This is a genomic window from Rhodococcus sp. RS1C4, from assembly GCF_002258225.1.
In the GTDB taxonomy this organism is placed as follows: Bacteria; Actinomycetota; Actinomycetes; order Mycobacteriales; family Mycobacteriaceae; genus Rhodococcoides; species Rhodococcoides fascians_E.
In genome coordinates this window covers 1-57,671 of the sequence record NZ_NOXZ01000044.1, presented here as the reverse complement: position 1 = coordinate 57,671, position 57,671 = coordinate 1, and the positions used below count along the sequence as shown (strand labels likewise).

General features: G+C 65.3%; 48 protein-coding genes (1 of these 48 running past the window's edge). 31 read left to right on the top strand and 17 right to left on the bottom strand.

Annotated features, from left to right (window positions below):
• The 4 genes from nirB to CH289_RS22535 form a co-directional block, all read right to left on the bottom strand.
• On the bottom strand, window positions 1-744 hold the 5' portion of the coding sequence (nirB, locus tag CH289_RS22550; protein ID WP_094728658.1) for a nitrite reductase large subunit NirB. 1,752 nt of this gene lie to the left of the window's left edge; the window shows 744 of its 2,496 coding nt (coding positions 1-744); the start codon lies at window positions 742-744; its stop codon lies beyond the left edge, outside the window.
• Window positions 744-1,091: a hypothetical protein gene (locus CH289_RS22545; protein WP_019666282.1), complete on the bottom strand. Its 348-nt coding sequence runs from the start codon at window positions 1,089-1,091 to the stop codon at window positions 744-746. The genes nirB and CH289_RS22545 overlap by 1 nt, the downstream gene beginning before the upstream one ends.
• A 90-nt stretch (window positions 1,092-1,181) precedes the next feature.
• A complete protein-coding gene (locus CH289_RS22540) occupies window positions 1,182-2,318 on the bottom strand; it encodes an MFS transporter (RefSeq protein WP_094728656.1) in 1,137 nt (378 codons plus the stop codon).
• Window positions 2,315-3,226, bottom strand: a complete 912-nt coding sequence (locus CH289_RS22535; protein ID WP_051104939.1) for a PAC2 family protein — start codon at window positions 3,224-3,226, stop codon at window positions 2,315-2,317. Before CH289_RS22535 ends, CH289_RS22540 begins: the two co-directional genes overlap by 4 nt.
• Window positions 3,227-3,398: 172 nt before the next feature.
• On the opposite strand from CH289_RS22535, the gene metH reads away from it, so the two are divergent.
• Genes metH through hisG form a run of 4 tightly spaced genes read left to right on the top strand, consistent with a single transcriptional unit; the run spans window position 3,399 to window position 8,833 of the window.
• Window positions 3,399-6,968: a methionine synthase gene (gene metH, locus CH289_RS22530; RefSeq protein ID WP_033189708.1), complete on the top strand. Its 3,570-nt coding sequence runs from the start codon at window positions 3,399-3,401 to the stop codon at window positions 6,966-6,968.
• Window positions 6,961-7,653, top strand: coding sequence for an HAD family hydrolase (locus tag CH289_RS22525; RefSeq protein ID WP_094728654.1), 693 nt, complete (start codon window positions 6,961-6,963; stop codon window positions 7,651-7,653). Before metH ends, CH289_RS22525 begins: the two co-directional genes overlap by 8 nt.
• The gene (locus tag CH289_RS22520; RefSeq protein WP_094620656.1) at window positions 7,650-7,931 is read left to right on the top strand and encodes a phosphoribosyl-ATP diphosphatase; all 282 of its coding nucleotides are present in this window, start codon (window positions 7,650-7,652) and stop codon (window positions 7,929-7,931) included. The genes CH289_RS22525 and CH289_RS22520 overlap by 4 nt, the downstream gene beginning before the upstream one ends.
• Window positions 7,932-7,981: 50 nt before the next feature.
• The gene (gene hisG, locus CH289_RS22515; RefSeq protein ID WP_020110075.1) at window positions 7,982-8,833 is read left to right on the top strand and encodes an ATP phosphoribosyltransferase; all 852 of its coding nucleotides are present in this window, start codon (window positions 7,982-7,984) and stop codon (window positions 8,831-8,833) included.
• 9 nt (window positions 8,834-8,842) lie between these two features.
• Here the strand turns inward: hisG and CH289_RS22510 are convergent, their stop codons facing one another.
• Together CH289_RS22510 and CH289_RS22505 are read right to left on the bottom strand one after the other, a co-directional pair.
• Window positions 8,843-9,730, bottom strand: a complete 888-nt coding sequence (locus CH289_RS22510) for a thioesterase family protein (RefSeq protein WP_094728652.1) — start codon at window positions 9,728-9,730, stop codon at window positions 8,843-8,845.
• On the bottom strand, window positions 9,709-10,569 hold the full coding sequence (locus tag CH289_RS22505) for a RecB family exonuclease (protein WP_027498509.1): 861 nt from the start codon (window positions 10,567-10,569) through the stop codon (window positions 9,709-9,711). Before CH289_RS22505 ends, CH289_RS22510 begins: the two co-directional genes overlap by 22 nt.
• A gap of 155 nt (window positions 10,570-10,724) precedes the next feature.
• On the opposite strand from CH289_RS22505, the gene CH289_RS22500 reads away from it, so the two are divergent.
• Entirely contained in the window at window positions 10,725-11,681 is a 957-nt protein-coding gene (locus CH289_RS22500) for a tRNA (adenine-N1)-methyltransferase (RefSeq protein ID WP_094728650.1), read from the top strand.
• Window positions 11,682-11,685: 4 nt separating this feature from the next.
• Here CH289_RS22500 and CH289_RS22495 read toward each other — a convergent pair whose 3' ends face one another.
• Window positions 11,686-12,186 carry a WKL family lipoprotein gene (locus tag CH289_RS22495; RefSeq protein WP_020110071.1) on the bottom strand — a complete coding sequence of 167 codons (501 nt, stop codon included), beginning with the start codon at window positions 12,184-12,186 and terminating at the stop codon, window positions 11,686-11,688.
• A gap of 180 nt (window positions 12,187-12,366) precedes the next feature.
• Between CH289_RS22495 and arc the strand changes: the two genes are divergently transcribed.
• The 5 genes from arc to prcA all read left to right on the top strand — a co-directional run bounded on the left by arc (window position 12,367) and on the right by prcA (window position 17,711).
• Window positions 12,367-14,139 carry a proteasome ATPase gene (gene arc / locus CH289_RS22490; protein WP_026347981.1) on the top strand — a complete coding sequence of 591 codons (1,773 nt, stop codon included), beginning with the start codon at window positions 12,367-12,369 and terminating at the stop codon, window positions 14,137-14,139.
• Window positions 14,140-14,235: 96 nt separating this feature from the next.
• Window positions 14,236-15,735 carry a depupylase/deamidase Dop gene (dop, locus tag CH289_RS22485; RefSeq protein ID WP_019666270.1) on the top strand — a complete coding sequence of 500 codons (1,500 nt, stop codon included), beginning with the start codon at window positions 14,236-14,238 and terminating at the stop codon, window positions 15,733-15,735.
• Between the two features lie 97 nt (window positions 15,736-15,832).
• Window positions 15,833-16,027 carry a ubiquitin-like protein Pup gene (locus CH289_RS22480; RefSeq protein WP_019666269.1) on the top strand — a complete coding sequence of 65 codons (195 nt, stop codon included), beginning with the start codon at window positions 15,833-15,835 and terminating at the stop codon, window positions 16,025-16,027.
• Entirely contained in the window at window positions 16,024-16,923 is a 900-nt protein-coding gene (prcB, locus tag CH289_RS22475; RefSeq protein WP_019666268.1) for a proteasome subunit beta, read from the top strand. The genes CH289_RS22480 and prcB overlap by 4 nt, the downstream gene beginning before the upstream one ends.
• A complete protein-coding gene (gene prcA, locus CH289_RS22470) occupies window positions 16,920-17,711 on the top strand; it encodes a proteasome subunit alpha (RefSeq protein WP_020110070.1) in 792 nt (263 codons plus the stop codon). Before prcB ends, prcA begins: the two co-directional genes overlap by 4 nt.
• A 118-nt stretch (window positions 17,712-17,829) precedes the next feature.
• Here prcA and CH289_RS22465 read toward each other — a convergent pair whose 3' ends face one another.
• A complete protein-coding gene (locus CH289_RS22465) occupies window positions 17,830-19,299 on the bottom strand; it encodes a bifunctional phosphatase PAP2/diacylglycerol kinase family protein (protein ID WP_249277222.1) in 1,470 nt (489 codons plus the stop codon).
• 229 nt (window positions 19,300-19,528) lie between these two features.
• On the opposite strand from CH289_RS22465, the gene pafA reads away from it, so the two are divergent.
• From pafA to CH289_RS22430, 7 genes are all read left to right on the top strand, one after another.
• On the top strand, window positions 19,529-20,887 hold the full coding sequence (gene pafA / locus CH289_RS22460; protein ID WP_026347980.1) for a Pup--protein ligase: 1,359 nt from the start codon (window positions 19,529-19,531) through the stop codon (window positions 20,885-20,887).
• Between the two features lie 54 nt (window positions 20,888-20,941).
• The gene (locus CH289_RS22455) at window positions 20,942-21,931 is read left to right on the top strand and encodes a helix-turn-helix transcriptional regulator (protein WP_020110068.1); all 990 of its coding nucleotides are present in this window, start codon (window positions 20,942-20,944) and stop codon (window positions 21,929-21,931) included.
• Window positions 21,928-22,923, top strand: a complete 996-nt coding sequence (locus tag CH289_RS22450; protein ID WP_020110067.1) for a helix-turn-helix transcriptional regulator — start codon at window positions 21,928-21,930, stop codon at window positions 22,921-22,923. The genes CH289_RS22455 and CH289_RS22450 overlap by 4 nt, the downstream gene beginning before the upstream one ends.
• A 74-nt stretch (window positions 22,924-22,997) precedes the next feature.
• Window positions 22,998-23,255 (top strand): Sec-independent protein translocase subunit TatA, encoded by a 258-nt coding sequence (gene tatA, locus CH289_RS22445; protein WP_020110066.1) that lies wholly within the window; start codon window positions 22,998-23,000, stop codon window positions 23,253-23,255.
• A 65-nt stretch (window positions 23,256-23,320) separates the two neighbouring features.
• Window positions 23,321-24,277 carry a twin-arginine translocase subunit TatC gene (gene tatC / locus CH289_RS22440; RefSeq protein ID WP_019666260.1) on the top strand — a complete coding sequence of 319 codons (957 nt, stop codon included), beginning with the start codon at window positions 23,321-23,323 and terminating at the stop codon, window positions 24,275-24,277.
• A gap of 9 nt (window positions 24,278-24,286) precedes the next feature.
• Window positions 24,287-27,016, top strand: a complete 2,730-nt coding sequence (locus CH289_RS22435) for a DEAD/DEAH box helicase (RefSeq protein ID WP_020110065.1) — start codon at window positions 24,287-24,289, stop codon at window positions 27,014-27,016.
• A 50-nt stretch (window positions 27,017-27,066) separates the two neighbouring features.
• Complete coding sequence (locus CH289_RS22430; protein ID WP_020110064.1) at window positions 27,067-27,948, top strand: DUF4333 domain-containing protein; 882 nt, start codon at window positions 27,067-27,069, stop codon at window positions 27,946-27,948.
• Between the two features lie 40 nt (window positions 27,949-27,988).
• Here the strand turns inward: CH289_RS22430 and CH289_RS22425 are convergent, their stop codons facing one another.
• A complete protein-coding gene (locus CH289_RS22425) occupies window positions 27,989-28,960 on the bottom strand; it encodes a 5'-3' exonuclease (RefSeq protein ID WP_019666257.1) in 972 nt (323 codons plus the stop codon).
• A 29-nt stretch (window positions 28,961-28,989) separates the two neighbouring features.
• Here CH289_RS22425 and CH289_RS22420 point away from each other — a divergent pair, with 29 nt between their 5' ends.
• The gene (locus CH289_RS22420) at window positions 28,990-30,135 is read left to right on the top strand and encodes a M24 family metallopeptidase (RefSeq protein ID WP_020110063.1); all 1,146 of its coding nucleotides are present in this window, start codon (window positions 28,990-28,992) and stop codon (window positions 30,133-30,135) included.
• Here CH289_RS22420 and CH289_RS22415 read toward each other — a convergent pair.
• Window positions 30,113-30,529, bottom strand: a complete 417-nt coding sequence (locus CH289_RS22415) for a PPOX class F420-dependent oxidoreductase (protein WP_020110062.1) — start codon at window positions 30,527-30,529, stop codon at window positions 30,113-30,115. The genes CH289_RS22420 and CH289_RS22415 overlap by 23 nt on opposite strands.
• Window positions 30,530-30,552: 23 nt before the next feature.
• On the opposite strand from CH289_RS22415, the gene CH289_RS22410 reads away from it, so the two are divergent.
• Genes CH289_RS22410 through CH289_RS22400 form a run of 3 tightly spaced genes read left to right on the top strand, consistent with a single transcriptional unit; the run spans window position 30,553 to window position 33,280 of the window.
• Window positions 30,553-31,314 carry an SDR family NAD(P)-dependent oxidoreductase gene (locus CH289_RS22410; RefSeq protein ID WP_094711015.1) on the top strand — a complete coding sequence of 254 codons (762 nt, stop codon included), beginning with the start codon at window positions 30,553-30,555 and terminating at the stop codon, window positions 31,312-31,314.
• Entirely contained in the window at window positions 31,311-32,534 is a 1,224-nt protein-coding gene (gene cbiE / locus CH289_RS22405) for a precorrin-6y C5,15-methyltransferase (decarboxylating) subunit CbiE (protein ID WP_176458835.1), read from the top strand. Before CH289_RS22410 ends, cbiE begins: the two co-directional genes overlap by 4 nt.
• A complete protein-coding gene (locus CH289_RS22400) occupies window positions 32,513-33,280 on the top strand; it encodes a cobalt-precorrin-6A reductase (protein WP_037163195.1) in 768 nt (255 codons plus the stop codon). The genes cbiE and CH289_RS22400 overlap by 22 nt, the downstream gene beginning before the upstream one ends.
• Here CH289_RS22400 and cobJ read toward each other — a convergent pair.
• From cobJ to CH289_RS22380, 4 genes are read right to left on the bottom strand one after another with little or no spacing between them, the layout of a single operon-like run.
• Entirely contained in the window at window positions 33,271-34,785 is a 1,515-nt protein-coding gene (cobJ, locus tag CH289_RS22395) for a precorrin-3B C(17)-methyltransferase (protein WP_094711013.1), read from the bottom strand. The two genes, CH289_RS22400 and cobJ, sit on opposite strands and share 10 nt — an antisense overlap.
• Entirely contained in the window at window positions 34,782-35,408 is a 627-nt protein-coding gene (locus CH289_RS22390) for a precorrin-8X methylmutase (protein WP_033189753.1), read from the bottom strand. The genes cobJ and CH289_RS22390 overlap by 4 nt, the downstream gene beginning before the upstream one ends.
• A 31-nt stretch (window positions 35,409-35,439) precedes the next feature.
• Window positions 35,440-36,612 (bottom strand): precorrin-3B synthase, encoded by a 1,173-nt coding sequence (cobG, locus tag CH289_RS22385; RefSeq protein ID WP_255183016.1) that lies wholly within the window; start codon window positions 36,610-36,612, stop codon window positions 35,440-35,442.
• A gap of 9 nt (window positions 36,613-36,621) precedes the next feature.
• Window positions 36,622-38,019 carry an alanine--tRNA ligase-related protein gene (locus tag CH289_RS22380; RefSeq protein WP_094728648.1) on the bottom strand — a complete coding sequence of 466 codons (1,398 nt, stop codon included), beginning with the start codon at window positions 38,017-38,019 and terminating at the stop codon, window positions 36,622-36,624.
• 192 nt (window positions 38,020-38,211) lie between these two features.
• Between CH289_RS22380 and cobN the strand changes: the two genes are divergently transcribed.
• The 4 genes from cobN (at window position 38,212) to CH289_RS22360 (ending at window position 44,526) form a co-directional block, all read left to right on the top strand.
• On the top strand, window positions 38,212-41,853 hold the full coding sequence (gene cobN, locus CH289_RS22375) for a cobaltochelatase subunit CobN (RefSeq protein ID WP_094728646.1): 3,642 nt from the start codon (window positions 38,212-38,214) through the stop codon (window positions 41,851-41,853).
• 16 nt (window positions 41,854-41,869) lie between these two features.
• Window positions 41,870-42,247 (top strand): PPOX class F420-dependent oxidoreductase, encoded by a 378-nt coding sequence (locus tag CH289_RS22370; RefSeq protein ID WP_020110055.1) that lies wholly within the window; start codon window positions 41,870-41,872, stop codon window positions 42,245-42,247.
• Window positions 42,248-42,329: 82 nt separating this feature from the next.
• Window positions 42,330-43,955: an amidohydrolase gene (locus CH289_RS22365; protein WP_037163261.1), complete on the top strand. Its 1,626-nt coding sequence runs from the start codon at window positions 42,330-42,332 to the stop codon at window positions 43,953-43,955.
• A 145-nt stretch (window positions 43,956-44,100) separates the two neighbouring features.
• Window positions 44,101-44,526: a VOC family protein gene (locus CH289_RS22360; protein WP_019666244.1), complete on the top strand. Its 426-nt coding sequence runs from the start codon at window positions 44,101-44,103 to the stop codon at window positions 44,524-44,526.
• Between the two features lie 10 nt (window positions 44,527-44,536).
• Here CH289_RS22360 and CH289_RS22355 read toward each other — a convergent pair whose 3' ends face one another.
• The 3 genes from CH289_RS22355 to CH289_RS22345 are packed head-to-tail and all read right to left on the bottom strand — an operon-like array spanning window position 44,537 to window position 48,206.
• Entirely contained in the window at window positions 44,537-45,895 is a 1,359-nt protein-coding gene (locus CH289_RS22355) for a metallopeptidase TldD-related protein (RefSeq protein WP_094728644.1), read from the bottom strand.
• Window positions 45,892-47,457 carry a TldD/PmbA family protein gene (locus CH289_RS22350; RefSeq protein WP_176458834.1) on the bottom strand — a complete coding sequence of 522 codons (1,566 nt, stop codon included), beginning with the start codon at window positions 47,455-47,457 and terminating at the stop codon, window positions 45,892-45,894. Before CH289_RS22350 ends, CH289_RS22355 begins: the two co-directional genes overlap by 4 nt.
• The gene (locus tag CH289_RS22345) at window positions 47,439-48,206 is read right to left on the bottom strand and encodes a TSUP family transporter (protein WP_020110051.1); all 768 of its coding nucleotides are present in this window, start codon (window positions 48,204-48,206) and stop codon (window positions 47,439-47,441) included. The genes CH289_RS22350 and CH289_RS22345 overlap by 19 nt, the downstream gene beginning before the upstream one ends.
• Before the next feature lie 17 nt (window positions 48,207-48,223).
• On the opposite strand from CH289_RS22345, the gene CH289_RS22340 reads away from it, so the two are divergent.
• The 6 genes from CH289_RS22340 to CH289_RS22315 all read left to right on the top strand — a co-directional run.
• On the top strand, window positions 48,224-49,384 hold the full coding sequence (locus CH289_RS22340; RefSeq protein ID WP_094711005.1) for a sensor histidine kinase: 1,161 nt from the start codon (window positions 48,224-48,226) through the stop codon (window positions 49,382-49,384).
• A 15-nt stretch (window positions 49,385-49,399) separates the two neighbouring features.
• Complete coding sequence (locus CH289_RS22335) at window positions 49,400-50,059, top strand: response regulator (RefSeq protein ID WP_027498505.1); 660 nt, start codon at window positions 49,400-49,402, stop codon at window positions 50,057-50,059.
• A 99-nt stretch (window positions 50,060-50,158) separates the two neighbouring features.
• Entirely contained in the window at window positions 50,159-50,644 is a 486-nt protein-coding gene (locus tag CH289_RS22330; RefSeq protein WP_179276856.1) for an FxsA family protein, read from the top strand.
• 17 nt (window positions 50,645-50,661) lie between these two features.
• Window positions 50,662-52,257: an amidohydrolase gene (locus CH289_RS22325; RefSeq protein WP_094728642.1), complete on the top strand. Its 1,596-nt coding sequence runs from the start codon at window positions 50,662-50,664 to the stop codon at window positions 52,255-52,257.
• Window positions 52,247-53,848, top strand: coding sequence for an apolipoprotein N-acyltransferase (gene lnt / locus CH289_RS22320; protein WP_094728640.1), 1,602 nt, complete (start codon window positions 52,247-52,249; stop codon window positions 53,846-53,848). Before CH289_RS22325 ends, lnt begins: the two co-directional genes overlap by 11 nt.
• A gap of 569 nt (window positions 53,849-54,417) precedes the next feature.
• Window positions 54,418-57,671: AMP-binding protein (locus CH289_RS22315; protein WP_143545124.1), on the top strand; the 3,254-nt coding region annotated here is incomplete at its 3' end.

The window sequence follows — 57,671 nt, the reverse complement described above, 5'->3', positions numbered from 1 at the left end:
GGGCAGCGACGTGCCGTCGCCGAAACCGACACCGGCCACTGCGCCGGTCTCGGTGCGCAGAACGGAGGTCGTGCGTTTGGACGTGTGCACTCCCACGCCCAGCGATTCGATCTTGTTCCGCAGCAGCTTGCCGCCGCGTTCGTCGAGCTGCTGGTTCATGAGATGACCGGGGGAGTGCACGACGTCCACATCGAGGCCCTGCGTGCGTAGACCGTACGCTGCTTCGAGTCCCAGCAGGCCACCGCCGATGACCACTGCGCGCAGGTCGTCCTGCGATGCCGCCATCTGCAGCATCCCGTTGGTGTCCTCGATGGTCCGAAACCCGAACACGCCGCGGGCAAGTCGGCCGTCGGGTTCACGGAGTCCGTCCATGTTGGGGAAGAAGTTGTTGCTTCCCGTCGCGATGATCAAGATGTCGTAGGCCACGTCGCGACCGCTCTCGCATCGCACCGATTTCGCGAACCGATCGAGGGACACTGCTCGGTCGCCCGCGTACAGAGTCACGCCGTTCTCCCGGTACCAACTCATCGGGTTCAGGAGGAGATCCTCGTCGTCGACGCCGGTCTCCCCGGCAAGCACGTGCGAGAGCATGATGCGGTTGTAGTTGCCGTACGGTTCGTCGCCGATCATCGTGACGTCGAACCGATCGGCGCTCCGTTTCAGAATTTCCTCGACCGTTCTGGCGCCTGCCATTCCGTTGCCGACCACGAGCAGGCGGGTCCTGTTCGATTCGGACCCCGACATCAGATCAACACCAGACCGAAGTCGACGACGACCTCGCCCGTCGTTCCCTCGGGAGCTGCGACGACCAGCTCCAGGACCGAGTCCGGGTCGACGTCCTCGACCACACGCAACGGGATGTTGACCCCGCTCTTGGCTCCCATGGGGAACAGACGCATCGGCTGCCCGTCCCGGAGCAACGAAACCACGACGAGTTCGTCGCTGGAGTTTCCGCCCCTGAAGTACAGCGGCTGCGCGATCGATCCCGACGGTACGACGAAGGTGGTGGACGGGTCGACGTTCTCCGGCTTGTCGAGTCCGTGTCCGGTGAACGGGAAGACGCCCTGCAGAAACCGCGGTGTGCTTGCCATGCCACGACTGTCGCGCCGAACGGTGACGCGGTGGAGGCGTGCGGGTTACGGCAGGGTCAGAATGTGCTCACACGACGTCGTGCGCGGATGTCAGGGCGCGGAGGTTCGGGGCATGGCGAGGGGCGCGACCACGGCGAGAAGCACTGCGGGTACGAGGAATCCCGCCGACGGATGTGCGAGATACAACGGAGTGAGAGCGAGCGGCGCAACCGCCGCGCCGGAGAATCTGAACGCCTGCACCACCGACACTGCGCCGCCTCGGCTGGACCCGCCTGCCAGTACCGCGGCGTTGACGCCGACGAGAACGAACTGCGACGCGATTCCGGCGACCGCCCAGGCAGCTGCGACCGCCCACAGCACGGGCACGGTGCCCGCAACCGCCACGAGCGCCGCACCGGCGACGGCACCGATCAGCACGGTCCGCTGTGCGCCGAGGCGATCGATGAGGCGTCCGACGCTGCGCGCGGTCAGGATGCCGGTGAGCCCGAACACGGTCAGGAGCAGTCCGCGTTGGGACGCCGTCAGTCCGAACTGATCTTCCGCGCGATACGCGAGGAGGAAGTTCACCCCGCCGAGTGCTCCCCATCCCAGGAGCGCCACCACGCCGACTCTCAGAACGTAGGGCCGCAGGGCGTCGCGCAGACGTTCGCGGGGAGGTGCTGTCTGCTCTGCAGTGGTGGTTCTCGGGAGACCGACGACGCCGAGAACCGCGGACACACAGGCGAGAACGACGAACGCGTATCGCCAGTCGAACTCGGCCGAAAGACCCCCGACGAGCGGGGCGCTCGTCTGTCCGGCCGCCTGCAGGGCACCGAACGTTCCGAGCACCCTGCCCAGCCGCGCTCGTGGGGTGGCCTCGGCGAGAGTCACGAGCAACAGTGGGGTCGTGAACGCGTTGCCGCATCCCTGCACTGCGCGAGCAGCGAGCAACACCTCGAGGCTCGGTGCGAACACGCACACGATCGACGCGGCCGTGTACACCGCATAGGCGATGCGGACGGTGCGAAGGCGTCCCCAGCGTGCGCCGAGCGTTCCGGACACCAGCATCACCGCGGCGAACGGAAGCAGGTACGCAGTCAGGGATGCCGACGCCGATCCTGTCGACACGCCGAGCGAGGCACCCATCTCGGGAAGCATCGAGGCCACGAGGGCGCCGCCGAACGGACCGAGAAATCCCCCGAAATAGAGCGCCGCAACACGCAGGCGCCCGGGGTCGGAACCGATCACAGCCCGAAGTTGCCCGGCCCTCGTCGACGCAGGTAGCGCTCGAACTCGGCAGCGATGGCGTCCCCGTCGATCTTGGAGATGGCCTCGGAGATGTCGACCTCGGCGTCGCCGCGCTCCTCCAGGGTGCGGACGTATTCGCTGATCTCCTCGTCTTCCTTCGTCATGTCGGTGACGGCTTCCTCCCATTCCTCGGCCTGAGTGGGGAGTTCGCCGAGCGGAACCTCGATGTCGAGAACGTCCTCGACACGCTGAAGCAGCGCAACGGTTGCCTTCGGATTCGGCGGTTGCGAGACGTAGTGGGGCACGGCCGCCCAGAACGAGACCGCCGGAACACCTGCTTTGACGCACTCGTCCTGCAACACGCCGGTGATGCCCGTCGGACCCTCGTAGCGCGTCTGCTCCAGGTTGAAGCGTTCCGCCGCTTCGACGCTGTACGCACTGCCCGTCACCGGAACAGGACGGGTGTGCGGGGTGTCCGCGAGCAAGGCACCCAGGATCACGACGGTGTCGACACCGAGTTGGTCGACGAACTCCAGCAGATCGTCGCAGAAACTTCTCCACCGCATGTTCGGTTCGATACCCCGAAGCAACACCACATCCCTGGCGCTTCCCGGCGGTGAGCACACCGACAACCTCGTCGACGGCCACTGAATCTCTCTGGTCACACCGTCCACCTGCCGAATGGTCGGCCTGTTGACCTGATAGTCGTAGTAGTCCTCCGAGTCGAGCTCGGCGAGAGGCGTCGCATCCCAGATCAACTCCAGATGCTCGACGGCTCCGCTCGCGGCGTCGCCTGCGTCGTTCCACCCCTCGAACGCGGCGACGAGTATCGGGTCGCGGAGGGTCGGGAGTGGAAGATCGTCGTCGTCGAGTTCGGAGGCCGTCGGCACCGGTGTTGCGTTCGACACAGCCGAGGACACCGCTTCCAGCAGTGCTTCGGCCGCACTGTCCGGATTGTCGTGTTCTGTATCGTCGTTGTCGGCGGGTTGGTTGCCGTCGAGGTTTCGGGGACTCACCACGACAGCCTACGACCAGGCTGCGCCGTGAGGGGCACAGCCACGCGCCCATTACTCTGTAGGGATGCCTGCGCTACACAGAACCAGCCTGCTCGATGCGATTCGCAGTCGCGTTGTCATCGGTGACGGGGCAATGGGCACGATGCTGCAGGATGCGAACCTGACGCTGGACGATTTCCTCGGACTCGAGGGCTGCAACGAAATCCTCAACGACACGCGCCCGGATGTCCTACGGGAGATACACCGCGCGTACTTCGATGCCGGTGCAGACGCGGTCGAGACCAACACGTTCGGGTGCAACCTCCCCAACCTCGCCGACTACGACATCTCGGATCGGATCCGCGAGTTGGCCGAGAAGGGAACGCGCCTCGCCCGCGAAACGGCCGACGAGATGGGACCCGGACGCGACGGGATGGAGCGGTTCGTCCTGGGATCGATGGGTCCGGGAACGAAGCTTCCGACGTTGGGGCATGCGCCGTTCGCAGTGTTGCGGGACGCGTACGTCGAGGCAGCGCTCGGCATGATCGACGGCGGCGCCGACGCCATCCTGGTCGAGACGTGCCAGGACCTGCTTCAGGTCAAAGCCGCGATCATCGGCAGTCAGCACGCGATGGACAAACTCGGCGTGCGTATTCCGATCATCACGCACGTGACCGTCGAGACGACCGGGGCGATGCTTCTCGGTAGCGAAATCGGTGCTGCGTTGACGGCGCTGGAGCCACTGGGGATCGACATGATCGGTCTGAACTGCGCGACGGGTCCTGCCGAGATGAGCGAGCATCTGCGCCACCTGTCGAAGCATTCGACGCTCCCGGTGTCGGTCATGCCGAATGCCGGTTTGCCGACGCTCGGTCCTCGCGGAGCCGAGTATCCGTTGACGGCGCCGGAACTCGCCGACGCGCTCGGTGGTTTCGTGTCCGAGTACGGCCTGTCTCTCGTCGGTGGGTGCTGCGGAACCACGCCGGAGCACATCCGTCAGGTCGCGGACCTCGTCCACGGTGTCGCGAAGGCCGACCGGGCGCCTGCACCCGAGCCCGGCGTGGCATCGCTCTACTCGGCTGTGCCGTTCGAGCAGGACGCCAGCATCCTGATGATCGGTGAGCGGACGAACTCCAACGGGTCCAAGGCATTTCGCGATGCGATGATCGCCGAGGACTACGAGAAGTGCCTCGACATCGCCAAGGATCAGACGCGCGACGGTGCACACATGCTCGACCTCAACGTCGACTACGTCGGACGCGACGGTGCGGCCGACATGTCCGCGCTCGCATCACGATTGGCGACGGCGTCGACACTTCCGATCATGCTGGACTCCACCGAACCTGCAGTTCTGGAGGCAGGTCTCGAACACCTCGGCGGCCGCAGCGCCGTCAACTCCGTCAACTACGAGGACGGCGACGGACCGGATTCGCGCTTCCAGAAGATCATGAAGCTCGTCAAGGAGCACGGCGCGGCAGTCGTCGCATTGACGATCGACGAGGAAGGTCAGGCCCGCACGGCCGAGTGGAAGGTGCGCGTCGCCGATCGGTTGATCGAGGACATCACCACCAACTGGGGCCTGTCCCACGAGGACATCATCGTCGACACGTTGACGTTCCCCATCTCCACCGGTCAGGAGGAGGTCCGGCGAGACGGCATCGAGACCATCGAGGCAATTCGGCAGCTCAAGGCCAAGTACCCCAAGGTGCACACCACACTCGGTCTGTCCAACATCTCGTTCGGTCTCAACCCGGCAGCGCGTCAGGTCCTGAATTCGGTGTTCCTGCACGAGTGCACCGAGGCCGGACTGGACACTGCGATCGTCCACGCGTCGAAGATCCTGCCGATGAACAAGATTCCGGACGAGCAACGCGAAACCGCGCTCGATCTCGTGTACGACCGCAGGTCCGAGGGGTACGACCCGCTGCAGAAGCTGATGCAGCTGTTCGAGGGGGTCTCGGCGGCGTCTGCGCGCGAGTCCCGGGCCGAGGAGCTGGCGCGGCTGCCACTGTTCGAGCGACTCGAGCGCCGCATCGTCGACGGTGAGAGAAACGGCCTCGACGTCGATCTCGATGCCGCGATGGGCGAGAAGCCACCGCTCGAGATCATCAACGAGACGCTGCTGTCCGGCATGAAGACCGTGGGTGAGCTGTTCGGATCGGGTCAGATGCAGTTGCCGTTCGTCCTCGCCTCCGCCGAGGTGATGAAAGCCGCTGTGGCATACCTGGAACCACACATGGAGGCCACCGACGACGACGGCAAGGGGCGCATCGTGCTCGGAACCGTCAAGGGCGACGTCCACGACATCGGCAAGAACCTGGTCGACATCATCCTGAGCAACAACGGATACGAGGTCGTCAATCTCGGTATCAAACAACCGATTGCCACCATTCTGGAAGCGGCGATCGACAAGCGCGCCGACGTCATCGGCATGTCCGGGTTGCTCGTGAAGTCCACGGTCGTCATGAAGGACAACCTGATCGAGCTCAACAACAAGGGTGTTGCCGAGCAGTTCCCGGTTCTGCTCGGTGGGGCCGCGTTGACGCGGTCCTACGTCGAGAACGATCTTCAGGACGTCTATCAGGGCGATGTCCACTACGCCCGCGACGCGTTCGAGGGTCTACGGCTGATGGACACCATCATGACCACCAAACGAGGCGGGGGACCGGCCCCGGACAGTCCGGAGGCGCTCGAAGCCAAGGCGAAGGCCGAGGAACGGAAGGCGCGTCACGAGCGCTCGCGCCGAATCGCCGAGCAGCGGAAGGCGGCCGAGGTTCCCGTCGTCGTTCCGGAACGGTCCGACGTGGCGATCGATGTCGAGACTCCTGTGCCGCCGTTCTGGGGCACCCGCATCGTCAAGGGCGTGTCGTTGTCGGAGTACTCGGGTCTGCTCGACGAGCGCGCGCTCTTCCTCGGGCAGTGGGGTCTGCGCGGCGCTCGCAAGGGTGAGGGAGCGACGTACGAGGATCTCGTCGAGTCGGAGGGCAAGCCGCGGCTGCGGTACTGGCTGGACCGCCTCAGTACGGACGGCATTCTCGCCCACGCGGCGCTGGTGTACGGCTACTTTCCTGCGGTGTCCGAGGGCGACGACGTGATCGTCCTCACCGAGCCGAATCCTGATGCGCCCGAACGCTTCCGATTCACCTTCCCGAGGCAGCAGCGGGACCGTTTCCTGTGCATCGCGGACTTCGTTCGGTCGCGAGAGCGTGCTCGCGACACCGGTCAGGTCGACGTGTTGCCGATGAACCTGGTGACGATGGGCCAGCCCATCGCGGACTTCGCCAACGAACTGTTCGCGGCGGATTCCTACCGCGACTACCTCGAGGTGCACGGTATCGGTGTGCAGCTGACCGAGGCGCTCGCCGAGTACTGGCATCGCCGCGTCCGCGAGGAGCTGAAACTCACGGGTGGTCGAAGCGTCGCCGAGGACGATCCCGAGGACGCGGAAGGCTTCTTCAAGCTCGAATATCGCGGCGCTCGTTACTCGTTCGGCTACGGTGCGTGCCCGGACCTCGAGGATCGCGTCAAGCTCGCGGCACTGCTCGAACCGGAACGTATCGGCGTGAAGCTGTCGGAAGAACTGCAGCTGCATCCCGAGCAATCCACCGACGCATTCGTTCTTCACCACCCGGAGGCCAAGTACTTCAATGTCTGACAACTCGTCTCTGCAGGGCGTCCTGTGGGACATGGACGGCACACTGCTCGACTCGGAGAAGATCTGGGACGTTGCAGTTGCGGAACTGTCCGTGACCCACGGGCGTGAGCTCACCCCCGAGGTTCGCGAGAGCACGCTCGGCAACTCCATGCGCGGCGCGCTGACCAAGGTCTTCGTGCACACCGACACCGACGTCACCGAGGAATCGCTCGCCGCTGGACGCGACTGGCTGACCGCCCGTGTGTCCGAACTGTTCGCCGAAGGCATCCCGTGGCGTCCCGGCGCCAAGGACGCGCTGGCGCTCGCCCGCGACATCGGGCTGAGGACCGCACTGGTCACCAACACCGAACGCGGACTCGTCGAGAACGCGTTGGACACCATCGGGCGTGAGTACTTCGACTTCACCGTCAGTGGCGACGAAGTCGACGAAGGCAAGCCGCATCCGGCGCCCTATCTGAAGGGCGCTGCTCTGCTCGGCCTCGACCCGTCGCAGTGCCTCGCGGTCGAGGACTCTCCGACCGGGTCGCTGTCGGCTCACCGAGCAGGATGCTCCGTACTCCTCGTGCCGTCGGAGGTTGCTGTGGCGGCGTCTCCAGGCTACGTCGTACGCGAATCGCTCGTCGGTCTCACGGCCGACGACCTCCGCTCGGCATGGTGCGATGCACGGCGTCCCGCGTCGTCATGAAAGAATCTTTCACCGTGAAGACCTTCGATTCCCTGTTCGCCGAGCTGACCGACCGCGCTGCCACCCGCCCCGAGGGCTCCGGCACCGTCGCTGCGTTGGATGCAGGCGTGCATGCGCAGGGCAAGAAGATCATCGAAGAAGCGGGTGAGGTCTGGATCGCCGCCGAGCACGAAGGCGACGAAGCGCTCGCCGAGGAGATCTCGCAGCTGCTGTACTGGGTCCAGGTGCTGATGGTGGGTCGGGGCCTGACGCTCGACGATGTCTACCGACATCTGTGAACCGTGTGCACACGTTCACCGTCTGACTTTCCCGATCTAAGGACCTCGCAATGTTGCGTGTAGCAGTTCCCAACAAGGGCGCCCTCTCCGAGTCCGCAGCCGAAATTCTCAAGGAGGCCGGCTATCGTCGCCGCAGCGACTCGAAGGACCTGACCGTCCTCGACAACGCGAACGGCGTCGAATTCTTCTTTCTCCGTCCCAAGGACATCGCGATCTACGTCGGTTCGGGTCAACTCGACCTGGGCATCACCGGCCGCGACCTCGCACTCGATTCCGGGGCGCCGGTGGAGGAGTTGCTCGGTCTCGGCTTCGGTCGCTCCACCTTTCGGTACGCGGGACCTCAGGGCAAGGAGTGGTCGACGGCAGACCTGAACGGTCTGCGAATCGCCACGTCGTACCCGAACCTCGTCAAGGCCGACCTGGCGGCTCGAGGGTTGGAAGCAACGGTCATCCGTCTCGACGGTGCTGTGGAGATCTCCATCCAACTCGGTGTCGCCGACGCCATCGCCGATGTCGTGGAATCCGGCCGCTCACTACGTCAGAACAACCTGGTGGCATTCGGCGAGTCGCTGTGCGATTCCGAGGGAGTGCTCATCGAACGTGAGGGCAGCGATCGCTCCGACAGGACTCGCAAGCAGCTCATCGCTCGCGTCCAGGGCGTCGTGTTCGCGCAGCAGTATCTGATGCTGGACTACGACTGCCCCAAGGCCATTCTCGACGAGGCCGTCAAGATTACGCCCGGAATCGAGTCCCCGACGCTGTCGCCGATGGCCGACGAGAACTGGATCGCCGTGCGTGCCATGGTCTCTCGCAAGGTTCACAACACCGTCATGGACGATCTCGCCGACCTCGGCGCGAAAGCTATTCTCGCGTCGGACATTCGGTCCTGCCGGGCGTTCTGACCGGTTCGGTCAGGAACGGGGACGGACCAGCACGGTCTGGGCGATACGCCCGACCGGTCCGTGCTCGTCGTGGAGTACGCCGGCGGACATGGCCACTCCGTCCGGACCCACGGAGGTCTCGGCCGCGACACCTACCCACTCGCCGTCCGGGATCCGGAACACATGCACGGTGAGGTCCGTGTTCAGGAACGTCCAATGGTCGAGGTCCAGAGATGCACCGACCCCGTTGGCGATGTCGGCGATGGAGAACAGACGCTCGAGCGGGGTCATGGTTTCACCGAGGACCAGAGCGGTCTTCGGGCGCGCCCAGACGAGGCCCGGTCCGTCGGCGTCGATGCTTCCGAGTGCCTGGACCTCGATGTTGTCGAGGTACCCGGACTTCCACCGCCCTCCCCACGAATGCAACGACGCGTCCGTCAGCGGCGCGAGTTGCCGATCCGCGGCATGGGCAACAGCCGCGGTGTCTTCCGTCGTCATCCGCCACGCGGTTCCGCGAGCGACAGCACGGTCCACCCCGGTCGCAGTGGTTGCCCACAACTCGGCCGCGACGAGTTCGATGTTCTTGCCCGGACGCTCCACCCAGGACCTCACCACGATGTCCGCGATGGGAACCGGTCCGAGCAGTTCGACGACCACCCGCGTCACCCGAACGTCGGATCGGGCTTCCACACGTTCGAGAGCACGGAGCAGCAGTGCCGACGGCGGAGCACCGTGCTGCATGGTCGGCGCCCAGAGGCTCGTCGTCCGCTCTGTACTCGAGAACTGCTCTGTACTCGAGAACCGCTCTGTACTCGAGAACCGCTCTGTACTCGAGAACCGTTCGGTACCCGGTTCCGCTCGTCCGAGCGGTACGAAGAATGCGTCGGGAATGCCGGTCACGACCGCGCCTCCGGCCAACCCGGATACGCCGGGGGAGTGCCGCCGAACTCGGGACACAGCGCCTGGTGATCGCACCAACCGCAAAGCTTTCCACGTTTGGGCTGAAAATCGCCCGACTTGCCTGCGGCGACGATGGCTTTCCAGATCGCCGAGAGCATCCGCTCGAATCTGATCAACTCACCCTCGTCCGGGGTGTAGGTGAGTGATTGCTTGTCCGCCAGATACATCAGTTTCAGTTGTGCCGGAACGATTCCGCGTAGACGCATGACCACGAGCGCATAGAACTTCATCTGGAACAGCGCCTTCGCCTCGGTGAACTCCCGCGGGGCCTTACCTGTTTTGTAGTCCACGACGCGGACCATTCCGTTGGGCGCGACGTCGATTCGGTCGATGAAACCTCGAAGCGGAGTACCGTCCTCCAGGTCGATCTCGACCCGTTGCTCGCAGGACTCCGGATCGAATCGAGTGGGATCCTCCATCTCGTAATACCCGGCGACCAGGTCCCGAGCCTGGTCCAGCAGAACGGTGCGCTCGTCACCGACGAGCGTGTCCGCGACTTCAGGAGATTCGGCGCACACCCGATCCCACGCGGCATCGACGAGACCGACAGCCGTCTCCGAATGTCTGCTCTCGCTGGGCATTCCGTAGAGCGCCTCCAGTGCGGCGTGCACCACCGTCCCCTTGACCTGCGCCTTCGTCGATTTCTCCGGTATCCGATCTATCGCACGGAAGCGGTACAGCAGCGGGCACTGCTTGTAGTCACCCGCGCGGGACGGAGAAAGGGCCGGTGCGCTCCGTCGGGTCGAGCTGGTGGAGCCGGTTCGGACGGGTGGTGCAGGCACATCGGTGATACTCACGCTCTGCAGACTAAGCCCGTGGACCGACAGATTCACGCAAGGCCGTAGTCTTAGGCGGCCGAGTGTCGGCCCGCCGGGCCCACCGGATCTGTTCTGCAAAGCGAAAGAGGTAGTCGGCTGTGTCTTCCGGGTTTTCGGAGTCTTCGGACGAAACCGTGTTCGGGACTGCTGAACCGTCGGCACAGGCTCCCGAGATGCAGTCGGAGACAGAGACGCAGTCGGAGACAGAGGCGCAGTCGGAGACGGACGACACCCAGGCGCTGTCCACGGGGCCGGCGCGCAGTGGTCCGTTCCGCGTCGGCGACCGCGTCCAGCTCACCGACGGCAAGGGCAGGCACTACACCGTCGTTCTCGACGCGGGCAAGGAGTTCCACACGCACCGCGGTGGAATCACCCACGACGCGCTCATCGGTGCGGACGAGGGAAGCGTCGTCACCTCGGTCAACGGCACCCCGTACCTGGCGCTGCGACCGCTGCTCACCGATTACGTCCTGTCGATGCCACGCGGCGCGCAGGTGATCTATCCGAAGGACGCCGCGCAAATAGTGCACGAGGGAGACGTGTTCCCCGGTGCACGAGTGCTCGAGGCGGGGGCCGGTTCCGGTGCGCTGACGTGCTCGCTGCTGCGCGCCGTCGGTTCGGAGGGCAAGGTCATCTCCTACGAGATCCGTCAGGACCACGCCGACTACGCGGTGAAGAACGTCGAAACCTTCTTCGGTGAGCGTCCGCCCAACTGGGAACTGACCGTCGCGGACATCGACCGTTTCGGGGCGGACCACCCCGGGGAGACGGTCGACCGGGTCGTTCTGGACATGCTCGCGCCATGGGATGCGCTCCCTGCCGTCGCCGACGCGCTCGTGCCCGGGGGAGTACTGATCGTGTACGTCGCGACAGTCACGCAGTTGTCGAAGGTCGTCGAGACTCTCCGCGGGCAGGAATGCTGGACCGAGCCCAGATCGTGGGAGTCGATCGTGCGCGGGTGGCACGTCGTCGGCTTGGCGGTGCGCCCCGAACATCGGATGCAGGGGCACACCGCGTTTCTCGTCAGTGCACGCAAACTTGCGGCGGGCACAGTGACTCCGAAGCCTCAGCGTCGCTCCGGCAAGGGCTGACGCTCTAGACGCAGGGCGCCTGTCCCATGGCGAGCAACGCGCACGCGGACGCGTCGGAAACCTTCCACTTGCCGTCGATCAGGACCCAGGTGTTGGGCGACGGTGCCGCTGTTCCTCGCGGCGTCGCGATGGCAACGTCCGCGGTGGCAGTTTCGCCCTCCACCGTCGGCTCGGACACGTCGAACGTGATCTCGCCGTAGTTCGCGAGCGCAGCCGTCATCTGTTCCAGGTTCGCGATCCGCGCCTGGCCGTTCTCGATCTCCGCGGCCTTGGTGGCGGCGTCGACATCGGGAGCGACGATGAGGGTCAACGAGTCGGTGAGTTCCGCCGTCGTCGGTGCAGCAACCGCGGCGTCGGCCGTCGTCGTTGCCGCTTCGGTGGTCGACGCAGCGGCGGATTCCGAACTGTGATCGGCGTGATCGGAATCATCGCTTCCACCGCAGCCGGTGACGAGCAGCGCGGTGGCAGCAGCAGCCGCGAACGCCGAGGTGATGCGCTTGTTCACTGGTGAAGCCCCATTTCGAGATAGCGTCGGACCGTGTCGGTCAGGTGAGGCTAACATGGCCGATCCGCCTGTCCGGGGTGCGACCGATCGGTCACAAGTGCGCGGTGCTCGAACGTGTCCACACGCACATTCGTGAAACTGCCGGTAGCGTTGACTGATCTTCACTGGGAGGAGTCGCTCATGAGCTCAACAGACAATCCGGATTCGGCTGCGGCCCGGGCGGAACTCGAGGAGCTACGTGCCGAGGCGGCGTCGCTGAGGCGTCAGCTCGGTGGGCTCGGAGAATCGCCGGAGCGTGTCCGTGAACTGGAGTCCCGCATCGACTCGCTGTCGTTGCGCAACTCCAAATTGATGGACACGCTCAAGGAAGCTCGTCAGCAGTTGATCGCACTGCGCGAGGAAGTGGACCGGCTGGGTCAACCGCCCAGCGGCTACGGCATTCTCATGGCCGTCCACGAGGACGACACCGTCGACGTCTTCACGTCCGGTCGCAAGATGCGCCTCGCGTGCTCACCCAACGTCGAGTCCTCGTCGTTGGCTGCGGGTCAGACGGTACGGCTCAACGAGGCACTCACCATCGTCGAGGCCGGTTCCTTCGAACAGGTCGGCGAGATCAGCACGCTCCGTGAACTTCTCGGAGACGGTTCGCGGGCACTGGTCGTCGGCCATGCCGACGAGGAACGCGTGGTGTGGCTCGCCAAGCCGCTCGTCGACATGGCGAACGACGAGGGCATCGACGACCCGGACGAGCCGTCGCGCAAGCTGCGTCCCGGTGACTCGCTGCTCGTCGACACGAAGGCCGGCTACGCCTTCGAGCGGGTCCCCAAGGCCGAGGTCGAGGACTTGGTGCTCGAGGAAGTTCCGGACGTCGGCTACGAGGACATCGGCGGTCTCGGTCGCCAGATCGAGCAGATCCGAGACGCCGTCGAATTGCCGTTTCTGCACAAGGACCTCTTCCGCGAGTACTCGCTCAGGCCTCCGAAAGGTGTTCTGCTGTACGGGCCGCCCGGCTGCGGCAAGACTCTGATCGCCAAGGCCGTCGCCAACTCGCTCGCCAAGAAGATCGCCGAGGCGCGCGGCCAGGATGCCAAGGAAGCCAAGTCGTTCTTCCTCAACATCAAGGGCCCCGAGCTGCTCAACAAGTTCGTCGGCGAGACCGAACGGCACATTCGGTTGATCTTCCAGCGTGCGCGCGAGAAGGCCTCCGAGGGCACGCCGGTGATCGTGTTCTTCGACGAGATGGACTCGATCTTCCGTACGCGTGGTTCCGGTGTGTCCTCGGACGTCGAGACGACGGTCGTTCCGCAGCTTCTCGCCGAGATCGACGGTGTGGAAGGGCTGGAGAACGTCATCGTGATCGGTGCGTCCAATCGCGAGGACATGATCGATCCCGCGATCCTTCGCCCGGGGCGCCTCGACGTCAAGATCAAGATCGAACGTCCGGACGCCGAGTCTGCGCAGGACATCTTCTCCAAGTACCTGACGGATTCGTTGCCGGTCAACGCGGACGATCTCGCCGAGTTCGGCGGCGACCGGACCTCGTGCGTCCGCGCGATGATAGAACGTGTCGTGGACCGCATGTACGCCGAGAGCGAGGACAACAGGTTCCTCGAGGTCACCTACGCCAACGGGGACAAGGAAGTTCTGTACTTCAAGGACTTCAACTCGGGTGCAATGATCCAGAACATCGTCGACCGCTCCAAGAAGTACGCGATCAAATCGGTTCTGGAGTCCGGTAATCCGGGTTTGCGGGTCCAGCACCTCTTCGACTCCATCGTCGACGAGTTCGCGGAGAACGAGGACCTGCCCAACACGACCAATCCGGACGACTGGGCGCGAATCTCGGGCAAGAAGGGCGAGCGCATCGTCTACATCCGGACGCTGGTCACAGGCAAGAACGCCAGTGCGTCGCGTGCCATCGACACCGAGTCGAACACCGGCCAGTACCTGTAAGGATTCGAGGAGTTCGACGCTGCCCGCGACCGCTGTGACGGTCGCGGGCAGCGTCGGTTCCACGGGCGAACGGCGCGATCACCTAGGCTCGGGGCCATGGAGCGCATCATCGGTATCGAGGTCGAGTACGGAATCTCGTCCCCGACCGAACCCACGGCCAACCCGATCCTCACCTCGACCCAGGCGGTGCTCGCGTACGCGGCGGCTGCGGGAGTTCCGCGGGCGAAGCGAACCCGGTGGGACTACGAGGTCGAGTCGCCGCTTCGTGATGCGCGCGGATTCGACCTGGGTCGTTTCAGTGGGCCCGCTCCCGTCATCGACGCCGACGAGGTCGGCGCCGCGAACATGATCCTCACCAACGGCGCCCGTCTGTACGTAGATCACGCGCATCCCGAGTACTCGGCTCCCGAGGTTCGAGACCCGCTCGACGCGGTGATCTGGGACAAGGCAGGCGAGCGCGTGATGGAGGCCGCGGCGCGTCACGCGTCGAGTGTTCCCGGTGCACCGCGCTTGCAGTTGTACAAGAACAACGTGGACGGCAAGGGCGCGTCCTACGGCACCCACGAGAACTACCTCATGTCCCGCGCGACTCCGTTCTCGGCCGTCATCGCCGGGCTGTCACCGTTCTTCGCCTCCCGCCAGGTCATCACCGGCTCCGGTCGCGTCGGCATCGGCCAGTCCGGTGACGAGTCCGGGTTCCAGTTGTCTCAACGAGCGGACTACATCGAGGTCGAGGTCGGTCTGGAGACGACGCTGAAGCGCGGGATCATCAACACCCGTGACGAGCCGCACGCGGACGCAGACAAGTACCGCAGGCTGCATTGCATCATCGGCGACGCCAACCTCGCGGAGATGGCCACGTATCTCAAGGTGGGTACGACGGCGCTGGTTCTCGACATCATCGAAGCAGGCGTCGATCTGTCCGACCTGCAGCTCGCTCGGCCGGTCACCGCGGTTCACCAGATCAGCCACGACCCGACGCTTCGTCAGACGGTCGCACTGACGGACGGGCGGGAGCTGACCGCCCTCGCGTTGCAGCGGATCTATCACCAGAGGGTGGCGAAGTTCGTTGCAGGCGAGGGCAAGAACGATCCTCGTGTCGCGGACATTCTGGACAAGTGGGCCATGGTTCTCGACCTTCTCGAACGCGATCCGATGGAGTGCGCGAACCTGCTGGACTGGCCGGCCAAACTGCGTCTGCTCGAAGGGTTCCGTCAGCGCGAAGGCCTCGGGTGGTCGGCGCCGCGACTGCATCTGGTCGACCTCCAGTACTCGGACGTTCGGTTGGACAAGGGGCTCTACAACCGGCTCGTCGCGCGCGGGTCGATGGAACGGCTGGTCACCGAACAGCAGGTGCTCGACGCCGTCTCCACTCCGCCGTCCGACACGCGCGCGTACTTCCGAGGCGAGGTGTTGCGTAAGTTCGGCGCCGATATCGCGGCTGCGAGTTGGGATTCGGTGATCTTCGATCTCGGCGGCGACTCGCTGGTGCGTATTCCGACGTTGGAACCGCTGCGTGGAAGCAAATCTCATGTCGGCGAACTGCTGGAAAGCGTGAACACCGCGGCGGAACTGGTGGACCAACTCACGTCCTGAGTCGATTGCCGTCGCGTCTTGACGCCCCATGACGCTCTGTGATCGGTAGGGTGAAGGTCCGAGCAGGTACTGCGATGACGTAAGGAGGTCGACGACTATGGCTCAGGAGCAGACACGACGCTCTGGCGGTGGTGACGGCGACGACGAGGTTCCCGGCGAGGCCGGTGGCGGTCAGGAACGACGCGAGAAGTTGGCCGAAGAGACCGACGACCTCCTCGACGAGATCGACGACGTGCTCGAGGAAAACGCCGAGGACTTCGTCCGCGCCTACGTTCAGAAGGGCGGCCAGTGACGGTGGATCGCAGCGCGAACCCCTCGGCGGCCGATTTTCTGCCGGCGTTCGGCTCGCATCACTCCTCGTTCACCGACCATCTGCGTGATCACGCCCCGCACCTCCTCCCCGAGAGCCGGATGCAGTTTTCCGGCGGTCTGGACGAGCGGGGCCTCACGAGCGACCGCGGAGGAAACCCGGTGCACTCGGACCTGGCACCGCACGGCACGACGATCGTGGCGGTGACGTACGCCGGTGGCGTGCTCATCGCCGGTGATCGCCGTGCCACGCAGGGCAATCTGATTGCCAACAGAGACATGCAGAAGGTGTTCGTCACGGATGAGTTCTCGGCGGCCGGCATCGCCGGAACGGCGGGTATCGCCATCGAACTCGTTCGTCTGTTCGCGGTCGAACTCGAGCATTACGAGAAGATCGAGGGCGTGCCGCTGACGTTCAACGGCAAGGCGAACAAGCTGTCGTCGATGGTGCGGAGCAACCTCGGTGCGGCAATGCAGGGTCTGGCCGCGGTGCCGTTGCTCGTCGGTTTCGACGTGGACATCGCAGATCCCGATCGCGCCGGTCGCATCGTGTCCTACGACGTCGTCGGCGGACGTTACGAAGAACGGTCGGGGTATCACGCGGTCGGGTCGGGTTCGCTGTTCGCGAAGTCGGCACTCAAGAAGCTCTACGCCCCCGGGCTGAGCGAGGACGACGCGTTGCGGGCGGCCGTGGAGTCGCTGTTCGACGCGGCGGACGACGACTCCGCGACGGGTGGACCTGACGTGACCCGCGGGATCTACCCGACCGCGGTGACCATCACCAGTGTCGGCGCCGACGAAGTGGCCGAGGATCGCATCTCGGCCGCAGCTCGCGCCGTCATCGCCGACCGCACGATCGAAGGGGGGACTGCGTCATGACCATGCCGTACTACGCGTCGGCCGAGCAGATCATGCGCGATCGCTCCGAGCTCGCGCGCAAGGGTATCGCCCGCGGTAGAAGCGTCATCGTGCTGTCCTTCGCGGACGGGGTGCTGTTCGTGGCGGAGAACCGGTCGTCGGCGCTGCACAAGGTGAGCGAACTCTACGACCGCCTCGGGTTCGCCGCGGTGGGGAAGTACAACGAGTTCGAGAACCTGCGCAAGGCAGGCATCCTCCACGCGGACACCAAGGGTTACACCTACGACAGGCGCGACGTGACGGGTCGATCTCTGGCGAAGACGTACGCTCAGGCGCTCGGAACCATCTTCACCGAACAGCTCAAGCCGTACGAGGTGGAGATCTGCGTCGCCGAGGTGTCCCATTCCGACGAACCGGTCGCCAGCCAGCTCTACCGGATCACCTACGACGGATCGATCGTCGACGAGCAGGACTTCGTCGTCATGGGTGGCACCACCGAGCCGATCGTCACCGCCCTCAAGGAGTCCTACCGCACCGGGCTCGACTTGGCCTCGGCTGTGAAGATCTCGGTTGCCGCACTCGAGGCGGGCGCAGCACCGGCTGCGTCGCCGGCGGGACAGGGCGGCACGGAGCCGGAGAAGAAGGTGCTCGAGGTCAGCGCTCTCGAGGTCGCCGTGCTGGATCAGGGACGGCCCCGGCGGGCGTTCAGGCGCATCGCCGGAGCTGCGCTGCAGGACATGCTTCCTCGGCGCGACGCCGCCGACCAGGAACCCACGCCCGGGCAGCCGGGAGCGGAGCCCGCGGAATGACCTGAGTAGAGCCGGGAGTGGAGCCAGCGGAATGACCTGGGTAATCCCGGGAGTGGAGCCCGAGGAATGACCTGAGTAGCGCCCTGCCTTCATCTTCGGGAGCCTGCGGCCTCGTGTTCTATCGATCTCGGTAGAGCGCGAGGCCGTTCTCGTCGACGCCGAATTCGAATGTGCGACCGTCTGCGGTGACTTCGCCGTCGGTGGCGAGCGCGACTTCGGGGCCTTCGACGGCGACCTTCAGCGAGTGAACCGACGAGTGGACGTAGGTCGACGACGATCCGAGCGTTCCGGTGAGTGCCGCCAGAACGAGCCGGGTACGAGACAGGAACGGAGTCGACGGCAGATACCTCAGGTCCAGCGTGCCGGAACCTATCGAGGGCCTGGACATCGGAACCCGGTCCGTGGGCGCGTACTGGCCGTTCCCGACGAACAGCATCCACACTGCCTGCCGACGGCCGTCCAACTCGATCTGCATCGGCTGGGCGCGGCCGAGTACTCGTACCATCGCGACGGCAGCAGCAGGCCATTTACCGATGCGGTCCTGCAGCTTCTCCCGCAGCCGCACGGAGTCCGGGTATCCGCCGAACGTCGCAGTGTTGACGAACGAGATCCGATCCCGGCCGTCGACGACGACGTGGGCGAGATCGACACGATCGGCGGTTCCGTTCTCGATGCTGCGTGCGGTGGCGGCGACATCGGCGACCCCGGCGTCGTGAGCGAAATGGTTGAGAGTACCTCCCGGGAACACCGCGAGTGGGAGGTCGTGCCGCACGGCGGATTCCGCGACGCTGACGATTGTCCCGTCCCCGCCGCACACGCCGAGTGCCGTGGGCGACGTCGCGGCGATACGCTCCTCGAGCTGCGTGGTGAAGTCCCCGTCGGTGTCGGGCCGGAACAGGTCGGCGTCCGGCAACATGCGTCGGATGTCGTCCTCTATCGTGTCGTCGGAACCGGATCCGGGGTTGATCATGATCAGCATGTTCTTGCCGCGCGGAAGCTGCGGCGCCGCAACGGATCTGCCGAGCTCGGCAGGTTCTTCCGTGCGTACGGCCCACCACCGCCGCGTCGACAACGCAATTCCGGCACCGAGAGCGGCACCGGCGACCACATCCGTCGGCCAGTGAACCCCGGTGTGCACCCGTGAATAGCACACCGCCGCGGCCACCGGCGCCAAAGCAGCTGCAGCGAGCGGAGATTCGAGCGCCACGCCGGTGACGAACGCAGCCGCCGACGCCGAATGGCCGGAAGGGAAAGAAGACGACACAGGCGGTGACAACACTCGACGGACGAAAGGGGTCCGCTCGAAACCAGGACGGCTACGGGGAAACGCAGGCTTGAGGACACCGTTCGCCAATGCACTCGCTGCCGCCACGGCCAACAACCCGCGTACCGCGCCGCGACGAGTCGGACCCCGCTTGCTCGCCAACACTCCCGACGCGGCGATCCACAAGCCACTGTGGTTCGCCGCAGTGCTGAGGTTTCGGAGAATCGGATCGGCGACGGATGCACGACTGGCTGCGGTTCGGTCGAACAATCTGACATCCCAGGCGTGGATGCGATCGGGCAAGGAGGGGGATGTCTCGGTCACCACCCCAGCCTAGAGCCGGTCGTTCCTGCCGGCTCCACTCCCGGCTCACTGGGTCGTTCCTGCCGGCTCCACTCCCGCCCTGCCAGGTCGTTCCTGCCGGCTCCACTCCCGCCCTGCCAGGTTGTTCCTGCCGGCTCCACTCCTGCCAGACAGCCCGCGGAAACCGACACAATTTCACCGTGCGTCGTTCGGACGCTCCATCGGCGCGTCTGCGTTGTACTGTCGAAGTGTGCAGCGACGAATCATGGGCATCGAGACCGAGTTCGGTGTCACCTGTACCTTTCACGGGCACAGGCGGCTGAGCCCGGACGAGGTGGCCCGCTACCTCTTCCGCCGGGTCGTGTCGTGGGGCCGTAGCTCCAACGTGTTCCTCCGCAACGGTGCGCGCCTGTACCTCGATGTCGGGTCGCATCCCGAGTACGCGACGGCCGAGTGCGACAGTCTGCTGCAGTTGGTCACTCACGACAGGGCCGGTGAACGAGTCCTCGAGGACCTGCTGATCGACGCCGAGCAGCGGCTCGCCGAGGAAGGTATCGGCGGGGACATCTATCTGTTCAAGAACAACACCGACTCGGCCGGCAATTCCTACGGCTGCCACGAGAACTACCTGGTCCAGCGAGCGGGAGAGTTCTCGCGGATTTCGGATGTGCTGCTGCCGTTCCTCGTCACTCGCCAGCTCATCTGCGGCGCCGGGAAGATTCTGCAGACGCCCAAAGCCGCCACCTTCTGCCTGTCGCAGCGCGCCGAACACATCTGGGAAGGTGTGTCGTCGGCGACCACCCGGTCACGTCCCATCATCAACACGCGCGACGAACCGCATGCGGACGCCGAGAAGTACCGCCGGTTGCACGTCATCGTCGGTGATTCCAACATGGCCGAGACAACCACGATGCTCAAGGTCGGTACGGCCGCTCTCGTGCTCGAGATGATCGAGGCCGGGGTCTCCTTCAGGGACTTCGCGCTGGACAACCCCATCCGCGCGATCCGCGAGGTCAGTCACGATCTGACCGGTCGACGGCCGGTTCGCCTCGCCGGCGGACGGCAGGCCAGTGCACTCGAGATTCAGCGTGAGTACTACGCCAGGGCGGTGGAACATCTGAAGACGCGCGAGCCCAACACTCAGATCGAGCAGGTCGTGGACCTGTGGGGTAGGACTCTGGACGCGGTCGAAGCCCAGGATTTCGCCAAAGTGGACACCGAGATCGACTGGGTCATCAAGCGAAAGTTGTTCCAGCGCTACCAGGATCGATACTCGATGGAGTTGTCCGACCCGAAGATCGCGCAGCTCGATCTGGCCTATCACGACATCAAACGGGGTCGCGGGGTGTTCGACCTGCTCCAGCGCAAGGGTCTTGCGAAGAGGTTGACCGAGGACGAGCAGATCGACGAGGCTGTCGATCTGCCTCCCCAGACGACACGCGCAAAGCTCCGCGGGGAATTCATCACCGCCGCGCAGGATGCAGGCCGCGATTTCACGGTCGACTGGGTTCACCTGAAGCTCAACGACCAGGCTCAACGCACCGTTCTGTGCAAGGACCCGTTCCGCTCCGTCGACGAGCGAGTGGAGCGGTTGATCGCGTCGATGTAGTGGTCGCAGGCGCGCGATGCGACCGAAGCGACTCGGACGGTTAGGGTTCTTGGGGTGGCGATCACCAAAGTCGAACGATTGATGAATCTCGTCATCTGTCTGTTGTCGACACGTCAGTTCGTGACGGCCGAACGGATCAGGGACAGCGTCGCGGGTTACGGAGACTCGGGCAGCGACGAAGCCTTCAGTCGGATGTTCGAGCGTGACAAGAACGAACTCCGTGACCTCGGCGTACCCCTCGAGACCGGGATCTCTGCCGGGACGTTCGGCGTCGAAGGCTATCGAATCAACCGTGATGCCTACGAGCTCCCGGAGATAGATCTCTCGCGCGAGGAAGCGGCTGCGGTCGCGGTCGCGGTGCAGTTGTGGGAATCTCCGGAATTGACCTCCGCGGCGCAGAGCGCGTTGGTCAAGCTGCGCGCCGCGGGAATCCAGGTCGATCAGGAAGACTCGGCGGCGTCGGTGACGGCGGTTCCGGCTCGTACCCGCGGATCTGAACCTGCCCTCGGCGCTCTGCTCGCGGCAATCGACGCGGGCCGGTCGGTGAAGTTCCAGCACCGCAGCTCGGCAACGGATCCGTACACGACCCGCACCGTCGAACCGTGGGGTGTGGTCACGTTTCGGGGCCGGTGGTATCTGGTCGGACACGACGTCGATCGCAACGACACCAGGACGTTCAGGTTGTCGCGTATCGGCGACGACGTCACGACGTTCGGTCGGGCGGGAAGTATCCGCAAACCCGACGACGTGGACGTTCAGTCCATTGTCGCGCGCGTGGCCGGAACCGCCGAGGTCAACGGAACTGCGACGGTGTGGGTAGCCGAGGGTGGAGCGGTGGAGCTCCGCCGGATGGGGACGGCAATGGAGGATCGCATGATCGGTGGACGTCCCGGGTCGGTGATCCGGATTCCCGTCCGTTCGTGGGAGTGGGTCGCCCGGTCGATCGCCGGACACGGGTCCGACGCGGTGGTGCTCGAACCCGCCGAGCTTCGATCGGATGTCATCGCGACCCTGCGTTCGGTTGTTCCGGCGGTCGGGCGATGAGCGCGAGACTGTCGGTCCGGCTGGCGCGGCTGCTGAACATGGTTCCGTTCTTCCTTGCCAATCCAGGCCTGAGCGCCGAGGAAGCTGCGCGCGAGCTCGGGGTGTCCACGTCGACGCTGATGACCGATCTGAACCAGCTCTGGATGTGCGGGCTGCCCGGTTACGGGCCGGGTGATCTGATCGATCTGTCGTTCTCCGAGGAGAGCATCGAAGTCACGTTCTCGGCGGGTATCGACCGCCCTTTGCGACTGACGTCCACCGAGGCGACGGCGTTGCTCGTGGCGTTGCGGTCGCTCACGTCGATGCCGGGCATGGTCGACCCGAGCGCGGCCCAGAGCGCCATCGCCAAGATCGAGCAGGCCGCCGGTTCGGCGAGCGCGAACGTTCCGGGAAACGTCAGCGCCGAACCCGCGGACGACCGTCCCGAGAGCCCGATCGCGACCGCTGTCCGCTCCGCTCTGCGCAGCAAGCACGCTCTGGAACTGACGTATTACTCCGCGTCGCGTGACGCCGTGTCCGAGCGCGTCGTGGATCCGATCCGAACGGTGTCGATCGACGATCACAGTTACCTGCAGGCGTGGTGCCGCAGCGCGGAAGGTGTGCGTCTGTTCCGGTTGGACCGCATCGATCGGGCCGTGGAACTCGAGGTGCCGTCGACACCGCCGGAGGGAGCGAACGAGGACGACAGCTTCGAGATATTCAACGACGACGCGTCCCTGCCTCAGGCGCGACTGCGCGTACTGCCGAGTCACGCGTGGATTCTGGACTATTACCCGATGACTCTGGTGGACACCGAGGACGACGGATCGCTCGTGGTGACGATGAGATTTGCGACACCCGCGTGGATGACGCGTCTTACGCTGGGGTTCGGCGAAGGCGTGCAGGTCCTGGGTCCGCCGGAACTTCGGCGTAGCGTCGAGAACAGGGCAGCCGAGGCGTTGGCGGCGTACGACGACGTCATGTCGGGAAAGTCCGGTGTGAACGCACCGTAAACGTACGGCGACGAGGGAGTCCACGTGGCGAAACGTCGGGTAGGCTCGAGTCATCTGATCTTGGGAGGTAGAACATGGGAGCCATGAGCCCGTGGCACTGGGCCATCGTTGCTTTGGTGGTCGTCATTCTGTTCGGTTCGAAGAAGCTGCCCGACGCAGCACGCGGTCTCGGTCGCTCGCTCCGGATCTTCAAGAGTGAAGTCAAGGAAATGCAGAACGACGGCAAGTCCGATACGCCGGCAACACCAGCGCCGAATCGGATCGACTCGCAGGCCAGCGATATTCACGCCACAGGCAGCGTGACGTCGCAGCCGGACTCCAAGTCCGCCTGACGCGACATCGTGGTAAACCGGGGTGCTGACCAGCACCCCGGTTCACTGCTGAGCGAAGACAGAGTATGCGAATTCCGTTCGATCCGAGGCGCAGCAAGCGCCGTTTGAATCCCGACGGCACCATGTCGTTGGTCGATCATCTCTACGAGTTGCGCACGCGACTCATGTGGTCGCTTCTCGCCATGGCAGTCACCACGGCCTTCGGCTTCTTCTGGTACTCCCACACGATTCTCGGTATCGAGAGTCTCGGCGATCTTCTTCGCGGCCCGTACTGCTCGCTCGATCCGAGTCTTCGAGCGGACCTCAGCGGCAACACGAGCGGTGTCGACGAGTGTCGGTTGCTCGCGACCGGTCCGTTCGACCAGTTCCTGTTGCGGTTCAAAGTCGCATTCACGGCGGGCGTCGTGCTCGCTTGCCCCGTCTGGCTGTATCAGATCTGGGCGTTCGTCACGCCTGGCCTCTACAAGCAGGAGCGTCGCTACGCGGTCTCGTTCGTGACCTCCGCTGCCATCCTGTTCGTCGGCGGAGCCGTGCTGGCGTACTTCATCGTCTCCAAGGGCCTGCACTTCTTGCTGTCCATCGGTGACAACGTGCAGATAACGGCGCTGAGCGGCGCCCAGTACTTCGGCTTCGTCATCAATCTGCTGATCATCTTCGGCGTGAGCTTCGAAATCCCGTTGCTCGTCGTGGCCTTGAATTTCGTCGGTGTACTCACGTACGAGCGCCTCAAGGCGTGGCGACGCGGACTCATCATGGGTCTGTTCGTGTTCGCGGCGATCGCGACACCCGGCCAGGATCCGTTCTCGATGCTTGCCCTGGCTCTTGCACTCACGCTGCTGTTCGAGATGGCGGTGCAAGTAGCGCGCATTCACGACAAGCGTAAATTGCGGAAGAGAAAAGATGATTGGGGTGATGTATCCGATGACGAAGCATCGTCGATCGAGTCCGCTGGTCCGCTTGCATCCCCGATTTCGGTCACTCCTCCGAAGCAACCCGAGCGGGATTTCACCGACACGATCTGACGTGATCGTGTGACGGTGTCGACGTCCGAACTGCAGCGATTCGCGGGGCACCTCGATTTTCCGTTGGATCGTTTCCAGGTGGACGCGTGCACCGCGCTGGAATCCGGGCACGGGGTCCTGGTCTGTGCTCCGACGGGCGCGGGCAAGACGATCATCGGCGAGTTCGCCGTCCACCTTGCGCTTGCCGCAGGTCGAAAGTGCTTCTACACCACACCGATCAAGGCGCTGAGCAACCAGAAGTTCGCCGAACTCACTGCCCGCTACGGACGTGACACGGTCGGTCTGCTCACGGGCGACTCCAGTGTGAACGCCGATGCCCCCATCGTGGTGATGACCACCGAGGTCCTGCGGAACATGCTGTACGCGTCGTCGGATGCGTTGCGTGGCCTCTCGCACGTCGTGATGGACGAAGTTCATTACCTCGCCGACCGTTTTCGTGGCGCAGTGTGGGAGGAAGTGATCCTGCACCTGTCGCAGGATGTACGGCTGGTCAGTCTGTCCGCGACCGTCAGCAACGCCGAGGAGTTCGGCGCGTGGATGGAGACCGTCCGCGGCGACACCACCGTGGTGGTCGACGAGAACAGGCCGGTTCCGCTGTCTCAGCACATCATGGTGGGGAGGCGGCTGTTCGATCTGTTCGACAGCCGGGCCCAGAGCGGAGAAGGATCGGCACGGCTCGTCGTCGACAAGGACCTCGTTCGCTACGTGAAACAGCGTCAATCGCTCGACCACGTCGATCGATGGCAACCACCGCACGGCAGGGGACGAGGCCGTGGCCGCGCCGGCGGTTCCAGCATGGCCAATCGTCCGCTCCCGCGTCCGGAGGTCATCTCCAAGCTCGACGAGGAAGGACTTCTGCCTGCGATCACGTTCATCTTCAGCCGGGCCGGATGCGACGGTGCGTTGACGCAGTGCCTTCGGTCCCGGTTGGTGTTGACCACGCCTGAGCAGGCCGAGGAGATTCGCTACATCGTCGACAAACACACCGCCGAGCTGCCGAGGGAGGATCTCGAGGTTCTCGGATACTGGGAGTGGCGTGAAGCACTCGAGCGCGGCCTCGCGGCCCATCACGCGGGCATGCTGCCGGTGTTCCGCCACACGGTGGAGGAACTGTTCGTCAAGGGCCTGGTTCGCGCCGTGTTCGCGACCGAGACCCTTGCCCTCGGCATCAACATGCCTGCGCGCACCGTGGTCCTCGAGAAACTGGTCAAGTACAACGGTGAATCTCACGCGGAGTTGACCCCGGGGGAGTACACCCAGCTCACCGGCCGTGCCGGTCGACGCGGAATCGACGTGGAAGGACACGCTGTCGTGCTGTGGCAGCCGGGAACCGAGCCGACGGAGGTCGCCGGTCTCGCATCCACCCGTACGTTCCCGCTGCGCAGTTCGTTCCGCCCGGGATACAACATGTCGATCAATCTGATCGAGCAGTTCGGTGCCGCCGAATCGCGGACGCTGCTGGAACGGTCGTTCGCACAGTTCCAGGCAGATCGATCGGTCGTCGGTCTGGTCCGTGGGATCGACCGCAACGGCAAGACCCTCGCAGGACTGTTGGAACGGCTCGGCGGCGTCGACGGCGAGTATTTCGAGTACGCGAAACTGCGGGAGCGACTCACCGAGCGTGAGCGGCTGCTCGAGCGTCAGGGCAGGCAGGACCGGCGAGATCAGGCGGTCGAGTCACTGCTCGAGCTCAAACGAGGCGACGTCGTCTCGGTTCCCAGCGGTAAGCGCGCCGGATTGGCCGTGGTGTTGGAATCCGACGACGACCGGGTCGATCCCCGACCGCTGGTGTTGACCGAAGATGCGTGGGCCGGACGATTGTCGGCGGCGGACTTCCCGTCAGCCGCGTACGCACTCGGTCGTATGCGCCTGCCGAAGTTCATCGACCACCGCACTGCTCGCACGCGGCGCGACCTGTCGGCGGCATTGCGGTCGACAGGCATCTCGGCTCCGTCGGATCGGCGTCGGCGCAAGTCGACGGCAGCAGACGACAGTGAACTCGCCACGCTCCGTAGAAGTCTTCGATCGCATCCGGTTCACTCGCGCTCGGACCGGGACGAGCTCGGCCGCGTCGGTGAGCGCTACAACAAGCTGGCTCGTGACACCGAATCGATGCGTCAGAAAGTCTCCGCAACAACCAATTCGCTCGCGCGAACCTTCGACCGCATTCTGGCTCTCCTCGCGGAGCGCGACTACATCACCTCCGGTGCGGCGCCCACGGTGACCGAACACGGGGCGCGGCTCGGCCGTATCTACTCCGAGTCGGACCTGCTGGTGTCCGAGTGTCTGAGACAGGGTCTCTGGACTGGGCTCGCGCCGGCCGAACTGGCTGCGGTAGTGTCGGCCGTGGTGTTCGAGTCCCGTCAGGAGGTCGGCGACACCGTTCCTCAGGGCCCGACCGGGCCGATCCGTCATGCGCTGGGCGAGACGGTCCGCGTGTGGGGCGAGTTGCGGTCCGACGAGATTCGGCACAAGCTGCCGCAGACCCGCGAACCGGACATGGGATTCGTGAAGGCGGTCTACCGCTGGGCAAGCAATCACACGCTCGCCGACGCGTTGATGGCTGCGGGCGATCGCGGAAAAGCACTGTCGGGCGGCGACTTCGTTCGGTGGTGTCGACAGGTGATCGACCTGCTGGATCAGGTCCGGCTGGCGTCGCCGGATCCCGCGTTGTCGAAGGCGGCGGCGCGGGCGATCGCGGCGTTGCGCCGAGGAGTCGTAGCAGTCGACGCTGCGTAACCGTGTCCGATATGGTTGCGGCCGGTCAATCGAATTCACGTGGAGGCGAGATGAGCGGCCCGTACGGTCCGAACAACCCCGATGATCAGTGGTCGCGCGATCAAGGAAAGCCGGAGAGTGCCACCCCGGACACCGAGCAGTGGGGCCGGTCCCAGGACGGCGGAGCCACGTCGGCGTACCCAACTCAGGCTTATCCGGACGCGTCGGGCTCGAATCAACAGGGTTCGCAGGGACAGTATCCGCAGCAGGCGTACGGGCAGTACGGATACCCGCAGGGGCAGTACCCGGGCCAGCCGTACGCCCAGCAGCCGGGGCAGCAGCCAGGGTATCCCGGTCAGCCTGCTCAGCCGGGCCAGTATCCAGGCCAGACCAACACCCAGTACCCAGGCCAGCAGTACGGCCAGCCGGGGCAGCCGGGGCAGTCCGGTCCGCAGCCGGGGCAGTATCCAGGCCAGCCGTACGGTCAGCCGAATGCCCAATATCCGGGCCAACCGTACGGTCAGCAGCCTGGCCAGCAGGCCGGTCAGTATCCGGGACAGCCGCAGTGGGGGCAGGGGCAATACCCCGGTCAGCCGCAGGGACCGGGCAATCAGTGGAATTCTGCCCAGCAGACACCCGGCGGTACCAAGTCGAAAACGCCGTACTTCGTGATCGGTGGTCTGGTCGCTGCCATCGTCGTGATCGGTGGAGCCGCGTTGGCATTCGGAGGTTCCAAGAATCTCGATCCCGCAGCTGCCGAATCCGGTGTCGAGGACATCGTGACCGGTACCTACGGTGCATCGTCCGTCAGCAACGTCTCGTGCCCCGACGGCAAGAAGATCGAGGAGGGAGCATCGTTCGAATGCTCTCTTCAGGTGGACGGTTTCGAGCGCACGGTGACCTTGACGTTCACCGATAACGACGGCACATACGAGGTCTCCCGCCCGCGTTGACGTCGAACGCCCGTCACGACCCGTGGGCCGGCCGCCGCATTCAGGACCCGTGGACCGACAGGGCTGCGGTGAGTCGGCCCACGGCGTTCTCGATTCCCAGTCGAGCGGCGAGTTCGGCCAGCTTGTCCGCGTCGGCGGGGACGGCCGGTATGACGTCGGACCTGGAGAGCACCACATCGGCGTCGCGGACGACACGGACCACCGGTAGCGCCGCATCGAGGTAGTCGGCAGCCGCGGCGAGTTTGGCCCGCACGCCCTGCGCCATGTCCGACGACGGGTCGAGAGCAGCGTCGCGCAGCGCAGCCACCGAGCCGTACCGGAGCATGAGCGTGGACGCAGTTTTCTCGCCGACACCTTTGACTCCGGGCAGACCGTCCGAGCTGTCCCCGCGCAGCAGAGCAAGCTCGGCGTAGGCGTCGCCTGCTCGATCCGCGGGCACTCCGTACTTCTCGGCCACCTCGGCGGGACCGAACAGTTCGGCTTTCGCCAGACCACGTCCCACGTAGAGGACTTTCACCTGATTGGGTTCGTCGGCTGCGACCTGAAGTAGATCCCGGTCTCCGCTGACGACCACGACAGGGTCGGTGCGCTCGCGCGCGGCGAGGGTACCCAGGACATCGTCCGCCTCCAGGCCCTCAGCGCCTGCAGTCGCAATGCCTGCTGCAGCGAGCACCTCCATGATCAGATCCACCTGGGGCGACAGGCTGTCCGGCACTTCCTCGCTCTCCGGTGTGCCCGGTGCAGCCTCGGCGACGCGATGAGCTTTGTACGACGGCACGAGGTCGACGCGGAACTGCGGTCGCCAATTCAGATCGAGGCAGACCGCGAGGCGACTCGGCTCGGTGCGGGCCATCAGCGCCGACACCATGTCGACGAATCCACGCACGGCGTTCACCGGTGTGCCGTCGGGTGCTGTAATCGATTCGGGCAGAGCGTAGTAAGCGCGAAACCACAGGCTGGCTCCGTCGAGAAGGAGCAGCGGCGACGATCCAGGGGCGGTCATGTGGATCATCTTGCCAAAACGTCGATAGCCTGTAGATCATGAGTTCCACTTCCGCACAGTCCCCAGCCAGATTCCCATCGGAGACCTACGCGTCGCGACTTGCACGTGCCGCCGAATTCGCCTCCGAGGCCGGACTCGACGCACTGCTGATCTCGCCGGGGCCGGACCTTCGGTACCTGCTCGGCTCACAGGCGAGTTCGTTCGAGCGTCTGCTCTGCCTCGTCGTGCCGTCGAGTGGTGCTAAGCCGACGGTGGTGGTTCCGAGGATGGAGCTCGCCGCCCTGAAGGACTCGGCCGTGGCCGACCTCGGGCTCGAACTCGCCGATTGGGTGGACGGGACGAGTCCGTACGACATCATCGCGGCGGCACTGCCCGAGGGCGCCACCACCGCAGTCGACGACGCGATGCCGGCGCTGCACTTCGTGCCCGTCGCCAACCGACTCGGTGTCGTACCCGTTCTGGCCACGGACGTTCTGCGTCGACTCCGGATGGTCAAGGACGAGGCGGAGATCGACGCATTACGTCGAGCAGGCCAGGCCATCGACCGAGTCCATGCACGGATGGGGGATTTCCTGAAGGTCGGCCGAACCGAAGCCGACATCGCGGAGGATATCGCCGCCGCCATCCTGGAGGAGGGCCACACCGAAGCGGCCTTCATCATCGTCGGGTCCGGTCCGCACGGCGCCGATCCGCATCACGAGGTGTCCGATCGCGTGATCGAGGCAGGCGACGTCGTGGTCATCGACATCGGCGGGCCCGTGGCGCCGGGATACAACTCCGACTCGACTCGCACCTACGTCCTCGGCGATCCCCCCGCGGACGTCGCGGCGCAGTACGCCGTACTCGAGCGAGCACAACAGGCCGCCGTGGATCGGGTGCGTCCCGGTGTCTCGGCCGAGTCCGTCGATGCCGCAGCCCGGGAAGTCCTGACCGCGGAGGGCCTGGGCGAGGCGTTCCTGCACCGCACCGGTCACGGAATCGGCTTGTCCGTGCACGAGGAGCCCTACATCGTGTCCGGCAACGACATCGAACTCACCGAGGGAATGGCGTTCAGCGTCGAACCGGGAATCTACTTTCGCGGACAGTGGGGAGCCCGGATCGAGGACATCGTGATCGTCACCGCCGACGGGTGCGAGTCGGTCAACCTCCGCCCGCACGGACTCACGGTGCTGCCGGTGTCGTGAGCAGCGACCGCGACCCGAGCACACGTCGAACCGAAATTCGAATGACCACGCGTTCGGGATTCTCCCGGGGAACCCGGTACCGCACCGCGTAGCGGTTCTCGGCGTCGACCACGTCGTCGCGGTCGGTCAACACCTCCGAGGTGCCCTCCAGTGTCAACCACCGAGGGCCGTCGATCTGACTGACGGCCGCGTATCCGCCGCGGGAGGCGTTCAGTGCTTTCTGCGTCGCGCGTCCGGTGATGACTCGGGCGAACCCGCCGTCGGGATCCCAGGTGAATCCGACGGCGACCACGTGCGGAGTGCCGTCGCTGCGCAAGGTGGTCAGCGTCGCGAGATGGCGTTCGGTGAGGAACTCCACGGCGTCGGGTGTCAAGGATGCGGGGGTGGTGACCATGATGCACACGGTAATCGGCCACAATGACCGTCGTGACGACCACTGCACCCGAAGGCACGGTTCTCGTTCTCGGCGGACGTAGCGAGATCGGACTCGAGCTCGCTACGCGTCTGGCGTCCGGCCGGACCGTCGTGCTTGCCGCACGCCGGAGCAACGACCTGACCGAACAGGTGGACGCGGTCGTGGCCGCAGGTGCGACCACCGTGGCGACGGTCGAGTTCGACGCCGACGATCTCGGGTCGCACGGCGCCGTGCTCCAGTCGGTCGTTGCCGAGCACGGGCCCCTGTCCACCGTCGTGTTGGCGTTCGGCATCCTCGGCGATCAAACACGTGCCGAGCAGGATGCTGCTCATGCAGCGGCGATTCTGCACACCGACTTCGTTGCACAGGCCGCGATGTTGACCCGGATCGCCACTGTCCTGCGCGCTCAGGGCACCGGCCGGATCGTCGTGTTCTCCTCCGTCGCGGGAGTGCGTGTGCGCAAGGCGAACTACGTGTACGGATCGGCCAAAGCCGGTCTCGACGGATTCGCGACGGGCTTGTCCGACGCTCTTCGAGGGTCGGGTGTCAGCCTGCTGCTCGTTCGCCCCGGTTTCGTCGTCGGTTCGATGACGAAGGGTATGACTCCCGCCCCGCTCTCGAGCTCACCTGCACAGGTCGCCGACGCGGTGGCCGCGGCTCTGGGTGCCGGGAAGTCGAGGGTGTGGATTCCCGGCATCCTCGCGCCGATCTACTTCGCCGTCCGATTCGTTCCACAGTGGTTGTGGCGGAAGGCCCCTCGATGACCTCGCCGCAGGCGCAGCCCATCTCCGTCGTCGGAATCGGGGCCGACGGGTGGGCCGGACTCTCCGAGTCGGCACGGGTGATCGTCACGGAGGCCGATGTCGTGTTCGGATCGAGGCGCCAGCTCGACTCGACTCCGGTTCCGCCCGAGAAGGCGCGCCGGTGGCCGACTCCGCTCGTCCCGAGTCTGCGTACCTCGTTCGCGGAGTGGCACGGCCGAAGAATCTGCGTGCTCGCGAGCGGCGACCCGATGTTCCACGGAATCGGGGTGACGCTCGCCCGCGAATTCGGGGCCGCGAGATTGCATGTCGTTCCCGCTCCGTCCTCGGTGTCGCTCGCCTGCGCCAGGCTCGGTTGGGCGGTGCACGAGGTGGTCACAGTCAATCTCGTCAACACGGCGCCGAGCACTCTCGTCGCGGCGCTGGCGGACCGTGCACGCATCGTCGTCCTGTCGCGCGATCAGGACACGCCGGCAGCCGTGGCCGAAAAGCTGTGTGAGGCCGGCTATCCTGCGTCGTCGATGACCGTACTCGAGCAACTGGGTGGGCCGTCCGAGCACTCGGTGGCGGGTGAGGCCGGCTCGTGGAACCACTCGGCCGGAGATCCGCTGAACGTCGTCGCGATCGACTGCGTCGCCGACGACCGGTCGGGCCGGCTCACCCGAGTTCCGGGTCTGCCCGACGACGCCTACTCCGGCGACGGCCAGCTGACCAAAGCCGAGGTCCGAGCCTTGACCGTGAGTGCACTCGCGCCCGCGCCCGGTGAGCTGCTGTGGGACGTCGGGGGCGGCTCGGGTTCCATCTCCATCGAGTGGATGCGGACGCACCCGCGTTGTCGAGCAACGACTTTCGAATCCATTGACGCCAGACGAGCGCAGATCGACGCCAACGCGTCGGCGTTGGGAGTGCCGAGCCTTCGAGTACTCGGACGTGCACCTGCTGCGTTCGAAGAGGTACCCGACGACGTACCCGACGCCGTGTTCATCGGTGGCGGCCTGACCAGCGACGCCATGGTCGACGTCTGCTGGGAGCGACTTCGCGTGGGCGGGCGACTGGTTGCCAATGCGGTCACCGCCGAGTCGGAATCGCTGGTTCTTCACTGTGTTTCGAAGTTCGGCGGTTCTCTGCGCAGATTCCAGATCTACCGGGCCGAGGCGCTGGGATCGTTCACCGGCTGGAGGCCCCACATGCCCGTCACGCAATGGACAGCCGTCAAACGGTGAAGATCCTTCTGCTGGGCGGAACTTCGGAGGCTCGTTCGCTCGCCGCCGAGGTCCACGGCGATCCGTGCCTCGACGTCGTCTCGTCCTTGGCGGGACGTGTGCACGAGCCACAGCTGCCGGTCGGTTCGGCTCGGGTCGGAGGTTTCGGAGGTCCGGCAGGATTGACGCAGTGGCTCGAACACGAATGCGTCGACGTCGTCGTGGACGCGACGCACCCGTTCGCGACGTCGATGTCGTCCAACGCGCGCGAGGCCTCGCGCGCCACCGGCACACCGCTCGTCCGGCTCGTGCGCCCTGCCTGGACGCCGTCGGCGGACGACCGGTGGATTCGTGTCGGATCGGTCTCGGAGGCTGCCGAGGCAGTCGAACGCTTCTCCCGTCGGTCGTTTCTGACGATCGGGCGGCAGAACGTCGATGCGTTCGCGTGGATCGAGCGCACCTGGTTCCTCGTTCGGAGCATCGATCCGCCCACCGGCGCACTACCGCCGCATCACGAGGTGCTGCTCGCGCGCGGCCCCTTCGCGGAGGCCGACGAAATCAAGCTGATGAGGGCGCATCGCATCGACACGATGGTCACGAAGAACAGCGGTGGAGCGATGACGGACGCAAAGTTGGCCGCAGCCCGTCGCCTGGGTGTCCCCGTGGTGATGATCGACCGACCTCGGGAAGCGGGGGCGGATTTCACTGCGGACTCCGTCGGAGCCGTCGTGGAGTGGCTTCGAGGCCACCACGTACGTCAGGGGTAACGACGAGAGGTGAACACCTGCCGGCCCGCGCCGGTCTCGACGACGTGCGTCTGCGAGGAGCCGATGATGAGCAGGCATCTCATGTCGACCTCGCTCGGGTCGAGGTCGCCCAGTTCGACGACGCGAACCGACTCTTCGTCGCTGCCTACCGCACGTCCGATGACGACGGGAGTCTGCGGGCTGCGGTGTTCCAACAGCAGGTCTCGCATCTTCTCGACCTGCCACGTCCTGGATTTCGACGCCGGGTTGTAGACGGCGATGACCATGTCGGCGGCCGCGGCAGCAGTGATCCTGTTCGCGACCACGTCCCACGGTTTGAGGCGGTCGGACAGCGAGATGACCGCATAGTCGTGTCCGAGCGGCGCGCCCACCCGGCTCGCGACGGCATTCGCCGCTGTCATGCCGGGGACCACCCGTACCGGAACCTCGGCCCACTGCGGTTCGGCCGCTACTTCGATCACCGCCGACGCCATCGCGAACACCCCGGGGTCACCGGACGAGACGACCACCACGCGCTTGCCTCGCTTGGCGAGATCGAGCGCGAACGCGGCACGCTCGGACTCCACCTTGTTGTCACTCGCGTGCCGAATCTGACCGGGTCCGAGCGTTACTCGATTCAAGTACGTGACGTATCCGACGAGGTCGGTGGCGCGGGCGAGTTCTCGACGCACCTCCTCGGTCGTCCAGCAGTCCGCGCCCGGACCGAGTCCGACCACAGTTACCTCACCGACTGCACCGACCTCGACCTTCCCGTCCGCGGGTGTGGGGGACACGGCGTTGTTGGCCGGGCTCGGCACGACGACCATCGAGAAGTAGGGAACTGCCGACGGGTCGACGTCCGCGGCGCTCGAGACGCGTTGGCCCTCCGTGCTCGCGCGTTCGACGTATCTTGCTTCGTCCAACCTGCCCGCGTCCGTCAGCGCCTGCACGACAGTGGGGAAGGTGCGGCCGAGCTTCATGATCGCTGCGGCGTCGGTGGCCGCCAACCGCCGCGTCAATTCGTCCACGGGCAAGGTTCCGGGTAGAACCGTGAACACCTCGTCACGTTCGACGAGGGGAGTCTTGAGCGCTGCAGATGCCGCACTGACCGACGTCACGCCGGGTATCACCTCGACGTCGAAACGGCCGACGAGTCGTTTGTGCATGTGCATGTAGGAGCTGTAGAACAGCGGATCGCCTTCGGCGAGCAACGCGACGTCGCGACCGGCAGCGAGGTGGGCTGCCAATCGAGCCGCGGCCTCCTCGTAGAACTCGTCGATCGCACCCTGATATCCGCCCGGATGATCGGTGGTCTCCGTCGTGACCGGATACACCAGGTGCTCCTCGATCTGACCGTCACGCATGTAGGGTGCCGCGACGCCTCGTGAAATGCTTCGGCCGTGACGCGCGCTGTGGAACGCGATCACGTCGGCCGCCTCGATGACGCGGGCGGCCTTGACGGTGACGAGTTCCGAGTCGCCCGGGCCGATTCCGACACCCCACAGCTTGCCTGCAACGACGCTCATTCTTCCTCGCTCGCAATGGCATTGACCGCTGCAGCGGTGATCGCACTTCCTCCGCGGCGGCCACGAACGACGAGATACTCCACACCCAGTCCGGATGCGATGAGGTCCTCTTTCGATTCGGCTGCGCCGATGAAACCGACCGGGCCTCCGACGATGGCGGCGGGCGCGGGGGCACCGGCGGCGAGCATCTCCATCAGATGGAACAGTGCGGTCGGGGCGTTGCCGATCGCGACGACGGCGCCGTCGAGTCGGTCTCCCCACAACTCCAGTGCCGCTGCGGTCCTGGTGGTCCCCAGCTTGTCCGCGAGGTCGCGAACCCGCGGGTCGGACAGCGTGCAGAGGACCTCGTTGTCCGCGGGCAACCTCCGACGGGTGACACCCGCGGCGACCATGTTGGCATCGCACAGAATCGGGGCGCCGGACTTCAACGCTGCGCGCGCATCGTGGACGACGTTCGGCGTGGCGCCGATGACCTCGGTCAGATCGACCTCGCCGCTCGCGTGGATCATCCGCACGACGACCTGCGCGATGTCCGCGGAGAACGCCGACAGATCCGCCTCGGCCCTGATGGTTGCAAAGGACTGTCGGTAGATCTCCGCACCGTCGCGGATGTAGTCGTGCATGGCGTTCACGATAGGTCAGGCCGGTGAGCGGTCAGGACACCCGGTATCCGGTCGGTCCGGCGACGACGTTCAGTACATCTCCCTTCGGCGCCCCGCACCGACGGTCGCATCCGGACCAGTGCTGTCGGCGTCCGCGTAGGACCGTGCCTGCGCCGATCGCGTCGGTGAGATCTGCGCGTACGTCGGCGTTCGACTTCTCGCACCCGGGGGAGCCGGTGCAGGCACTGGCGTCGATCCAGGGTGAGTTCTCGTCGAAGATCAGACCCATGGGTGCGAGAACACGCACCACGGTGTCGGCCATGTCCTCGTCCAGATCGCACACCACCACGCTGCGCCACGGGGTGAGCACCAACGGTCTGTCGATCGCCGCCAGGAACTCCGCGAGTCGGCCGTCCAACGTACCGAGGGCGAGCGCTCCGCCGAGAGCTACCCGGCCGTCGTTCTGCGGTAGCCAGCCGACCGGGGGAGTCGACGACGTCCCCACCTCGAGGCGGCTCTCCGTGGTCGGAGTCGAGCCGAGGGCCGCAAGCACTCGTTCGGGTCCGTCGTAGAGCTCGCTCAGCCGCCATTCGGAGGTTCGCAGATCCACGAACGCCTGAGCGGACGCCAGCAGTACGTCGACGACATCGCCTTCGGCAATGCGAACACCCGTGTCCCGGCCCGCGAGAACCAGCGCGTACCGGGCCCTCTCGTCCGCTGGATCGCCGGAAAGGTGATGTTCGGGGGATACGGCCGCTGCCGCGAAATCCGGGCGCGCCGAGAGAACGTCGCCTCGGCCGTCGTCCAGCGCGAACAGTGTGCGGCCCGGAAGTTCGGCCAATGCCGGCCGCGCGCACAGGGCGGCGTCGAGTCGGCCGATCGAGTCGCGTACGTCTGCGATTCCCCCGACTCGACCGGTCAGTGGCGATGCGAGGATGTTGCGCACTCGTTCATGCGTCGGTGACGGCAACAGACCTGCGTCGGACAGCCGACGTGCAAGCTCGTCTCCGTCGGACACAGCGCGAAATTGAACATTGCCTCTCGACGTCAACTCCATCGAACCGTTGCCCAGCTCGGTCGCAGCGCCGGAGAGAACGAGCATCTGCGCCGGAGTGACCACTCCGCCCGGTAGACGCACGCGAGCCAGCGAGCCGTCGGCAGCCTGGTGCATGGACAGGGCGCCCGGGCACTTGTCCGGGACGGCTCGGGGATCGGTCGAACTCACTTCTTCAGGCTACAAGTGCATCTTGTTGGCGGCGCGGGAGCGTTCGCGCTGCTCGCGCATCTTCGCGTCGAACTCCGTACGCCATCGGGCACTGACGGTGAGTCCACGGGTTCTGGCTTCCTCGACGCTGAGCTCGACCGGAAACCCGTAGGTGTCGTAGAGGACGAACAGTTCCTCCCCGGTGATGGGTCCGTCGGCCATTCTGGCCAGCTCTCGCAGCCCCCGCCGCAAAGTCTGCCGAAAGACCCTCTCCTCCTTGACGAGGACGGCGACGACTTCGTCGTGCAGCCGGTCCACCTCGGGATACGCACTGCGGTACAACCCGGCGATCGTCGGGACCACGTCCTGCACGAAGTTCTGCTCCACGCCGAGGTCGAACGCGAATCGAACGGCGCGCCGAATCAACCGGCGCATCACGTACCCCTGTTCCTTGTTGCCGGGTCGCACTCCGTCCACCGCGAGAAACACCGCACCGCGCAGGTGATCGGCCACCACCCGCATGGCCGCGGTGTGCGAGGCGTACGTCGCACCGGTCAGAGCTTCCAACTGTTCGACTATCGGCCACAGCAGCGAGCTGCGGAACACGTCGGGACTGTCGATCGCCGCGGCCGCTATGCGTTCGAGTCCGCCTCCGTAATCGACGTTGCGCCGCGGCAGCGTGCCGAATCCGTCTGCGGTGCGCACGTACTGCATGAACACCGAGTTGCCGAGTTCGATGTAGCGCCCGCAATCGCAGTTCTGGTGGCAGAACTCGCCGTACGCCGTGTCGTGAGGAACGTCGGGATAGAGGTAGAACACCTCGGAATCCGGACCGCCGGGTTCCCCGACCGGCATCGCATCGGCCGAGCCCGCGCGGCACCACCAGTTCTTCGCGCCGTAGAACGCGATCCTGGCCCCGTTGCTACCGACTCGGCCGCCGTGTTCCTCCGTACCGAGATCGACACGGTCCGCGTCGATGCCCGCTGCGGCGAACATCGACGCCCACACGTCGGCGCTCTCGGTGTCCTTCGGTATCGAATACCGCTCGTCGCCGGCAAAACACGACACGAAGATCCGGGCGGGATCGAGACCGACGACACCGGTGAGGAACTCCCAGAACCGCGGAATCTGCTGATCCTTGAAGTAGTCGCCCAGACTCCAGTTTCCGAGCATCTCGAAGAACGTCGTGTGCCGGTTGTCGCCGACCTCCTCGATGTCCTGTACGCGAACGCACGGCTGACTGTCGGTCAGACGCGTCCCCTCGGGGTGTTCGGCACCCAGTAGATAGGGGAGTAGCTGCTGCATACCGCTGCCGTTGAACAGGGTCGTCGGATCGCCCACGGGCACCAGCGACGCTCGTTCGATCGGCCGATGGCCACGGTCGGCGAAGAACTGCAGGTACGCGCTGCGTATGTCCCGAGCATCCATCCGTCGATGCTACGAGCGAACGGGTGGACACGGCAGCGGATTCACTTGGGTAGCATTCCCCACCAGAAGGCTTCGGCCGAGAGGAAATCCGGTGCAAGTCCGGTGCGGTCGCGCCACTGTCACAGCCAGACCCTCTCCGAAGCCGCCACGTAGAACGACCAGGGGCGCGAAAACCCCAGGAGGGTGTTACCCGTGATCTTGCTGCTGTCCACCTCGGATACCGATCTGCTGTCCGCGCGCGCCAGCGGTGCCGACTATCGGTGGGGCAACCCCTCGCGGCTCCTCGCCGCCGACGTCCCGTCCCTGGCCGACGGCGCCGATCTGATCGTGCTCCGCATCCTCGGATCGAAGAGATCGTGGGAAGAAGGCGTGGACGCAGTCCTCGCGACCGGACTCCCCGTCGTCGTTCTCGGCGGAGAACAGGCACCCGACGCCGAACTCATGGAACTGTCCACCGTTCCCGGCAACGTCGCCGCGCAGGCCCACAACTACCTCGCCGAAGGCGGGCCGGACAACCTCGCCCAGCTCTTCGCATTCCTCTCCGACACCGTGCTGCTGACCGGACACGGATTCGCGGCGCCGATGCACACCCCCACCTGGGGCACCCTCGACCGTCAACCCAGCCGCGACACAAATTCCGCTCCTGTCTCTACTGGTCACTCCGCAGGCTCCGCTCCTGTCGTTGCGATTCTGTACTACCGCGCCCAGCATCTCGCCGGGAACACGGCGTACATCGAAGCTCTGAGCGCTGCCGTCGAAGCCAAGGGTGCCCGCGCGCTTCCCATCTTCTGCGCGTCGTTGCGCACCGCCGAACCCGCGCTGCTCGACACTCTGAAGTCCGCCGACGCGATGATCGTGACCGTGTTGGCGGCCGGGGGCACCAAACCCGCAGGTGCGTCGGCAGGCGGAGACGACGAGGCGTGGGACGTCGCCGAACTCGCCGCCCTCGACGTTCCCATTCTGCAAGGACTGTGTCTGACAAGCAGTCGCGCGACGTGGGAGGAGAACGACGACGGCCTTTCGCCGCTCGACGTCGCCACCCAGGTGGCCGTTCCCGAGTTCGACGGCCGACTCATCACCGTTCCGTTCTCGTTCAAGGAGATCGACGACGACGGACTCACCACGTACGTTCCCGATCACGAACGAGCGGCGCGCGTCGCGGGTATCGCCGTACGTCACGCACGGCTTCGGCACATTCCGGCGGCGGACCGGCGGATCGCGCTGATGTTCTCGGCGTACCCGACCAAGCACGCCCGGATCGGCAATGCCGTCGGCCTCGACACTCCGGCCAGTGCGATCGCCTTGATGTCCGAGATGCGCACCGCAGGTTACGATCTGGGTCCACTGGACGGTCCCGACGCCATTCCGGGTCTCGCAGCGCGTGACGGTGACGCTCTGATCCACGCGCTGATCGCGCGCGGCGGTCAGGATCCGGACTGGCTCACCTCCGAGCAGCTCGAGGGCAACCCCATCCGTATCTCGGCCGCGCAGTACCGGAACTGGTTCGAGGAACTACCCGAGGATCTCACGTCGGCAGTCGAGGAACATTGGGGTCCCGCTCCGGGCGATATGTACGTGGACCGGTCGGTCGATCCCGAAGGCGAGATCGTCATCGCCGCAATGCAGTTCGGCAACGTCGTCATCATGGTTCAGCCGCCGCGTGGATTCGGCGAGAAGCCGGTCGCGATCTACCACGACCCGGATCTGCCTCCGAGCCACCACTATCTGGCGGCGTATCGCTGGATTCAGGCGTCCGCGGAGAACGGCGGTTTCGGAGCCGACGCGATGGTGCACCTCGGCAAGCACGGCAACCTCGAATGGCTGCCGGGTAAGACTCTCGGCATGTCCGCCTCGTGTGGAACCGACGCAGCTCTCGGTGACCTGCCGCTCATCTATCCGTTCCTCGTCAACGATCCGGGTGAGGGCACCCAGGCGAAGCGGCGCGCACACGCGACTCTCGTCGACCATCTGATTCCTCCGATGGCGCGCGCGGAGAGCTACGGCGACATCTCACGTCTCGAGCAACTGCTCGACGAGCACGCGAACATCTCGGCGCTCGATCCAGCGAAGCTGCCTGCTATCCGCCAGCAGATCTGGACGCTCATGACGGCTGCTCAGATGCACCACGATCTGGGGCTCGAGGAACGGCCCGACGAAGAAGTGTTCGACGACATGCTTCTGCACGTCGATGGTTGGCTGTGCGAGATCAAGGACGTACAGATCCGTGACGGTCTCCACGTGCTCGGGTCCGAACCCGTCGGCGACGCCGAGGTCGTGCTCGTTCTGGCGATGCTCCGGGCTCGTCAGATGTGGGGCGGCGAGCAGTCGGTTCCCGGCTTGCGCGAGGCTCTCGGGCTCAGTGAGGACGGCGACGAGGAGCGCGTCCGAGTCGACGAGGTCGAGTCGATCGCTCACGGTCTGGTTTCGGCGATGCAGCTCACGCAGTGGGATCCGTCCCGAGCCGAGGAAGTCGCCGGGGACCACGGCCCCACCGTTGCCGAGATTCTGAAGTTCGCCGCGGCCGAGGTGGTCCCGCGTCTGCGCGGTACCTCGCGCGAGATCGAGCAGGTTCTGCACGCCCTCGACGGTGGATTCATCCCTGCGGGCCCCAGCGGTTCGCCGTTGCGCGGCTTGATCAACGTGCTCCCCACCGGGCGCAACTTCTATTCGGTCGACCCCAAGGCCGTGCCGTCGAAGCTGGCCTGGGAAACCGGGCAGGCGATGGCGGAGTCGCTGCTGGCTCGGTACCGGAAGGATCACGGCGAGTGGCCGAAATCGGTCGGGTTGTCGGTGTGGGGCACGTCGGCGATGCGCACGTCGGGAGACGATGTGGCCGAGGTCTTCGCGCTCCTCGGTGTGTCGCCGGTGTGGGACGAAGCGTCGCGCCGTGTCACCACGCTTGCGGTCATCGACCTCGAAGAACTCGGTAGGCCGCGCATCGACGTGACCGTTCGCATCAGTGGGTTCTTCCGTGACGCCTTCCCACACGTTCTGGCGTTGCTCGACGACGCGGTTCGTCTGGTAGCTGCGTTGGACGAGCCGGCGGAGCAGAACTACGTGCGTGCGCACGCGCAGGCGGACCTCGCCGAGCACGGTGACGAACGTCGTTCCACGACGCGCATTTTCGGTTCGAAGCCGGGCACCTACGGTGCGGGTCTGCTTCAGCTGATCGACAGCAAGACGTGGCGGAGCGACGAGGATCTGGCCCAGGTCTACACGACCTGGGGTGGGTTCGCGTACGGACGCGGACTCGACGGCGTTCCTGCGTCGGACGACATGCGCACGGCGTACAAACGAATTGCCGTGGCTGCCAAGAACACCGACACGCGTGAGCACGACATCGCCGATTCCGACGACTACTTCCAGTACCACGGCGGCATGGTCGCCACCGTCCGCGCTCTGACGGGGAAGTCGCCCGAGGCATACATCGGCGACAGCACGCGACCGGAGTCGGTGCGGACCCGCACGTTGTCGGAGGAGACCGCACGCGTGTTCCGTGCACGCGTCGTCAACCCGCGGTGGCTGGAGGCGATGCGTCGGCACGGATACAAGGGCGCATTCGAAATGGCGGCGACCGTCGATTATCTGTTCGGGTACGACGCCACCACCGACGTCGTCGCGGACTGGATGTACGAGAAGCTGGCCGAGACGTACGTGTTGGACGAGCAGAATCAGAAGTTCATGCAGCAGTCCAACCCGTGGGCGCTGCACGGCATCGCCGAAAGGCTGCTCGAGGCCGTCGAACGCAAGATGTGGGCGGAACCGGACCAGCACATCCTCGATGGGTTGCGCCAGGTCTACCTGGAAACGGAAGGCGACCTCGAGGGCGAATAGCCGTATCCTGGTCGGCATGGCCACGTTCCAGGAGATCGCCGACGGCAAGTACGTTTCGCTCACCACGTTCAAGAAGGACGGCACGCCCGTCGCGACGCCGCTGTGGGGGGCGCGCGACGGCGACCGGCTGCTGGTGTGGACGACGACGGACTCGTGGAAGGTCAAGCGGATCAAGCGAAACGCGAAGGTGACGGTTGCGCCGTGCACTGCGCGTGGCAAGGTCGAAGGCGCGGCGGTGGACGGCGTCGCCGAGATCCTCGATGCGGCAGGTACCGAGCAGGCACGTGCGGCGATCGCGTCGAAGTACGGCATCCTCGGATGGCTGACGGTGAAGGGCAGTTCACTGCGTCGTGGCAAATCGGGGACGGTCGGCATTTCCGTCGTCCCATCATGATCGGGTGAGATCCGGCGGTCACGGCGCGTAGTCGCTTCGAATGTGGCGGTGATTGCCCGCGCCGGGCGCCATACTGGCGCTCATGTCGGACTTCGGTGACGCAGACCTGGTACTTCTCGGCCGCATTCTGACGGTCGATCCATCCTTTCCCACCGCCGAAGCCGTCGGTGTGAGAGGCGGCCGAATCGTGGCCGTCGGCTCTCGGGCCGAAACAGAACCTCTCGTCGGTCCCGCCACCCGGGTGATCGACGTCGGCGACGGATGCGTGCTGCCGGGGCTCGTCGAGGCCCACGGTCATCCGCTCATGGAAGCGTTGGTGCTCTCGGATCGGATGGTCGACATCCGCCCGGTGACGATGACCGATCCGACGCAAATCCTGGACGCGATACGGAGCGAAGTCGCCAGACGCGGTGACGACGGAGCGTTCCTCAGCGGCTGGGATGCACTGTTGCAGCACGGACTTCCCGATCCGACACTGGACTGGCTGGACTCGATCGCGCCGGCAACACCCCTGGTCGTTCTGCACAATTCCGGGCATCTCGCGTTCTTCAATTCGGCAGCAGCACGGAGCCTGGGTCTGGATCGAGACACCCCCGACCCCAAAGGCGCGGCGTACGGCCGAGACGTCGACGGCGAGCTGGACGGGACCGCGCGGGAAACCGGAGCGGTGTTTCCGCTCGTCGCGGGTGCGATGACCGCAGGGGGTTATCCGGCCATGCTTGCCGCTGAATGTGCACGGCTGAACCGTGCCGGCCTGACGACGTGTTCCGAGATGGCGTACGACCCGAAATTCGGGCCGCTGGTGGCCGGGTTCGAGGAGTCCGGAGCGTTGACCGTCCGGCTCCGGACCTACGAGATGTCGAGTCCGGCGATGACGGCGAGCACCGATCCCGGGGCTGGGGACGACATGATCAGGCACACCGGAATCAAGATCTGGGTGGACGGCTCGCCGTGGATCGGCAACATAGATCTGTCGTTCCCGTACCTGGACACCGACGCGACCCGCAGCATCGGCGTCGAACCCGGGTCCTGCGGACACGCCAACTACACCCACGAACAACTGACCGAGATCGTCGACGCCTACTTCCCGCGCGGCTGGCCGATCGCGTGTCACGTGATGGGAGACAACGGGATCGACACGATTCTCGATGTCTACGACAGTGTGCTTCGCCGTCATCCTCGTTCCGATCACCGGCTTCGGCTCGAACACGTCGGCGCGATCCGGCAGGATCAGTTGAGGCGTGCTGTGGCTCTCGGTGTCACGTGCAGTCTGTTCGTCGATCAGATCCACTACTGGGGAGACGTCCTGGTGGACGGACTGTTCGGTCCCGAGCACGGTAGCCGTTGGATGCCTGCCGGGTCTGCCGTCGCAGCAGGCATGAGGATTTCGCTGCACAACGACCCGCCGGTCACACCCGAGGAACCGCTGCGCAACATCGCCGTGGCGGTGACCAGAACGACGCCCAGCGGATCGGTGTCCGCCCCGGAAGAGTGCCTGACGGTCGATCAGGCCATCCGCGCGCAGACCATCGATGCCGCCTGGCAGTTGTTCTCCGACGACGTCATCGGATCGATCGAGGTCGGCAAGTACGCGGACTTCGTCGTTCTGTCCGCCGACCCCCGTGACGTCCCACCGGAGACCATCGCGGACCTGGACGTTCTCGCGACCTATCTGGGCGGAGTTCAGGTGTACGACGGGTCCGCGTGACGCGGTGTCACCTGATCCCGTTCGGTCTGATTCCGATATGCGCAAGTGGGTACATGTACGTCGGCGGCCTGCGGACGACAGGCAGGGCGGTGTCGGATAGAGGACCAACAACGGGTGGCAGAGACCACCAGAGCGGAGAAGCACCGTGCCGATTGCAGCTACGGATTTCCATCATGTCCGGCTCACGGTCAGCGACATCGACGTGTCGCGAAAGTTCTACGACGACGTGTTCGGTTTCGATGTGGCGTTCGAGTACGACCCGAATGCCGACGAGGAGACCAAGAAATCCCTGTGGTTTCTGTTCGGTGGAGTCATCTACCAGTTCCCCGGCGGATTGTTCGGTCTCCGTCCGGTCGCACCGGACGACGACAACTTCGACGCGGACCGTGCGGGGCTCGATCACCTGAGTTTCGGCGTGGACAGTCGGCAGGCGCTGCAGGATGCGGTGGACACTCTCGACCGATTGGGTATCGCGCACGAGGGAATCAAGAGCGGAGGCCCCGGCCTCGCGATCCTCGAGTTCCGCGACCCCGACAACATCGCACTCGAGGTGTCGGGACCGGCCGAGTAGGTGTCGACGACTACTGGGCCGCGCTGACCGAGGACATGTGAAAGTCCGGAATGCGCAACGGCGGCATCGCTGTTCGCGTGAACCAGTCCTTCCATTCCCGAGGTAGTGTCGGCGAACTGATGCCCGCTTGGCTTGCTCGTCGGAGCAGGTCGAGCGGGCTTTCGTTGAAACGGAAGTTGTTCGTCGATCCGACGACCTCGCCGTCCTCGACCAGGTAGACGCCGTCTCGTGTCAAGCCGGTCAGCAGCAGCGTCGCGGGATCGACCTCGCGGATGTACCACAGCGTGGTCAAAAGCAGACCACGTTCGGTCCCGGCGATCATGTCCTCGATGGACGTGTCGCCACCGGTGAGGATCAGGTTGTCCCCGGGCGCGGTCACGGGAGTCGCGTACTCCTCGGCTGCGAAGCGGGGATAGGAGAGGGCATTGATCACGCCGTCGGCGATCCAGTCGACGCGTGAGGTCGGCAGCCCGTTGTCGAACAGTGACACCGAGTCGTTGGACGATGCCGTCGCCAGAAACGGCGAGTACTGGAGGCCGGGTGCCGCGGGATCGGAGAACAATGTCAGGTCGAGAGTGCCGAGTTTCTCTCCGATGCGAGTTCCACCGGCGCGCGACAATGCGGTGCGTCCTTCCTGGGCGCCCCGACCCTCCATCGTCCACATGAGATAGATCATCAGATCGGCGACTGCCGACGGAGGCAGTATCGTCTCGTACCGTCCTGCCGGGAGGTCGACGCGTGTGTCGGCCCAGTCCAGGCGCGTGGACAGATCGGCCAGCAGTGAGTCCACCGCGACGTCGTCGAACCGCGTGGTCCCGGTGCCGACCCACGCGCTGGCGTCACCGCGTTTGCCGTTGATCTCCACCGATCCTGTCGGTTGGGTGTATCGCTTGCGGATCCCGGTCGAACTTCCCAGCCACACCGTCTCCACCTGGTGGTGTGCGAATCCGTAGAGCTGGTCGGTGCCGTCGAACCCCGACGACAGGCCACCGGTGAGCGAACCGAACACGTCGATGTTCGTTCGCTGCGACGGTGCCTCCCAGCCGTCCGGCACGCTGGTGCCCGTCAGAAGCGGCATCGCATCCTCGGCGACACCGGCCGCGCGCGCTGCTCGTTCCGCTGCGGCGACGACGCCCGCGATGTCCGCTGGATCCACCGACGTGGAGGACACGGTCGCGGCGCGTGCCCCTGCGTCGGTGCGGACGATCGACATCACCGTCCAGCGTCGAAGCGTCGAGATGCCGTTGGTGGTCATCGAGTTGCCGGCCCAGCGAAGCGAGGCCTCGCTGGAATCGGTGACGATCACGATCGTCTCGTCGACCGTCGCCGCGGACAGTGCACGTTCGATCACCTCGTGTCCGGCGATCATCGGCCTGCCTCCGATCGAGTGTTGAGCACGTTGACACCGCGGAACAGTGCAGCCGGGCATCCGTGGCTGACCGCCGCGACCTGCCCGGGTTGTGCCTTGCCGCAGTTGAACGCACCACCGAGCCGCCTCGTGGACTTGCCGCCGACGAGGTCCATCGAACCCCAGAAATCGGTTGTCGTCGCCTGATACGCGACGTCGCGAACCTGGCCGTCGAGCCGGCCGTTCCTGATCCTGAAGAAGCGTTGGCCGGTGAACTGGAAGTTGTACCGCTGCATGTCGATGGACCAGGACTTGTCGCCGACGATGTAGATGCCGTCCTCGACTTCGGCTACGAGATCGTCGACTGTGCGATCGGTGTCGGGGTCCGGTCGAAGCGACACGTTGGCCATGCGCTGGATCGGTACGTGGTGCGGCGAGTCGGCGTACGAGCAGCCGTTGGAACGAGGCAGGCCGAGTCTGGGGGCGAACACGCGGTCGAGCTGGTAGCCGACCAGTACGCCGTCCTTGACCAGGTCCCACTGCTGCGCGGCGACACCGTCGTCGTCGTATCCGATGCTCGCGAGTCCGTGCTGTTCGGTGCGATCCGCAGTGACGTGCATGTGGTCACTGCCGTACTTCAGCGTCCCCAACTTGTCCGGCGTGGCGAACGACGTGCCCGCGTAGGCGGCCTCGTATCCGATGGCACGATCGTATTCGGTTGCATGGCCGATCGATTCGTGGATGGTGAGCCACAGGTTGGTCGGGTCGATGACCAGGTCCAGATTGCCGGGGGTGACCGTCGGAGACTTCACCTTCTCCGACAACCAGTAAGGAATCCGCTCCAGTTCGTCGGACCAGTCCCAGGTGCTGCCGGCGCCGAGATACTCCCATCCGCGACTGGTGGGAGGTGCCAACGTGCGCATCGTCTCGAACGCGCCTGCCTCGTGGTCGACGGTGGTGGCCTCGAACTGTGGGTGCAGGCGAATCCGCTGCTGGGTGATGGAGCTGCCGGCGAGATCGGCGTAGAACGCCTGCTCCTTGACCTGCAGGACGGACGCAGTGACGTGATCGATGCCCTCGGCGGTGCGGAGGGAATCCGAGTAGGCGGCGAGAAGCTCTACTTTCTCCGTCGTCGGGACCGAGAACGGATCGACGGTGTAGGGGGACACCCACGTCGCGTCGCGGTACACGGGTTCGTCGGCCAGTTCGACGGATTCGCGGTTGAGCGATCGCAGTGCCCGGGCGACTGCAACAGCGGACTGCGCTGCCTTCGACGCAGACGCTTCCGACAGTTCGGATTCGGACGCGAACCCCCACGTTCCGTCGACGACCACACGGACCGCGAGACCGATCTCCGAACTGTCCACCGCCGACTGAACGATGCTGTCGCGCATGTTCAGTGACTGGGTGACCAATCGGTGGACTCGGAAGTCCGCGTGGGATGCCCCGGCTCGCTTCGCCGCCTCCAGTGCGGCACCGGCCAGTGCTTTCAGAGGGAGTTCGAGAAAATCCGCATCGACGGTGCGTGTGTGCGTGTGCGGAGGCAGGGTCACAGGGATGGAGATTAGCCGAACTGTTGCCATCCCAGGCGGACAACCATGCCGATCACGACCACCAACAGCACGATTCGGACGAACCCCGATCCCCTCGACAGTGCGGTCCTCGACCCGAGCAGCGCGCCGATCACATTGCACACGGCCATCGCAGCACCCAATTGCCACAGCACGTGGCCAGTGATCGCGAAGAAGGCCAAAGCGCCTACGTTGGAACCGAGGTTCAGCACTTTCGCCATCGCCGCACTGCGGACGAACTCGGTACCGAGCAGGGTGGCGAACGCGATGATGAAGAACGTGCCGGTGCCCGGTCCGAGGATTCCGTCGTAGAAGCCGAATGCACCCGCCGCCAGGAAGACCACCACGAGAAACTTGCGTCGACTCGGTGGATTGTGGGCTGCCACAGTGCCGATCGTCGGCCGCGCCGTCACCAGGATGGCGACTCCCACGAGGACGACCATGATGATCGGAATGAACAGGTCGCGGTCGATGAGAGAGACTGCGGCCGCACCGCATGCCGACGTGACGGCTGCGGCAAGGCCTGCAGGCGCCATCACTCGCCATTCGATCTTTATCTTGCGAGCGAAGGTGACGACGGCTGCGCACGTTCCGAACACCGCGGTCATCTTGTTCGTCGCCAAAGCGGCTTGTGCGGACAATCCAGGGGCGACGACGAGCAGTGCCGGAAGCAGAATGAGGCCGCCGCCTCCGACGACGGCATCGACCCAACCGGCGCTGAACGCGGCAACCATGAGCAATCCCCAGTCGGCAGCCGTCATACGGCAAACTCAATCACATGCGCAGATTCAGCCTGTGGCTCAGGGGCAAGCCCTTCGTCGCGGATTCTCTTCTGGCCTGCGCGTTGTTCCTGACCGACGCCATAGTGTTCATCGGCTCGGCCACGGATGTGCTGTGGCCTTTGTTCGTGCTGGTCGCCGTCGCTGTGTCGGCTCCGGTCGCGTGGCGCAGGCGACACCCGCGAACAGTGTCCGGAGCGGTACTGATCGTGTCCATCCTGAGTGTTCTCACCGGACATGCGCTGGGGGACACGACCAGTCTGCATCCGTCGCTGCTCGCGCTTCCGATCATGCTGTACACGCTGGTGGCGTACGTCGGTCGGCGCGAGGGTGCGATCTACCTCGTTGCTGTGGCCGTCGACGGGATGGTGTCGTTGGTCTTCCTCGATCAGGATCCGTTCACGTCGATTCTGTTCACGGTGCTGATGTACGCGCTGGCCTGGCTGGCGGCGGAGTTCCTCGGCGCACGTCGTGCCTACGACGAGGCGGTCGAGGCACGGCTCGCCGTCGCGGAGTACGACCGTGATCGGCGGGCGGAGGATGCGGTGGCGATGGAGCGCACCCGCATCGCACGAGAGCTGCACGACGTGATCGCCCACGGAGTGAGCGTGATGGTCGTCCAGGCGGACGGTGCGTCCTACGCGATCCGGAAGGATCCCGAACGTGCCGAGCAGGCTGTGGCGAACATTTCCGCAACGGGACGCGCGGCTCTCGCCGAACTACGGCGCACGGTTGCGCTTCTGCGCACCAACCCGCACGCGGACGACATGCCGATGTACGGCACCGCCGGCCTCGCGAAGGTGGTGGACATGATGTCGAGGGCCGGATTGAACGTGGAGCTGGAGCAGACCGGCAATCTCGACGACATCAGTCCGGCGATCAGCCTGGGTGTCCACCGGCTGGTCCAGGAATCGCTGACGAACGTGCTTCGGCACGGTGGACACGCCCCGAAAGCGTCGGTGTCGGTGATCCGTCGCGACGAGGACGTGCTCGTCGAGATTCTCAACAGCGGTGTCGGTGCCCCGCCCATCGCCGTCGAAGGGACGGGAAACGGCTTGCTGGGTATGCGGGAGCGGGTCGCAGTTCTGCACGGAACGTTGGACGCGGGCAGGATGTCGGACGGTCGGTGGCGAGTACGAGCAGAGCTACCGCTCGAGTGAAGATAGGTTGTGCAGGTGCCGATATCCGTTCTCATCGTCGACGACCAGGAACTCATGCGTATGGGACTGACGATGGTGCTCGACGCGCAGGAGGACATCGACGTCGTCGGTGAGGCCGCCGACGGCAAAGCGGCGTTGGAGGCGGTGGCCGACCTGCAGCCCGACGTCGTTCTGATGGACGTACGGATGCCCGGCATCGACGGCGTGGAGGCGACCGAGCAGATCACGTCCTCGGCGTCGCACTCGCGGGTGCTGGTGATGACGACCTTCGATCTGGACGAGCATGTGCTTGGCGCGATCCGCGCCGGTGCGAGCGGGTTCCTCCTCAAGGACACTCCACCGGACGATCTGGTGTCCGCCATCCGCAGCATCGCCGGGGGAGATGCCGTCGTCTCGCCCAAGGTCACCAAGCGATTGCTGACGAGAATGGTCGCGGACGAGGCCACCCCGTTGCGTGATCCAGCGATGCTCGACGCTTTGACCGATCGCGAACGCGAAGTCCTCGAGCTGCTGGCGACGGGATTGTCGAACGCCGAGATCGCGCAACGGCTCGGTTTGTCCGAGGCGACGGTCAAAACCCACGTCGGTCGCATGTTCACGAAGCTCGGTCTACGTGACCGAGTGCAGGCTGTGGTGCTCGCCTACGAGACCGGACTCGTTCGTCCTGGGTCGTAGGGCGCCTCGGTTCCTGATAAAAAACGAAGACCTCTCGGGGGTCGGGAGTATTCCAGACCACTTCGTTCGTTGTCGCTACAGGCAACGAAAGGAACGACGGTGTTTGCTCTCTTTCTTCTTTACGTGATCGTCGAGGTAGCTGCCCTGGTCGCAGTAGGAAGCGCCATCGGTGTGCTGTGGACCGTGCTGCTGTTGCTGGCGGGGTCGGCTGTCGGCTTGATCCTGGTCCGCTCTCAGGGACGCCGGGTGATGGACGGCTTGCGCGCCGCCGGACGTGGTGAGCGTGCGCCCGGTGTCGCAGTCGCGGACGGTGTGCTGTTCGCCATAGGCGCGGTGGCGATGTTCGTGCCCGGCTTGGTGACGTCGCTCTTCGGCATCCTGCTCCTGCTGCCGTTCACGAGGTGGGCGTTGCGTCCGTTGGTCCTGCTCGCCGCAGCGCGGTGGATGCCCACTGTCGCCGCGACCACGGCGCGGATGCGGCCGACGGTCATCGACGGCGAGGTCGTCCCGGATTCGACGGGCCCGCGGCCGTCCGGGGCGATCATCGAAGCTCAGCCTCAGGATTTCCAGAAGCCCACTCGCTGAGGGCAGACTGGTCTGTCGTGAGTACCCAACTGCTCCTCGGTGGACGGATCTACAGCCCGACGGCACCCGACGCAACGGCGATGGCCGTCACCGACGGTGTCGTGACATGGACCGGCGAGGATCGCACGGGCAGAGCCCTGCATCCGGGCGCCGAGGAAATCGATCTCGCAGGCGCATTCGTCGCGCCTGCGTTCGTCGATTCGCACGTGCACACGACGGCACTCGGGTTGTCCGTCGTCGGACTGGATCTGACGGGAGCTGCGACTCGGGCCGACTGCCTGGACCGAATCCGGCGGCACGTCGAGCAGACATCCGACGATGTGGTGTGGGGACAAGGTTGGGACGATTCGACGTGGGGCGATGGCGGGGCGCTGACCACTGCCGATCTGGACGGGATTGCGCCCGGCCGAAACGTGTACCTGTCACGGATCGACGCACATTCGGCCGCCTGCTCGACGCCCCTTCGGACTGCCAGCGGACTCACGAGCTCCCAGTTGGGGTTCGACCCGCAGGAGCCGGTCACGGCCGACGCCCATCACGCGGTCCGGTCCACTGCTCGGGCATTGATCGGCCCGCGGCTGCGCACGCGGGCCCGGCTCGCGGCACTGGATCTGTTTGCAGCCCAGGGTATTTGCGCGGTTCACGAGTGCGCGGGCCCGGACATCTCGGGCGCCACCGACTTCGCCGAGTTGTCGGCGACGCAGCACGGTGTCGAGGTCCGCGGCTATTGGGGCGAACTGGCCACCAGCGCTGAGCACGCCCGCGAGCTGCTCTCGTCGACGGGTGCGGCCGCGCTGGGCGGGGACCTGTTCGTCGATGGATCCATCGGCTCCCACACGGCGTGGCTGACCGAGCCGTACGCCGACCATGACGGCACCGGCATCGCCTTCCAGGACGTCGAGTCCATCGCCGCTCATCTGTCCGCGTGTACCGAAGCCGGCATCCAGGCGGGATTTCATGCAATCGGGGACGGTGCCGTCGGCGCTGTCACCGCGGCGCTGCTCCGGACCGCCGAGGTGTTCGGCGGTCCGGCGGTAGCTGCGCTCGGGCACCGGATAGAGCACCTGGAGATGGTGTCGGACGCGCAGGCGGACGTTCTTGCGTCTCTCGGGGTGATCGCCAGCATGCAACCGGCCTTCGACGGGTTGTGGGGTGGTGACGACGCCCTCTACGCATCCAGACTCGGCGTGGAGCGGGCGCGGGAGCTGAACCCGTTCGCCTCGCTCGCATCGAGAGGTGTGTCCCTTGCATTCGGATCGGACGCCCCGGTGACGACGGTCGATCCATGGGGCGTTCTGCGATACGCAGTCGGACACCGCACTCCAGGAAGCGCGGTGTCACCTCGGGCGGCGTTCTCGGCTGCCACCAGAGGTGCGTGGCGAGCGGGCGGTGTGCGCGACGGTCTGGCAGGTACGCTGCTTCCCGGTGCCCCCGCGAGCTACGCAGTCTGGGATGCCGACGAGCTGGTCGTGCGCGCACCCGCCGATTCGGTTGCACGGTGGTCTACCGATCCGAGGGCCGGAGTACCCCCGCTGCCCGCCCTCGATCCGCAGTCTCCGAGCCCTCGTTGCCTGCGCACGGTGCACCGCGGACGAGTGATCCATGAAGCGTGATCCGCGCGCGTTCCTGCGCGTCGGTGTTTCCACCGTCCTCGCTGCTGTCGCCGGTCTCTTGCTGTTCGCGAGCTTCCCGCCTCGGCACCTGTGGTTCCTCGCCCCGGTCGGTGTCGCGATCCTCGTCGGGGTCGTGTCGGGTATCGGGTCTTCGAACCGCCCGTCGAAGAAAGCAGGCTTCGGGTACGGATTCGTGGCGGGCCTCGGCTTCTTCGTCCCGCTGCTTCCCTGGATCGGCGTGTACGTCGGGCCGTTGCCCTGGTTGGCCCTGGCGGCCGCCGAGTCCGTGTTCATCGGTGTCTTCGGCGTCCTTGCAGCCGTCCTCGGGAGGTCTCGGTGGTGGCCACTGTCGATTGCCCTGGCATGGAGTCTCGTCGAGTGGGCGCGGTCGTCGTTTCCGTTCGGGGGCTTTCCGTGGGGCAGACTCGCATTCGGCCAGCCGGACGGGTTTCTACTGCCGTTGGCGAGTGTCGGAGGAGCGCCGCTGCTGAGTTTCGGTGTGGCGTTGACAGGATGCGGAATCGCAGCGCTCGTGGCGTGCATCCTCGGGCCACGTTCGCGTGGCCGATGGGCAACAGCCACCGCTACCACCGTGGTCGCGTCCGTTGCCGCGCTCGCACTGTTGCCGACCCTCGCGCCCGCGCAGGCGTCCGGGGACGAACCATCCATCACCGTGGCGGCCGTGCAGGGGAGTGTTCCTCGGTTGGGCCTCGACTTCAACGCGCAACGACGTGCGGTGTTGGACAACCACGTCCGCGAGACGCTGCGCCTGGCCGACGACGTGGCGGCGGGCCGAGTGGCCGAACCGGACATCGTCGTGTGGCCGGAAAATGCGTCGGACATAGACCCGTTGCGAAACGCGGACGCGGCGGCACTGATCACCGAGGCGTCGGAGGCCGTCGGTGCTCCGATTCTGGTCGGTTCCGTTCTGGTCAACGACGACAGGACTACCACCAATTCGGTGATCGCCTGGAACGGTGCCGACGGTCCGGGTGAACGACACGACAAGAAGATCATTCAACCCTTCGGTGAGTACTTGCCCTACCGAAGTTTTTTCCGGTTGTTCTCCGAGTATGCCGATCGTGCCGGGTATTTCGTGCCAGGCACGGGTAACGGTGTCGTCCACGCCGCGGGCGTGGCAGTCGGAATCGCAACCTGTTACGAGGTGGCGTTCGACCGAGCGTTGACCGAGTCCGTTCGATCGGGTGCCCAGTTCATCGCGATCCCCACGAACAACGCGACCTTCGGGGACACCGAGATGACGTACCAGCAGTTGGCCATGTCCCGTGTTCGCGCGGTCGAGCACGGCCGCGACGTCGTTGTCGCCGCAACGAGCGGAATCAGCGCGACGGTGTCGCCGCGGGGCGATGTCGAGCAAGCGAGCGATCTGTTCGTGCCGGAGGTTCTCGTTCAACGTGTCGCTCTTCGGACCGATACGACGATTGCCACCGCAGTGGGTCCGTGGCCGGAGTATCTGCTGTGTGTGCTGGCCGGGGCGTTCGTGATCGGCACCGCAGTGATCGGCAGAAGAACAAACTCGAAGTCCGAAAAAGCGCAGGAAAAGGGTTTCGAATCCGATATTCGAGCGTGAGCGGTTCTCGGGAATGTCGAGCTGTCATTCGGACGGAGGATTCCTGGTCGGCCTGTTCGAGAGCGCGATTCGTGTAACGAATCGTGACGTAGGCTCGATTCTTCAATAGTGATCCGCTACAAAACCGGCGGGTTCTTATTGTATGTTTGTAGACCGCTGTGGTCCCTGGATCGCAACTGATCGTTGGCGCGCAATTTCCCGCAATTGCGCGGTCGGTGACGTGTACGTACGGGAGGGGTCGTCGATGATGTGTGCGCTGCTCGGTTATCGAATTCAACCAATTTCTCCAAATGAATCCCCAAGTCCATCGAATGTATCGAAAACCGGCATCGAGCCTTTTTCGGCATTCTTTTCGAACCCAATCCCGACCGCAGCGCGCAACGAACCAACTGTGAACGGTCGGGTAGGCGGATAGCCGTACCGATAGACCTGTACTCGACCAGGGCCCAGTTGCTGAACCACGCTCGGAACGGAAATGACTGTTGACTGCACGTACCTCGGCAACTGTCCCTGACAATTCTTCGCTGCGTTCGTCGTCTCTTTCGACGTCGACTCGGAAAGGTGTCTGAATGCGCGCCGCGGTCTCAGGCGAGTCCCATGGATCACTTCCTCCCGAGGGAGGTGCATCGGAGCCGTTCCCGTTGTCGTCGGCTCAGCGTGGAATGTGGTTCGCGCAGCAGTTGGCGCCGTCGGTTCCTGTCTGCATCGCGCAGTACGTGGACTTGCGGGGCGACCTCGACCTGGAGTTGTTGAGGAAGTCGACGCGTCAAGCCGGCCATGAGTTCCAGTCCGCCTTCATCCGTCTGTTCGAGGTCGACGGCGAACCGATGCAGGTGATCGATCACAGCATCGACGACTCGGTCGACTACCTCGATCTGCGGTCCGAGGACGACCCCATGGCCGCGGCGAAGACGTGGATCGATCGCAACTACACCGCTCCGGTCGACGTGACCACCGATCGCCTGGTGGACGTCTGGATTCTTCACGTCGAGGACGACCGGTACCTCTGGTACAGCAAGATCCACCACGTTGCGCTCGACGGCTACGGAGCCATGACGATGGTGAATCGGACGGCGGAGCTCTACACCGCGGAGCAGGAAGGCACACAGCCGCCACCGGCCAAAGCCGCCGAACTGCAGAAGCTGTACCAGCTGGACCAGGAGTACCGCTCCTCCGGTCGATTCGAATCGGACCGCGACTACTGGGTCGAACACGTCGGCCACGCGCGTGGTGGTGCTTCCCTCGCGAACACACCCGGCGCGACCGTCGCGGCAAGCACACTGTCGAGCGAAGCGTTGCGCACCGAGATCGTCGATGCGCTCGAAGCATCGGACGCGACCAAGGGCGCGACGTCCGCGGCCGTCGTCATCGCCGCGTTCGCGTGCTACCTCGCCAGGGTCACCGGGCGCGACGAGGTGCTGATCAACATTCCAGTGTCGGCAAGAACCACCGCGTTGCTCCGTCGTTCGGGTGGCATGCTCGTCAACGTCGCTCCGCTGTCGATCCGTGTGGATCCCGACGGCACCGTGGGCGACCTCGTACAGCAGGTGCAGCTGGAACTCATGGGTGCGTTGCGTCACCAGAGGTTCAGCCTCGAAGACATTCGGCGCGAACTCGCGACGCGCGGCCGGGACGCCGACCTCACGGGTCCGATGGTCAACGTGATGCTGTTCCACCAGCAGATCCAACTCGGTTCCATTGCAGGCGAATTCAACATCGTCACTTCCGGTCCGGTCGAGGACCTGCTGGTCAACATCTACCAGAGTGGTAGCCCTGCACGAACGTTCGTGGACTTCCGCGGAAACCCGAATCGCTACGTCGACGAGGACCTCGTCCGTCACCACCGCACGTTCGTCGAGGTCGTCGACGCGTTCGTCGAAGCGAGCCCGCACGACGCGGTCGATACCGTTCATCGCCCGAGTGCGGACGTGGGAAGGATTCGGCGCGCCGAGCGTTCCGAACTCGACTACTGGACCTCGGTGCTCTCCGACGCGCCCAGCCCCGTCGGTTTCGCCGGGTTCGACAGCGCAGCATCCACTGGGGAACGGACGGGCGCTCCGACTCCGAGGACAGCCTCCGCGTCGATCGACGCCGCCACCCACCGCGGACTGTTGTCGGCGGCCAACCACCAGAACGCCAGCGTGCTGGTGTCCGTCCACTCGGCATTGGCCGTGCTGCTGTCACGACTCGCCGACGAAACCGACATCTCGATCGGCGTGCGTACGCGATCGACCGACGGCAACGTCGTCGTCCTCCGGTCGTCGGTCGACGCAGCGGAGTCGTTCTCCGATCTCGGTGCTCGGCTGCGTGACATCGATTCGGCTGCACTGGCTCACGCGGGCGCATCGCTGGAGTCGGTCGGTGCGACGGTCAACTCGGCGGGGTCCACGAAAGCGGACTTGATCCGCGTGCTTCTGTCGTTCGGAGTCGAGGACCTGGGCGACGATCTCGATGTGGTCGACGTCGTGGTCACCGTGCACGAGACGTTCGATGCGCTCGGCGTTCCCGCCGGTATGTCGATTCGGTTCGTCCATGACTCGGAAGCGGACGACGGCCGAGCGCAGGCGCATCTCGACAGGCTCGTGACGTTGCTGCGCAGCGCGGCCACCGATCCGGCCCGTCCGGTCGGCGACGTCGATGTTCTGACGTCCGCCGAGCGGGCTGCGCTGGTCCCGGTTCGCGGTGCGTCGTCGGTGGGCGGGCAGTTGTTGCCGGAGATCTTCGCCTCCGCGGTGAAGGCCGCGGGGGCGAGTGCCGAGGCATTGGTGGTTGCGGGTTCGGGTGCACCGGTGACCTACGGAGAGCTGGATTCTCGGTCGACTGCATTGGGCGAGCTGTTGGTCGCACGCGGCGTCGGTGTCGGTTCGTTCGTGGCAGTCGGATTGCGTCGCTCGGTGGAGTACGTGATTGCCGTGTGGGCAGTGGCCAAGGCCGGCGGTGCATTCGTACCGGTCGACCCGTCGTACCCGGCGGATCGCCTTGCGCACATGCTGTCGGATTCCGGTGTCGCGGTAGGGGTGTCGACGTCGGAGTACATCGACGTACTGGCCGAGTCCGGGCCCTCGGTGGATTGGGTCTCGCTCGACGAATCGAACCTCGTCGCTGCCGAGACTGTGTCGAGTCCTGAAACACCGAGTCCTGAAACACCGAGGCCTGAAACACCGAGTCCGGTGCCGTCGCTGGACGATGCGGCGTATCTGATCTACACCTCGGGATCGACAGGTGTGCCGAAGGGCGTGGTGGTCACGCACCGCGGACTCGGCGACTTCGTGGAGGAGGAGCGGGCTCGCTTCCGGGTCACCACCGACTCACGTGTGCTCGCGTTCGCCTCGACGAGCTTCGATGCGTCGGTGCTCGAAGTGCTGCTGGCCTTCGGCGGCGCCGGCACACTGGTGATCGCGCCGACGGATGTGTACGGCGGTTCCGAGTTGGCTGCAGTGTTGTCGGGCGAGTCGGTGACCCATGCGTTCGTGACGCCTGCTGCGTTGGCGTCGGTGGATCCGTCGGGTCTGGACGATCTGCAGGTCGTGGTGACCGGTGGTGATGCAGCGAGTGCGGAGCTTGTCGAGCGGTGGGGTGCAGGGCGGTCGCTGTTCAATGCGTACGGTCCGACCGAGGCCACGGTGTTCTCGTCGGTCAGCGAGCCACTGACGGTCGATCGTGGTGTCGACATCGGCGCTCCCATCTCGGGTTCGGAACAGCTCGTCCTGGACTCGCGCCTGCAGCCTGTTCCGGTGGGTGTGGTGGGTGAGTTGTATTTGTCGGGTCCTGGTGTGGCTCGTGGTTATCATGATCGTTTTTCGTTGACGGCGGAGCGGTTCGT

Bases quoted from the DNA above. Each gene is read 5' to 3' on its own strand.
- CH289_RS22545 (WP_019666282.1), bottom strand. From the start codon at position 1,091: ATGGCAAGCACACCGCGGTTTCTGCAGGGCGTCTTCCCGTTCACCGGA.
- metH (WP_033189708.1), top strand. From the start codon at position 3,399: ATGCCTGCGCTACACAGAACCAGCCTGCTCGATGCGATTCGCAGTCGC.
- CH289_RS22525 (WP_094728654.1), top strand. From the start codon at position 6,961: ATGTCTGACAACTCGTCTCTGCAGGGCGTCCTGTGGGACATGGACGGC.
- CH289_RS22520 (WP_094620656.1), top strand. From the start codon at position 7,650: ATGAAAGAATCTTTCACCGTGAAGACCTTCGATTCCCTGTTCGCCGAG.
- hisG (WP_020110075.1), top strand. From the start codon at position 7,982: ATGTTGCGTGTAGCAGTTCCCAACAAGGGCGCCCTCTCCGAGTCCGCA.
- arc (WP_026347981.1), top strand. From the start codon at position 12,367: ATGAGCTCAACAGACAATCCGGATTCGGCTGCGGCCCGGGCGGAACTC.
- dop (WP_019666270.1), top strand. From the start codon at position 14,236: ATGGAGCGCATCATCGGTATCGAGGTCGAGTACGGAATCTCGTCCCCG.
- CH289_RS22480 (WP_019666269.1), top strand. From the start codon at position 15,833: ATGGCTCAGGAGCAGACACGACGCTCTGGCGGTGGTGACGGCGACGAC.
- prcA (WP_020110070.1), top strand. From the start codon at position 16,920: ATGACCATGCCGTACTACGCGTCGGCCGAGCAGATCATGCGCGATCGC.
- CH289_RS22450 (WP_020110067.1), top strand. From the start codon at position 21,928: ATGAGCGCGAGACTGTCGGTCCGGCTGGCGCGGCTGCTGAACATGGTT.
- tatA (WP_020110066.1), top strand. From the start codon at position 22,998: ATGGGAGCCATGAGCCCGTGGCACTGGGCCATCGTTGCTTTGGTGGTC.
- tatC (WP_019666260.1), top strand. From the start codon at position 23,321: ATGCGAATTCCGTTCGATCCGAGGCGCAGCAAGCGCCGTTTGAATCCC.
- CH289_RS22430 (WP_020110064.1), top strand. From the start codon at position 27,067: ATGAGCGGCCCGTACGGTCCGAACAACCCCGATGATCAGTGGTCGCGC.
- CH289_RS22425 (WP_019666257.1), bottom strand. From the start codon at position 28,960: ATGATCCACATGACCGCCCCTGGATCGTCGCCGCTGCTCCTTCTCGAC.
- CH289_RS22420 (WP_020110063.1), top strand. From the start codon at position 28,990: ATGAGTTCCACTTCCGCACAGTCCCCAGCCAGATTCCCATCGGAGACC.
- CH289_RS22415 (WP_020110062.1), bottom strand. From the start codon at position 30,529: ATGGTCACCACCCCCGCATCCTTGACACCCGACGCCGTGGAGTTCCTC.
- CH289_RS22410 (WP_094711015.1), top strand. From the start codon at position 30,553: ATGACCGTCGTGACGACCACTGCACCCGAAGGCACGGTTCTCGTTCTC.
- cbiE (WP_176458835.1), top strand. From the start codon at position 31,311: ATGACCTCGCCGCAGGCGCAGCCCATCTCCGTCGTCGGAATCGGGGCC.
- CH289_RS22400 (WP_037163195.1), top strand. From the start codon at position 32,513: ATGGACAGCCGTCAAACGGTGAAGATCCTTCTGCTGGGCGGAACTTCG.
- cobJ (WP_094711013.1), bottom strand. From the start codon at position 34,785: ATGAGCGTCGTTGCAGGCAAGCTGTGGGGTGTCGGAATCGGCCCGGGC.
- CH289_RS22390 (WP_033189753.1), bottom strand. From the start codon at position 35,408: ATGCACGACTACATCCGCGACGGTGCGGAGATCTACCGACAGTCCTTT.
- CH289_RS22380 (WP_094728648.1), bottom strand. From the start codon at position 38,019: ATGGATGCTCGGGACATACGCAGCGCGTACCTGCAGTTCTTCGCCGAC.
- CH289_RS22370 (WP_020110055.1), top strand. From the start codon at position 41,870: ATGGCCACGTTCCAGGAGATCGCCGACGGCAAGTACGTTTCGCTCACC.
- CH289_RS22365 (WP_037163261.1), top strand. From the start codon at position 42,330: ATGTCGGACTTCGGTGACGCAGACCTGGTACTTCTCGGCCGCATTCTG.
- CH289_RS22355 (WP_094728644.1), bottom strand. From the start codon at position 45,895: ATGATCGCCGGACACGAGGTGATCGAACGTGCACTGTCCGCGGCGACG.
- CH289_RS22350 (WP_176458834.1), bottom strand. From the start codon at position 47,457: ATGGCAACAGTTCGGCTAATCTCCATCCCTGTGACCCTGCCTCCGCAC.
- CH289_RS22345 (WP_020110051.1), bottom strand. From the start codon at position 48,206: ATGACGGCTGCCGACTGGGGATTGCTCATGGTTGCCGCGTTCAGCGCC.
- CH289_RS22340 (WP_094711005.1), top strand. From the start codon at position 48,224: ATGCGCAGATTCAGCCTGTGGCTCAGGGGCAAGCCCTTCGTCGCGGAT.
- lnt (WP_094728640.1), top strand. From the start codon at position 52,247: ATGAAGCGTGATCCGCGCGCGTTCCTGCGCGTCGGTGTTTCCACCGTC.